Annotated in this window: 42 protein-coding genes (2 of these 42 only partly in view); 11 read left to right on the top strand and 31 right to left on the bottom strand. The window is 51.1% G+C overall.

Translation table 11 applies throughout. The annotated features are described in order from the left end of the window. Nucleotides 1-310, bottom strand: partial view of an MFS transporter gene (locus QSV34_RS03270; protein ID WP_289151955.1) — the 5' portion only. The gene continues 1,307 nt to the left of window position 1, outside the view; only the first 310 of its 1,617 coding nucleotides appear in the window; its start codon is at nucleotides 308-310; its stop codon lies beyond the left edge, outside the window. A gap of 305 nt (nucleotides 311-615) precedes the next feature. Between QSV34_RS03270 and QSV34_RS03265 the strand changes: the two genes are divergently transcribed. Both QSV34_RS03265 and narL read left to right on the top strand, forming a co-directional pair. Then, entirely contained in the window at nucleotides 616-2,478 is a 1,863-nt protein-coding gene (locus QSV34_RS03265) for a histidine kinase (protein WP_289151954.1), read from the top strand. Beyond that, nucleotides 2,475-3,152 carry a two-component system response regulator NarL gene (gene narL / locus QSV34_RS03260; RefSeq protein WP_289151952.1) on the top strand — a complete coding sequence of 226 codons (678 nt, stop codon included), beginning with the start codon at nucleotides 2,475-2,477 and terminating at the stop codon, nucleotides 3,150-3,152. The genes QSV34_RS03265 and narL overlap by 4 nt, the downstream gene beginning before the upstream one ends. A gap of 72 nt (nucleotides 3,153-3,224) precedes the next feature. On the opposite strand, the gene QSV34_RS03255 is transcribed toward narL, so the two are convergent. From QSV34_RS03255 to QSV34_RS03245, 3 genes are all read right to left on the bottom strand, one after another. After that, nucleotides 3,225-4,145 (bottom strand): class I SAM-dependent methyltransferase, encoded by a 921-nt coding sequence (locus QSV34_RS03255; RefSeq protein ID WP_289151950.1) that lies wholly within the window; start codon nucleotides 4,143-4,145, stop codon nucleotides 3,225-3,227. Beyond that, nucleotides 4,138-5,484: a cyclic di-GMP phosphodiesterase gene (locus QSV34_RS03250; RefSeq protein WP_289151948.1), complete on the bottom strand. Its 1,347-nt coding sequence runs from the start codon at nucleotides 5,482-5,484 to the stop codon at nucleotides 4,138-4,140. The genes QSV34_RS03255 and QSV34_RS03250 overlap by 8 nt, the downstream gene beginning before the upstream one ends. A 351-nt stretch (nucleotides 5,485-5,835) precedes the next feature. After that, nucleotides 5,836-6,447 carry a uracil-DNA glycosylase family protein gene (locus QSV34_RS03245; protein WP_289151946.1) on the bottom strand — a complete coding sequence of 204 codons (612 nt, stop codon included), beginning with the start codon at nucleotides 6,445-6,447 and terminating at the stop codon, nucleotides 5,836-5,838. 99 nt (nucleotides 6,448-6,546) lie between these two features. On the opposite strand from QSV34_RS03245, the gene gcvP reads away from it, so the two are divergent. Next, a complete protein-coding gene (gene gcvP, locus QSV34_RS03240; RefSeq protein WP_289151944.1) occupies nucleotides 6,547-9,390 on the top strand; it encodes an aminomethyl-transferring glycine dehydrogenase in 2,844 nt (947 codons plus the stop codon). A 31-nt stretch (nucleotides 9,391-9,421) separates the two neighbouring features. Here gcvP and QSV34_RS03235 read toward each other — a convergent pair whose 3' ends face one another. Next, nucleotides 9,422-9,727 (bottom strand): hypothetical protein, encoded by a 306-nt coding sequence (locus tag QSV34_RS03235; protein ID WP_289151942.1) that lies wholly within the window; start codon nucleotides 9,725-9,727, stop codon nucleotides 9,422-9,424. A 145-nt stretch (nucleotides 9,728-9,872) separates the two neighbouring features. On the opposite strand from QSV34_RS03235, the gene QSV34_RS03230 reads away from it, so the two are divergent. Next, complete coding sequence (locus tag QSV34_RS03230; RefSeq protein WP_289151941.1) at nucleotides 9,873-10,829, top strand: DUF3179 domain-containing protein; 957 nt, start codon at nucleotides 9,873-9,875, stop codon at nucleotides 10,827-10,829. Between the two features lie 43 nt (nucleotides 10,830-10,872). Here the strand turns inward: QSV34_RS03230 and QSV34_RS03225 are convergent, their stop codons facing one another. The 9 genes from QSV34_RS03225 to QSV34_RS03185 form a co-directional block, all read right to left on the bottom strand. Then, nucleotides 10,873-12,855 carry a CRTAC1 family protein gene (locus QSV34_RS03225; RefSeq protein ID WP_289151939.1) on the bottom strand — a complete coding sequence of 661 codons (1,983 nt, stop codon included), beginning with the start codon at nucleotides 12,853-12,855 and terminating at the stop codon, nucleotides 10,873-10,875. Beyond that, a complete protein-coding gene (locus tag QSV34_RS03220; protein ID WP_289151937.1) occupies nucleotides 12,848-13,984 on the bottom strand; it encodes a permease in 1,137 nt (378 codons plus the stop codon). Before QSV34_RS03220 ends, QSV34_RS03225 begins: the two co-directional genes overlap by 8 nt. A gap of 70 nt (nucleotides 13,985-14,054) precedes the next feature. Continuing rightward, on the bottom strand, nucleotides 14,055-14,297 hold the full coding sequence (locus QSV34_RS03215; protein WP_289151936.1) for a hypothetical protein: 243 nt from the start codon (nucleotides 14,295-14,297) through the stop codon (nucleotides 14,055-14,057). Next, nucleotides 14,294-14,443, bottom strand: a complete 150-nt coding sequence (locus tag QSV34_RS03210; RefSeq protein WP_289151934.1) for a hypothetical protein — start codon at nucleotides 14,441-14,443, stop codon at nucleotides 14,294-14,296. The genes QSV34_RS03215 and QSV34_RS03210 overlap by 4 nt, the downstream gene beginning before the upstream one ends. 166 nt (nucleotides 14,444-14,609) lie before the next feature. Beyond that, the gene (locus tag QSV34_RS03205) at nucleotides 14,610-15,257 is read right to left on the bottom strand and encodes a transposase (RefSeq protein WP_289152007.1); all 648 of its coding nucleotides are present in this window, start codon (nucleotides 15,255-15,257) and stop codon (nucleotides 14,610-14,612) included. Continuing rightward, nucleotides 15,172-15,600 carry a hypothetical protein gene (locus tag QSV34_RS03200; protein WP_289151932.1) on the bottom strand — a complete coding sequence of 143 codons (429 nt, stop codon included), beginning with the start codon at nucleotides 15,598-15,600 and terminating at the stop codon, nucleotides 15,172-15,174. Before QSV34_RS03200 ends, QSV34_RS03205 begins: the two co-directional genes overlap by 86 nt. Before the next feature lie 82 nt (nucleotides 15,601-15,682). Continuing rightward, entirely contained in the window at nucleotides 15,683-16,342 is a 660-nt protein-coding gene (locus QSV34_RS03195) for a hypothetical protein (protein WP_289151930.1), read from the bottom strand. Nucleotides 16,343-16,378: 36 nt separating this feature from the next. Further along, nucleotides 16,379-20,404 (bottom strand): RHS repeat-associated core domain-containing protein, encoded by a 4,026-nt coding sequence (locus QSV34_RS03190; RefSeq protein WP_289151928.1) that lies wholly within the window; start codon nucleotides 20,402-20,404, stop codon nucleotides 16,379-16,381. 187 nt (nucleotides 20,405-20,591) lie between these two features. After that, the gene (locus QSV34_RS03185) at nucleotides 20,592-24,365 is read right to left on the bottom strand and encodes a tetratricopeptide repeat protein (protein WP_289151926.1); all 3,774 of its coding nucleotides are present in this window, start codon (nucleotides 24,363-24,365) and stop codon (nucleotides 20,592-20,594) included. A 186-nt stretch (nucleotides 24,366-24,551) separates the two neighbouring features. On the opposite strand from QSV34_RS03185, the gene QSV34_RS03180 reads away from it, so the two are divergent. Continuing rightward, nucleotides 24,552-24,971 (top strand): hypothetical protein, encoded by a 420-nt coding sequence (locus QSV34_RS03180; RefSeq protein ID WP_289151924.1) that lies wholly within the window; start codon nucleotides 24,552-24,554, stop codon nucleotides 24,969-24,971. An 871-nt stretch (nucleotides 24,972-25,842) separates the two neighbouring features. On the opposite strand, the gene QSV34_RS03175 is transcribed toward QSV34_RS03180, so the two are convergent. The 14 genes from QSV34_RS03175 to QSV34_RS03110 all read right to left on the bottom strand — a co-directional run bounded on the left by QSV34_RS03175 (nucleotide 25,843) and on the right by QSV34_RS03110 (nucleotide 47,265). Then, nucleotides 25,843-28,335 (bottom strand): VWA domain-containing protein, encoded by a 2,493-nt coding sequence (locus QSV34_RS03175; RefSeq protein ID WP_289151922.1) that lies wholly within the window; start codon nucleotides 28,333-28,335, stop codon nucleotides 25,843-25,845. Further along, nucleotides 28,335-30,053, bottom strand: coding sequence for a vWA domain-containing protein (locus tag QSV34_RS03170; RefSeq protein ID WP_289151920.1), 1,719 nt, complete (start codon nucleotides 30,051-30,053; stop codon nucleotides 28,335-28,337). The genes QSV34_RS03175 and QSV34_RS03170 overlap by 1 nt, the downstream gene beginning before the upstream one ends. A gap of 36 nt (nucleotides 30,054-30,089) precedes the next feature. Beyond that, nucleotides 30,090-31,019, bottom strand: a complete 930-nt coding sequence (locus tag QSV34_RS03165; RefSeq protein WP_289151918.1) for a DUF58 domain-containing protein — start codon at nucleotides 31,017-31,019, stop codon at nucleotides 30,090-30,092. A gap of 25 nt (nucleotides 31,020-31,044) precedes the next feature. After that, nucleotides 31,045-32,070 (bottom strand): AAA family ATPase, encoded by a 1,026-nt coding sequence (locus QSV34_RS03160; protein WP_289151916.1) that lies wholly within the window; start codon nucleotides 32,068-32,070, stop codon nucleotides 31,045-31,047. Next, the gene (locus QSV34_RS03155; protein WP_289151915.1) at nucleotides 32,067-33,659 is read right to left on the bottom strand and encodes a hypothetical protein; all 1,593 of its coding nucleotides are present in this window, start codon (nucleotides 33,657-33,659) and stop codon (nucleotides 32,067-32,069) included. Before QSV34_RS03155 ends, QSV34_RS03160 begins: the two co-directional genes overlap by 4 nt. Then, nucleotides 33,656-35,185: a tetratricopeptide repeat protein gene (locus QSV34_RS03150; RefSeq protein WP_289151913.1), complete on the bottom strand. Its 1,530-nt coding sequence runs from the start codon at nucleotides 35,183-35,185 to the stop codon at nucleotides 33,656-33,658. Before QSV34_RS03150 ends, QSV34_RS03155 begins: the two co-directional genes overlap by 4 nt. Nucleotides 35,186-35,334: 149 nt before the next feature. Beyond that, nucleotides 35,335-38,508, bottom strand: a complete 3,174-nt coding sequence (locus tag QSV34_RS03145) for a TonB-dependent receptor (protein ID WP_289151912.1) — start codon at nucleotides 38,506-38,508, stop codon at nucleotides 35,335-35,337. A gap of 306 nt (nucleotides 38,509-38,814) precedes the next feature. Continuing rightward, nucleotides 38,815-40,794, bottom strand: a complete 1,980-nt coding sequence (locus QSV34_RS03140) for an ankyrin repeat domain-containing protein (protein ID WP_289151911.1) — start codon at nucleotides 40,792-40,794, stop codon at nucleotides 38,815-38,817. 28 nt (nucleotides 40,795-40,822) lie between these two features. Then, nucleotides 40,823-41,086 (bottom strand): hypothetical protein, encoded by a 264-nt coding sequence (locus QSV34_RS03135; protein WP_289151909.1) that lies wholly within the window; start codon nucleotides 41,084-41,086, stop codon nucleotides 40,823-40,825. Then, entirely contained in the window at nucleotides 41,064-43,010 is a 1,947-nt protein-coding gene (locus tag QSV34_RS03130) for a hypothetical protein (protein ID WP_289151907.1), read from the bottom strand. Before QSV34_RS03130 ends, QSV34_RS03135 begins: the two co-directional genes overlap by 23 nt. A gap of 211 nt (nucleotides 43,011-43,221) precedes the next feature. Continuing rightward, on the bottom strand, nucleotides 43,222-43,656 hold the full coding sequence (locus QSV34_RS03125) for a hypothetical protein (RefSeq protein ID WP_289151905.1): 435 nt from the start codon (nucleotides 43,654-43,656) through the stop codon (nucleotides 43,222-43,224). A gap of 87 nt (nucleotides 43,657-43,743) precedes the next feature. Further along, nucleotides 43,744-45,444, bottom strand: a complete 1,701-nt coding sequence (locus QSV34_RS03120) for a CRTAC1 family protein (protein ID WP_289151903.1) — start codon at nucleotides 45,442-45,444, stop codon at nucleotides 43,744-43,746. 157 nt (nucleotides 45,445-45,601) lie between these two features. After that, nucleotides 45,602-46,573 carry a FecR family protein gene (locus tag QSV34_RS03115; protein WP_289151901.1) on the bottom strand — a complete coding sequence of 324 codons (972 nt, stop codon included), beginning with the start codon at nucleotides 46,571-46,573 and terminating at the stop codon, nucleotides 45,602-45,604. 95 nt (nucleotides 46,574-46,668) lie between these two features. Beyond that, a complete protein-coding gene (locus QSV34_RS03110) occupies nucleotides 46,669-47,265 on the bottom strand; it encodes an RNA polymerase sigma factor (protein ID WP_289151899.1) in 597 nt (198 codons plus the stop codon). A 186-nt stretch (nucleotides 47,266-47,451) separates the two neighbouring features. Here QSV34_RS03110 and QSV34_RS03105 point away from each other — a divergent pair, with 186 nt between their 5' ends. Then, complete coding sequence (locus QSV34_RS03105) at nucleotides 47,452-49,554, top strand: S9 family peptidase (RefSeq protein ID WP_289151898.1); 2,103 nt, start codon at nucleotides 47,452-47,454, stop codon at nucleotides 49,552-49,554. Nucleotides 49,555-50,013: 459 nt separating this feature from the next. On the opposite strand, the gene QSV34_RS03100 is transcribed toward QSV34_RS03105, so the two are convergent. Continuing rightward, entirely contained in the window at nucleotides 50,014-50,295 is a 282-nt protein-coding gene (locus QSV34_RS03100) for a polyhydroxyalkanoic acid system family protein (protein ID WP_289151896.1), read from the bottom strand. Nucleotides 50,296-50,604: 309 nt separating this feature from the next. Here QSV34_RS03100 and QSV34_RS03095 point away from each other — a divergent pair, with 309 nt between their 5' ends. Beyond that, a complete protein-coding gene (locus QSV34_RS03095) occupies nucleotides 50,605-51,048 on the top strand; it encodes a hypothetical protein (RefSeq protein ID WP_289151894.1) in 444 nt (147 codons plus the stop codon). Nucleotides 51,049-51,111: 63 nt separating this feature from the next. Next, nucleotides 51,112-51,579: an RDD family protein gene (locus QSV34_RS03090; protein WP_289151892.1), complete on the top strand. Its 468-nt coding sequence runs from the start codon at nucleotides 51,112-51,114 to the stop codon at nucleotides 51,577-51,579. Nucleotides 51,580-51,627: 48 nt separating this feature from the next. Here QSV34_RS03090 and topA read toward each other — a convergent pair whose 3' ends face one another. Both topA and QSV34_RS03080 read right to left on the bottom strand, forming a co-directional pair. Then, a complete protein-coding gene (topA, locus tag QSV34_RS03085) occupies nucleotides 51,628-54,276 on the bottom strand; it encodes a type I DNA topoisomerase (protein WP_289151890.1) in 2,649 nt (882 codons plus the stop codon). Nucleotides 54,277-54,437: 161 nt separating this feature from the next. Continuing rightward, on the bottom strand, nucleotides 54,438-54,920 hold the full coding sequence (locus QSV34_RS03080) for a hypothetical protein (protein WP_289151888.1): 483 nt from the start codon (nucleotides 54,918-54,920) through the stop codon (nucleotides 54,438-54,440). 37 nt (nucleotides 54,921-54,957) lie between these two features. Between QSV34_RS03080 and QSV34_RS03075 the strand changes: the two genes are divergently transcribed. The 3 genes from QSV34_RS03075 to QSV34_RS03065 form a co-directional block, all read left to right on the top strand. After that, on the top strand, nucleotides 54,958-55,407 hold the full coding sequence (locus QSV34_RS03075) for a universal stress protein (protein ID WP_289151887.1): 450 nt from the start codon (nucleotides 54,958-54,960) through the stop codon (nucleotides 55,405-55,407). A gap of 89 nt (nucleotides 55,408-55,496) precedes the next feature. Further along, nucleotides 55,497-57,491: a transglycosylase SLT domain-containing protein gene (locus QSV34_RS03070; protein WP_289151885.1), complete on the top strand. Its 1,995-nt coding sequence runs from the start codon at nucleotides 55,497-55,499 to the stop codon at nucleotides 57,489-57,491. Then, a protein-coding gene (locus QSV34_RS03065; protein ID WP_289151883.1) for a TatD family hydrolase crosses the window boundary here: on the top strand, nucleotides 57,491-57,671 show its beginning. It continues 644 nt past the right edge of the window; only the first 181 of its 825 coding nucleotides appear in the window; its start codon is at nucleotides 57,491-57,493; the stop codon falls past the right edge of the window. Before QSV34_RS03070 ends, QSV34_RS03065 begins: the two co-directional genes overlap by 1 nt.

The raw sequence follows: 57,671 nt of genomic DNA, 5'->3' as shown, positions 1-57,671 counted from the left end.
GAATAATCAGCAGCGCCGTGGTAAAGAAGATGGTATTGCGCCCGCCACAAAGGCGAACAAAAAAGCTGCTGGGAATACGCAAGGTGGCACCGGTTAAACCGGCAATGGCCATCAGCGTAAACAGCTCCGACTTGGCAAACGGGAAGCCCAGGTTCAACATCTGAACCGTGATAATTCCCCAGTACAGCCACACCGCAAAACCACACAGCAAACTGGGAATGGAAATCCACAGGTTGCGGGTGGCGACTTTTTTGCCTTCTTTTTCCCAAAAGGCCGGATCTTCTACGTTCCAGTTTTTAATATCGGACATGTTGTCCTCCGGTACATAATTTCACAGTCAGAAAAATTGCTGACGGCATTAAAGAAAATGACCACCGCGGCAAACATGACCTGAATCAACTGGCTACTGGCAGTAGCTTTGCTATAAAACCACTGCGTACCACTTAAGTGGTAGCTGATAACGCAAGATAACTATTTGATTTCATTCGATTTAGCTATTCAAAAGAGAGAACCGCCGAAACGATAACAGCGAGTGGGTTCTTTGGGGGTACGAGTGAACGGATCGGGTTTTCAGCCCCCAGAATATCCACAAAGAAATTTTTCACCGAGGCCACCATGAAAACCGGCTACCCCATTCACCGGCCACTGACCCGACGCATTGCCCTGGCCGTCGCCGGCATTGCCTTGATGGTGTTGATCAATATTGTCAGTTCCACCCTGATTGCCGACGCCACCAGTGGCGACGCCGCTGCCATTAACGATGCCGGTTCCCTGCGCATGCACAGCTGGCGCATTGCCTCACAATTGCAATCCTCCACCCTGCGGCAACCGCAGCGAATCGCGCTGGCCAACGAGTTTGAACAACGCTACGCGCGCTCGGAACTGGCCAACGCCACAGCACAGGGCAACCACGAATTGCGCAACTCGTACCAGGCCATTGCCCAGCGCTGGCGCGAGGAGCTGCGGCCACTGGTTATTGAAGGGGACGTGTCGGCCTACCTGCAGCAGGTAGCTCAGTTTGTGGCAGAAATCGATGCCATGGTGAAACTGCTGGAAAGAAATACAGAAACCAAAATTGGTATTTTGCGCACCGTACAGATACTCAGTCTGGCGGTTACTTTGGTGGTCATTTTTATTACCGTTTATACCCTCAAACGCAAAGTAGCGGCCCCCCTTCGCCATATGGTGGATACCGCGCAGCGGCTGGGGGCCAAAGACTTGTCGGCGCGCTTTGATTACAAGCACCCGGACGAATTGGGCCTGCTGTGCCAAACCCTTAACGAAATGGCCACCGAACTGTCTCAGCTGTACAACGAACTGGGGCAACGGGTGGAAGACAAAACCCGCAAATTGCAACGCAGCAACCAGGCACTGCAACTGCTGTTTGAATCCACCAGGGAACTCAATTGCAGCGCCCAGGATTTGCAACAACGTCTGCCCAGGGTGGTGGAAAACCTGCAACAGGCCGCAGGTATCAAGCGGGTTATTTTTTGCCTGATCAAAGAAGGCGCCGATAACGCCTACCAATACCTGACCTCGGATCACTCTGGCAAACCGACCTTTTGCAGCGCCCCCACTTGCCACGACTGCCTGCCCAAACAGCTGGACAGTGGCGACTCCATTCGCCTCAACGGCACCCGCCTGCACAAGGTGGCGGTGGCCACCAAATCCGATCACTACGGCCATATTCTGGTAGAGCCGGAAGACGGCTGCACTCTGGACGATAGCCAGCGTCAGCTACTGGATACCATCACCGACATTATCGCCAGCAGCATCGGTATTACCCGCCAGGCGGACCAGGCGGCAAAACTGCTGCTGATGGAGGAGCGGGCGGTGATTGCCAGGGAGCTGCACGATTCCCTGGCGCAATCTCTGTCCTATCAAAAAATGCAGGTGGCCCGCACTCGCAAGCTGTACCAGCGAGGCGCAGAACAAGCAGTGATTTTCTCGGCACTGGATGATTTGCAGGCCGGTTTAAACACCGCTTATCGCCAGCTGCGCGACCTGCTCACCACCTTCCGCTTAAAACCGGAGCAGGCGGAATTGGGCAATGGTATCGCTTCAGCGGTGGCCGAATTCAACGAACGCGGTAGCACCCATATCCAACTTAACTACCAACTTCAGCACTGCCCATTAACCCCAAATGAAGAGATTCACTTGCTCCAGATCATCCGCGAGGGGCTATCAAATGTAGTACAACACTCCCAGGCGCCGGAAGCCTGGCTGCGTTTGCACCAGCTAAAAAGCGGCGACATCGAAATGGAGCTGGAAGACAACGGCATTGGCATCCCGGAAAATCCGGAAAAGGAAAACCACTTTGGCATTGTGATATTGCAGGAACGCGCCCACAAACTGGATGCTCAACTGAAACTGCAAAAAAATTCACTGGGTGGCACCACGTTGTTATTGCGTTTCAAGCCTGACTTTCTAAACAGCGAAGCACAACGGCTCATTGCCACAACAGGTAGTCGAACATGAGTGATTTATCCGCCCTGCGACACAACACTGAGGTCATTGCCGATATTCTGATTATCGATGACCACCCCACCCTGCGGCGGGGTCTGATTCAATTGTTGGAATTGGAAGACGACCTCAAGGTTGTCGGTGAAGCGAGCGGCGGCCGCCAGGGTGTGGAACTGGCGGCAAGCCTTGACCCCGATCTGATTCTGGTGGATTTAAACATGCCGGAAATGGACGGTTTTGAAACCATTGCCGCCCTGCGGGACGCCGGAGTCAGCTCGCGCATTATTGTATTTTCCGTATCGGAAGATCGGGAAGATGTTGTGAAGGCACTGAAAACCGGCGCAGACGGCTACCTGTTAAAAGACATGGAGCCAGAGCAGCTGGTGGAAAACATCCGCTCCGCCGCCAACGGCAAAATGGCTATCAGCCATAAATTGACCGAAGCCCTGGCCATGGCCTTGCAGCAGCGGGACAGCGGCAGCGACCGCCCCGCTTACGACAGCCTTACCAAACGGGAAAAACAGGTACTCAAGCTGATCGCCGGTGGCCTCAGCAACAAAATGATCGCCCGCAAACTGGACATCACCGAAGGCACTGTCAAAGTGCATGTCAAACGCCTGCTGCACAAACTGCACATGCGCTCGCGGGTGGAAGCGGCGGTGTGGCTGACCGAGCAAAAAGGTAACTAGGGGGCGTTTAAATAAGAGTGTATTGCGCCACAAGCAATACAAAACAATCAGGACGACCGGAAGATCAATCTATCAATCTATTCTGTAAACCAACAACTTCAACCCCTTATCCCGATCCGCTTCTGGAAAGTCTGGATGCTCCGCTAAACGCTCGACAAAAACCGCCTGCGGCAACTGCTCGGCAAAGGCATTCTTTAAAAATGCTTCGTCAAGATTTGGGTCGTTGAGGCAAGCCAGAATTTTGCTGCCCGGTGACAACACTTTCAGCAAATGCCGCAGCAGGCGTGGATAATCTTTTTGCGCCACAAAGCTGCCTTTCTGGAAGCTCGGCGGGTCGAGAACTATCCAATCATAGGGGCCATTAGCCGCCAGTTTTTTCCAGCTTTTAAACACATCCATTTTCAAGAAACGGCCACCGCGCAAGCCGTTGAGTTGGTGGTTGCGCTGGCCGGTAGTGAGCGCTGAACGGCTCATATCCACGTTTACCACTTCGCTGGCACCATTGGCCAGAGCCACGCAGGACAGAGCACAGGTATAAGCAAACAGGTTTAGTCCCCGGCCACAGGCGTTTTTCTCCAACCACTGACGGCCCGGCTCCATATCCACAAAATAACCGAGGTTCTGGCGCTGCTGCAGCGTCAGCTCAAAACGCAGTCCATTGCGGCTGGCATAAAATGGCTCGTTGGCACTGGTACCAAGCCATTCGCTTTGCAACTGCTGCCCATAGCGGTATTGCACAAACACTGGCAGCTGAAGTTCTGCCAACGACTCGCGAAGGGCTTGCAGTTGTTGTTGATCAGGCTGTTGGTAGAGAGTGGCAACCAGCACCGGCGGATGCCAATCCAGTGTCAGCCATTCAAGGCCGGAGTAGCAATGGCCACGGCCGTGAAACAGGCGCTTGCTGTCGCTGCCGTGAGTATCAAGCTGTTCAATGAGTTGTTGCAGAGCAGACTTTTGCAAAACAGGTTTTTGTGGAATACGAGCGTCAGTCACTGTCTTCCACTTGCTGGCGCAGCAGCATACGCACCGGGTAGTCTTCCAGCTTTATACCGCGATCGCCGTTTTTCAGCACCCGGCGTACCAGATACCCGGCACCCAGATCACCGGTTTCTGTTTCCAGAATATCCACCTTGTAGGGTTCGACCACTTCTTCGTGATCGCGAATAATCTGCACCGCTGGCAAATGGCGTTTGTTCTTTTTGGAATGCAGCACAATACCCACCAGGCCATTGTGTAGTTCGACAATAGTACCCGCCGGGTAAGGGCCAATCAGGCTGATAAATTCCAGTGCCAGCTCCGGGTCAAACTGACTGCCGCGGCAGCGATAAACTTCTTTCAGGGCATCCAGAGTGGACTTGGCCTCTGAGTAACAGCGGTCACTGGTCATGGCATCGAAGGCATCGACAATGGCGATAATGCGCGAATATTCCGTTAATTCGTGCGCCCGCACCCGGCGCGGGTAACCTTTGCCATCCATCTGTTCGTGATGGCTAAACGCCACATCAACGGCGAATCCATCCACATCATCGCTCTGACGCAACAGGTCACGCCCTACGGTAGTGTGGCTTTTCATTACCTCGAATTCTTGCGGAGTGAGTTTGCCGGGCTTGTTGAGAATTTCGTCGGCAATTTTCACTTTACCCACATCGTGCAACAGCCCACAGAGCCCGAGTTTTTCCAGCTCCGCCTCAGGCAAACGCAAGTGACGACCAAAAGCGATGGCGAGAATACACACATTGAGGCAATGCTCAGCGGTGTATTTATTCATGTCTTTAATCTTGCTCATCCACCCCAGAGCCGCCGGGTTGCGCAGGATGCTGTCCACACACAAACGCACCGTAGAGCGCGCCGCGCGGGTATCCACCATATTCTTCAGGCGTACCTGGTCAAGAATGGACGTAACACTGCCGGTGGCTTCGGCGTACAGTTCACGAGCGTTTTGATGCTCCTGTTCCGGTGGCACGGTAGATTTGTGTTCCGCTCTGGTTTTCAGAGTATTAACCAGGGATTTGGGGTCGCGGGTGTTGTAGCTGGACGAGGTGGAACGGGTGGTGTTTTCAAGACGCGAGCGGGATTTTTTCTGTTGTCTCCCCTCCCCCATAAACGCGGTATTTTTACTGCCCCAATTGCGCCCTTCCTTCTCGATATAAACAAAGTCGCAATATTCGGAGAGCTTGCGAATTTCCGCCGGGTGGCGAATGGCGAACCCCTGCAACAAAAACGGCGTTTCCAGCCAGGGGCGATCCAACTCGGCCACAAACATACCGATGGCAAGCTGGGATACCGGTACTTGCACGAGGTTTTCTTGCGACAGGAATGGGTTGGACGCCATATTAGGGCCTGTCGACACTAATTGAATCGCCACTGTTGTGACTAAAAAAGCGCCAATCTAGGCGCAAGTCGTGTGGTTTGGTCATTCCCCTCTCCATAATGGGGAGTAGCGACGAGCAACAACGAGTGGCGCTTTTTTAGCCGCAACCCGGAGGGCTGGGGCCATTTTTCCGCCCAGCTGCGTTATCAGTCGCTTATGTGGAATAACCACACTGTACTCCTTCTGCCTTGCTGGGCAAAAAAATGGCTCCCAGCAGTGATGATTCAATTAGTGTCGACAGGCCCTAATTCTTGGGAAAGCAAAACTTCAGTATAAGCAAAGCGTTAGCTTGATAAGAGGCCAACGAGCCAGTCAATTGAGCAGTTGATCGACTGCGGTTCTTAATTCCGGCAACAACTCTGCTTCAAACCAGGGATTGCGCCCCATCCACAGGCGATTGCGGGGCGACGGGTGTACCAGTGGCCAATAGCCCGCTTTTCCTTCAGACAACTGATTTTCCAGCACCTGGCGCCAGTTTTGCACCCGCTCTGTCAGGTTACGGTAGCCGTCTTTGCCGCAGTAATAGTCTTGAGCGTAACTGCCAATCAACAGAATTAACTCCAAGTCAGGCATGTGCTCCAACAGCGTCTGATGCCACTGCGGCGCGCATTCCTTGCGAGGTGGCAGGTCGCCAGACTTGCCCTTGCCTGGATAGCAGAACCCCATGGGCATAATGGCGATGCGTGGGTCGTCGTAGAATTGCTCCCGGTCGATACCCAGCCAACTGCGTAGATTATCTCCGCTGGGGTCGTTCCAGGGAATACCGGTGTTGTGCACCCTTGTGCCGGGAGCCTGGCCGATAATCAATAGCCGCGCCCGATAATCAATCTTCACCACCGGCCTTGGCCCCAGCGGCAAGTCGCCACACAGGCTGCAACTGGCGACTTGGGCCAATAAATCCGTCAAGGGAAGTTTTTCTGCCATTCACCAATCCCAACCAGCGGTAATTTGATATAAAATGCGCGGCTTTCCTGCCATTTTTGAAACACCTTCGGCAACGCACCCAAACATCGAGAAACAGTCATGCAACAGGATCACTTTGGCCGCCGTCATATCGGCCCGGACGCCACTCAAACTGAAGCTATGCTCAACACACTGGGGGTTTCATCCCTGGATGAGTTGATTGCCCAAACTGTGCCCGCCAATATCCGCAACAGCGATGATCTGAATCTTGACACTGGCCTTACCGAACAGGAAGCCCTGGCAGAAATTAAAGCCATTGCCAGCAAGAACCAGGTGTTCACCTCGCTGATCGGCACCGGCTACTACGACACCATTGTACCGCCAGTGGTTCTGCGCAACGTGTTGGAAAATCCTGGCTGGTACACCGCCTACACGCCTTACCAGCCAGAGATTTCCCAAGGCCGTTTGGAAGCTCTGCTCAATTACCAACAAATGGTAATGGACTTGACCGGCATGGAGATTGCCAACGCCTCGCTGCTGGACGAAGGTACCGCTGCTGCCGAAGCCATGGCCATGAGCAAGCGCCACCTGCGCAAAAACAAGAGCACCACCTTCTTTATCGATGCCGACTGTCACCCACAAACCATCGCCGTAGTACAAACCCGCGCCGAGCATTTCGGCTGGGACATTGTGTTGGGCAACCCGGAGACCGACCTGGCAGATCTGGAGTTTTTCGGCGCCCTGCTGCAATACCCCACCAGCACCGGCAAAGTCATCGACATTGCACCGATCATTAAACAGGTTCATGACAAAGGCGCCCTTGCCACCGTCGCTGGCGACCTGATGAGCATGGTGCTGATGAAGCCCGCTGGTGAAATGGGTGCCGATATCGTGGTCGGCTCCAACCAGCGTTTTGGCGTACCCATGGGCTTTGGTGGCCCCCACGCCGGTTTCTTTGCCTTCCGCGACGAATTCAAGCGCGCCTCTCCGGGCCGCATTATTGGTGTTTCTATCGACAGCCACGGCAAACCGGCCCTGCGCATGGCCATGCAAACCCGCGAGCAACACATCCGCCGGGAAAAAGCCAACTCCAACGTGTGTACCGCCCAGGCATTGCTGGCGATCATGTCGCAATTCTACGCCGCCTACCACGGCCCGGAAGGCCTGAAGGCCATCGCCAGCCAGATTCACACCCTCACCAGTACCCTGGCTGCTGGCCTGCAAAATCAGGGCTTTGCCCTGCGCCACGACACCTGGTTCGATACCATCACTGTGGAAGTAGGCGACAAGCAAAGCACCATCATGGAACGCGCCCTGGGCCAGCGCATTAACCTGCGCAAAGTCGGCGACGATGCTATCGGTATTAGCCTGGATGAAACCAGCACCGAAGGGCTGGTAACCGACCTGTTAATCGTCTTCGGCTCTGAGCAACCTGTTTTAAGCGACAACGCCGTTTCAGGCATTCCCACGGAATTGGTGCGCAGTAGCGACTTCCTGACCCACGAAGTATTCAACAGCTACCACAGCGAAACCGAGATGATGCGCTACATGCATCGCCTGGAAGCCAAGGACATCGCCCTCAACCTGTCGATGATTCCGCTGGGCTCCTGCACCATGAAGCTGAACGCTGCCGCCGAGATGATCCCTGTAACCTGGCCGGAATTTGGTGACATGCACCCGTTTGCACCCATTGAACAAGCCGCTGGTTACACAGAACTATTCGAAAGCCTGCAGCAACAACTGGAAGCCTGCACCGGCTACGACGCCGTATCCCTGCAACCAAACGCCGGCTCCCAGGGCGAATACGCTGGTCTGGTGGCCATCAAGAAATATCACGACAGCCGCGGCGACCACCAACGCAACATCTGCCTGATTCCCAGCTCCGCCCACGGCACCAACCCGGCCTCAGCCCACATGGTGGGCTACAAAGTGGTGGTGGTGAAGTGCGACGACAACGGCAACGTGGACATGGCCGACCTGCAAGACAAGTGCGACAAGCACAGCGAGCAGCTGGCCGCCATCATGATCACCTACCCTTCCACCCACGGGGTGTTTGAAGAAAACGTTACCGACATCTGCGCTCTGGTACACAAGCACGGCGGCCAGGTGTATGTGGATGGTGCCAACATGAACGCCCTGGTTGGTCTGGCTGGCCCCGGAAAATTTGGCGGCGACGTATCTCACCTCAACCTGCACAAAACCTTCTGCATACCCCACGGCGGCGGCGGCCCCGGCATGGGCCCCATCGGCGTTGGCGCCCACCTGAAGCCGTTCCTGCCTGCCCACCCGGTTCAGAATGTGCCCGGCACCGACATAGCTAACGGCACCATTTCCGCTGCGCCCTGGGGCTCTGCCTCTATCCTGCCCATCAGCTGGATGTACATTCGCATGATGGGCCGCGAAGGCATGAAGAAAGCCACTGAAATAGCCATTCTCAACGCCAACTACCTGGCCAGGAAACTCAGCGACCACTACCCGGTGCTGTACACCGGCAAAAATGGTTTTATTGCCCACGAGTGCATTATCGATATCCGCCCGCTGAAAGACGCCTCCGACATCAGCGAAGAAGACATCGCCAAACGCCTGATGGACTTCGGCTTCCACGCCCCCACCATGTCATTCCCGGTGGCTGGCACATTGATGATCGAACCTACCGAATCCGAATCCAAAGCCGAGTTGGATCGCTTTATCGAAGCCATGGTCACCATTCGCAACGAAATGACCAAGGTGCAAAACGGCGATTGGCCTCTGGACAACAACCCGCTGGTAAACGCCCCACACACCATGGACGACGTACTCAACGCCGAATGGGATCGCCCCTACAGCCGCGAAACCGCTGTGCGCCCAACCAACTGGTTGAAAAGCCACAAATACTGGCCAACGGTGAACCGCATCGACAATGTGTACGGGGATCGCAATTTGATTTGCAGCTGCCCGACGATGGACAGTTATGTGGATGAGTAAAATCGACACATTTTATGATTTATGGCTCGATTTATGGGGTGACACTGTCATCCGATGGCTTGTTTGCCCAATCCAAACGGATATCCCACTCAAAGAATTTTTCCGGTGGTAGCGTCGGCGATGTTTTATTATCTACCTGCCGGTACACATTCTCAGGGGGAGCAGAGGTCGCATCCTTACCGTAGATATAGTCCTGATCCTCAACAATGACCCGATAGGCTTTGTTAAGTGCTAACGCTCTTTCCCGCGACGGAATGATGATGTCATAAATACTCTCTGCTGCGAGTACTTTGTCCGCATTTACCCTTCCATCCTGATGAAACCAGCGGTTTTGCATTTCCGGATTGCTGCGAAATTCGCCACCGCCACCGACACGTTCAAAATAAGTAAGGAATTTACCAGCATGAGATTATGGCAACAGGTTACACAGGAGCAGCAGTCCTTTTATAATCGAAGGTCGTGCTCTTAAAGAAGGAACTGACATGTTTCGCTGGATAATCGCTGTTGTTGCTCTGCTTGTTTCATTGCAAGGAAGTTGTGAAGAAGGCAGCTCCCTTTCCCGAATTCTGGTTCACACGTTCAAATACACTGCGGATACACCCAGCACCATAGACCCTTATCAACTGCAATCCGGTTGCCAACGCAGGGATTGTATTCGCTCTATCGACAAGCCTCGTTTTTTGTACGTTAAAGATACAACGTTTATGCGGGACAGTGATTCTGTGGTGCTACTGCACTACAACGGCATCACACGGGCTTACCCAAAAAAAATTCTTAACTTCCGGGAGATCGTCAATGACCGTTTTGGCGATATACCAGTTGTGGTGACCTATTGCCCCCTTTGCGCCTCTGGTGTGGCCTTTGTGGCCGAAGTGAATGGCCAGGAAACGGAATTTGGCGTTTCCGGCATGCTGCTCAACAACGACCTGGTGATGTATGACCGCAAGACTAACCAGCTGTGGAATCAAATTTTGGGGGAATCCATCGTCGGCACAAACGCTGGCACCCGCCTGGAATCCCTGCAAGTACAGCAAATCACCTGGGCCAATGTAAAAGCACACCACCCAAACGCCGAGGTACTGGCCCCGGATGCGCGGGACAAGGCCAATTTACGGCGCTTCCCTACCGGCACGTTGTATGGTGACTACGACGATTCAGAGCGCCTTTTGTACCCAGTGGCCGCAGAGGACAAACGCCTGACTCGCAAAACCCCGGTATACGGCGTGATAATAGATGGACAGCCGATAGCGATTAAAGAGGGATTGTTACAAAAGTCGGGGGAATATAAACATTTACTGAACCAACAGGCTGTAGAATTTACTGTTGGCAAGGATGGCAGTGTTACCGCTGCCTTGGAGGGCGGTCAGCCCTTACCGCTTTTGCGCACTTTCTGGTTTGCCTGGTACGCTTTTTACCCGCAGACGCAGTTGGTTCAATAAGGATTTCAAAACCACAGTCGCTACGCGACTTCGCGATGACAGGCTATCTTTGCCGGCGAATAACGTACTTGCCCCCGGCCCTATAACCCTCATTCAAAACCGTTGTTTCGCCAGTTGACCAAATCACCTCAACGGACTGTATATGCCTGTAGTCACCCAATCCAAAATGAGCCACTGGCGGATCGAATGACAAAAAGCCGCCACCGGCTTTTATTTCTCGCAGTTGGTGCTTGCCACTCCCATAGCGAATAATCACCTTGCTGCCCAAACCGAAGTAATTACCCAGCTCGTCACGCAGTTCAAAAACTACTGAATGGTTAGCTTGCTGGTTATTGCGATAGAACCACATAGGGCCATTAACGGAGTTCACCAGCAAATCCAGGTCGCCATCATTGTCCGCATCGAATTTGGTGTAAGCGGATTGGATCATATGGTTCTGCAGACCAAACTCGTTGGCTTTATCCACAAAACCTTTCCCCTGCTGGTTATGAAAAAATACCTTGGCCGGGGTGCCCCGGTTTTGCATCCAGTCGCCGTTAACTGCAAAAATATCCTGCCATTGGTCATTATCAAAATCCGCGAAAGTGGCCGTCCAGCTCCAACCCGCAGACGGTATGCCCAGTTCTTTTGCCTGATCGGTAAAGCGGCCATCGGCATTGGCTTGCAGCAACACATTGGTATTGGCAGTAACCGGTATCGCCTGTTGCCAGGCTTCCTGAATTGAATCGCTTGACGGCATAAAAGCGTGTTCGCACGCTGTTTTCAGGGCTTCCTGGCCGGCAGGAATGCGCTGACACAGGCGTTTGTCCCCGGTTCTGATGGCCGCCAACATCAACATCGTAGCCATACAGCCCTTTTTGTCGTCGTCATTCGTAAGGGTTTTGCACTGCAAAATATCGTTGGGCTGAAATTTGGGGCCGAAGTTAAACAATTGCCGCTGCGCTACGGCGTTTTCGCAGCCCTGGCGCACGACCTTATCCATAATCAGTGCGCAATACTCTGCCCAGGGCCTGGTAGGCAAACGAGTGGATTCGCCGGTGGCCGAAGCCGCAATTTGTGCGGCGTATATATCCATATCCAGATCATTATCGAAGTCCGCCGTATCCATACTCATGGTGGTGGCGGTGGAATGTGGTATGCGCCCATCGCTGGATAAAATTGGAGTTAGCTCTCCTTTGCCATTGCCTTGATAGTAGTAATCCGGTGCCTCGAAATCATTGCCCACCATCAAGTCCAGGTTGTGGTCGCCGGTAAAATCCGTGAGTAGCAGTGATTGAGTTTCCCCGGTAATGCCTTTCAGTGGCTGTACAGAAAAAGACTGGCCATCGTTTAGCAGTAATTGATTGTCTGAGGCGGCAGGCGGCTTGGGCTTCAGGTGCCCCATAAACCAGTTGCCCTGCGCTACATCCAGGTAGCCGTTGTTGTCCACATCCCCAAAACCGAGGGCTGCGGTCAGGTGCAAAGGTGAGGCTGGTGGCGTCTGTATAGAGGCAGGCAAAAACTCCCCCTCCGTGTTGAGGACAATACGATTGCCCTTCATATAGCTGGTGAGGAACAGATCCAGCCAACCGTCGTTATTGATATCCACCAAGGCAGCCGCAAACACATCCAGTGAATCAATATCAGGAAGCGACAATGGCTGGCGTTCAAAATGAATGGCCTTGTTGGTGGATCGATTGAGATAAATCTGAATCCCGGAACCGGTGGCTAGAACAATATCGATGAAACCGTCCCGATCAATATCGCCAGAGGCAACACCCCGGCCATTCCACCAGGGTGGTGAGAATTGCGCCGAGGTCAGGATATTGGCATAGGGAATACCAACCTGGCTGCCCTCCATTCGAGTAAACAGTGTGCCACCCGCTGGACTGGGCTTTTGAAACGGCTGAAAGGTAATGGAAACTGACGCTTTGTTGTGGTGGCCAGTGTGGTTGCTTGCCGTATCGTTTGGATTGGATTCGGCATTTACCCCATTGCAGCCAACCCATAAAGCCATAGCCACCGCAGCGGCAAAAAGGTTATTCAACCGTAAACTCATACAACGCCTTTAATTGCTGCTCGTACTGATAGTCCGCCAGATAGCCACCGGCAATGGCCAGTACCACCAGTGCCAGACTCAGTGCCACCGCAACGGTGCGAGACATGGACTGCCACACAATCATGAATGGGTAGATACTAAACGTGCCCAATACCAGCAACAGAATGGACACATAAAACACCGGCAGGCCCGCTGATAACAGTGAGGCCGCAATTACCACATCCAGAGCAATGGGCAACGGCAGAAACAGACCCACAAGCGTCACAATCAACGCGCCCAGCAAGCCAATCTCCAATAACAGCAAGCTATCCAGCGGCAGAAAAGTCACCAGCGCGGCACCCAACAAACCCGCCAGAATCATCAATGGCACGGTAGTTTTTATCAGGTACCAAAGGCTTTTGCCAAATTCGGCAATAACACCCAGCAATGCCCTGCCCCAACTTTCGGAAGGTATGCGAGCAGTGCCCTCAACTGTACAGGCCATATCCAGATAAGTGCCGGCGCGAACCTGGGAGAACAGCGTGCGCGACAATAAGGGAATCACCACCAGAATAAACAACAGGGTTAAGCCCACCTTGATCAGTGCCAGGTATAACGGAAAGATGGAAAACACCATGGTCAGCACAATCACATTCAGCGTTGGCGAACTGAACATGGCCGCCAAGGTGGTTTCCAGCCGGGCACCGGCACTGTGCATTCCTTTGGCCACCGGGGCAGCGCAGTTAACGCAAACACCCAACGCCGAGCCGCTACCCATACCAATCAACGCATTGAGCCAGCCGTTATTGGAGCCACGGCGGCGCAGCAAGTTAATCAGGGAAAGTAAGGCCGCACCCAAGCACAAACCAAACACCATGCCTTTGCGATTTTCCACCGCCCAGTTCACCAGAGTAAACAGAACTTCCTTATAGGCTGGGTCGCCTGCCTGGATATCCAGTACGGAATCAAAACTCAGGGGGCTTTCTACCTGAGCATAGCCGCCCATGGTGGCTTTTTCAGAGAGGTTGGGGTAGCGGGAACCTGCCCAGAATACAACAGCAATGGCCAACACCAGGATGGATGTTAGCCATAGGCGCTTGTTGTTCAGGCTCAACGAAAATATCGAAATTAACTGCAAAGGCACCTTCCTTGGAGGAAAACTGATTCAGTTAAACAGAGGGAGCTTCACTACGTCCCCTATTATTTTTTTAAGGCAATTTTCCAAACTTTTGAATGGTTTCTTTAATATTTCTATCAATTTCAGGGTGTTCTTCAAAAAGTTTCAATAAAATTTTTATGCTTATAATATTTAAAGCTTCAGAAAAAGCTTGAACGTAGTAACCATACTCGTCTTGATCAAGCTGTTCTTTTAGCAATGGCAACAATTTTGATAACTCTGATGAATTTTTGAAAGCTATATTCGCTACAAATTCGGCTAAATCTTTTTTCATTTCAATAATTCCAGTTTAATTGCAACTGTTTTGATTTTGGCTTGCTCTACAATCACGCAAGCAATCGAGGTACTCATAATATACATAATCTCCATCCCACCAACCATTTCGCTGCTCAAGAATTCTCCAGCAACCACAGTCATCATCAGGCTCAGGCCTTACGTCGACAGTTGCCGAATCTCCACCAATTGAAAGAACTGTCGCTATCAGGCCACCTATTATCAGGTCAGTACCTGTTACAGTAATACCCCATTGAATGACGCGTAATAGGGGACGCGCGTAATAGGGGACGTAAGCACAGTTTTCACCCTTTCAGTCTTCCACTTTCTTCTTTGGCCGCCCCGAAACACCACGTCTGACTCTGCGACCAACTGCCAACTCAATCTCATCTTTAAACCGCTCACTACCAAGGGCATAGTTTCCGTTAGTTGCCTGCCGGATATCGCCCACCAAACCTGGATCAATATGATGGCGAAACAATTCTCTGTAGCGGCGCATTCGGGCACTAGCATCAGTCCCCAAGCGGCTATAAAGATATTGAGGAACGATTAACTCATTACTCTCACCTTGCGCATTAGCTCTGTAGCTAGACCACCGATACTCGGCTGGGTGAGATACCATGTCTGCGCGCACAGGATTCAGCTCAATGTATCGATAACAACCCAGCACGTAATCTTCTTCATTGGTGATACAGGACTTGAATCGCCCTTCCCACAGCGTACCACTACGCTTATAGGTACGATTAATGTATTGCACATACCGCTGGCCAAGGCGGCGCATTAAATTCCCTACACTGGCTTTCGATTCCGGCGTCAGCAGCAAGTGGACGTGGTTCGTCATCAGAACATAAGAGTGAATCTGGCAATGGCTGATTTCACTGTATTCCTTCAACCAGTCCAGATAACACAGGTAGTCGTCGTCCGTATAAAAACAGGCTGATCGGTTGTTGACCCGCTGGATGATATGGTGGGGTACGCCAGCGATACTGATTCGGCTTCTTCTTGGCATAAATTTCATCCTTGAAAATATTCAATCCTTCAAAAAAACGTGCTACGTCCCCTATTACGCGCACCAGAGTAAACAGGATTTCCTTATAGGCTGGGTCACCTGCTTGAATATCCTGAACCGAATCAAAACTCAGGGGGCTTTCCACTTGAGCATAGCCGCCCATGGTGGCTTTTTCAGAGAGGTTGGGGTAGCGGGAACCTGTCCAGAAAGTAAGCGCTATGGCCAACACCAGGATTGATGTTAGCCATAGGCGTTTGTTGTTCAGGCTTAGCGAAAATTTTGAAATCAACTGCAAAGACTCCTTCCTTGGAGGAAAACTGATTTAGTTAAAATTCAATTCAAGTCTGAGCCCATTGATCTGTGATCTGCATTTTGGATCAATCCGCCATCAGCTCGAGTAACTTATATGTAGCTTTATAGTTATCAAGGTAGCCTACATACACAACATACTGCTCAGGAGTAAGGATATCTTTATATATTGGATCAACCTTGGCGAATATACCTCTAAATTTATCAAAAGATATACCTTCAACTTTTTCTTTATCGGGCTGACCTCCTGTCCACACAAAGTATTCGATCTCGTTCTGTGTGAAATTGATAGATTTTCTCTGATTATATAAAACTTCAATCATTTTATATTTATCTTCATCTACCAGTCCTCCACCTTCAAGAAAAGTAAACCTTGACAGCAACTGACTTTCAAATCCATAAATAAAAACCATCTCAGGATATCTATTTTCAAACTCTTTATATACATCAAGCACCTCTCTGCCAAAAGAGCTGTAGATTTCATGAGTAACTTCTTCTTTTCCTGAGATAATTCTTTTAAATATTTGGATGTCCTCCCCTGTTAAACCAGATCTATGAAAAAACCACCCGTACCATCTAGAAAACGTAAGCTCGTCATACGATGACTTGCTATTTTTCTCGACATGTTCTGGGCTCTCACTACAGTATACCTCCACACCTTCAGCATAGCTGAGAGCACTAGCGCCACTAATTAGTATTAGCAGAAAAGGCAATCTTAGAAATATCACTTGCTTCATCCTTTAATAATCAATGCGTTAAATTTGTTAGATGCAACCGGTTGAACCACCTGAACCACCTCCAGAGTCAAACCCACCATTGGCTTGTTTCAAATGGCACTCAGCATTACATATTGAAGCAAATCCTGCGTTGAACCTATAAGTGCTTGTGCAGCAACCAATACATGCCTCTGCCGAGCTTTTATTTATGCAGGGCCGAACAATTTCAGCTGGCGATGGATTCCTAAGTCCCGTTGGATCTATGAATCGTAAAGGGTTTTGCTTAACATAAGCATAGGAATGATTGAGTTCTTTTTCTGATATATGTACAACCCCCCTTACTGCGGACTGCTTGCCAAAGGTGCTGTATAAATAATCATGATTGGAGAGTATGCCAGTCGGATCAGACTGTATATACCTTCCACTTCTATAGTCATAATCCCTAAAGTGGTTGTAATACAGTTTGGATTCGCTGTCATAGTATTGCCCAGGGAACCGCAGGCTGATTTTAACCTTCTTGCCATCGTTATCAGGATCCTGATCTGCTCTCTGCCCCCCAAACGCGTCACTGTCCCAACGCCAAGTCACAGTCTGGTTATTATCGGTAGCTATTCTCGGCGTATTCAGGTGATCCGTATGGATATAACTGATGGTTTGGTTTTTGATGTCGCCGCTGGCTTTGAACATACTCTTGATCTGAGCAATCGGCTTACCGCTTAACCAGATATAGTCTCGCGTCCAGCCTTTGGCGTTGTTTTCATCACGGCCATCCTCACTGACCAACCATCCTTCTGGCAGGTAGGTGAAGGTGATGGATTTATGGTCGTCGTCATTTTTTCTGGCCCGGCGAATGGTTTTTTTGATCCGCTGACCAAAGGCGTTGTAAGTGTAACTGGCCTTGTGTTCGCCGTTTTTGAAGTAGTTGGTCAGGCGGTTGGTCACGTCGTACTCGAATCGACGCTTGCCGTCTTTATCTTCAATCAGGTTACCGTTAGGGTCGTAAATCAGCTCTTGATTGTTGATCTTGTCCAAGCGGTTTGAGGCTTCGGCGTAGTGGTACGCCTTGGTCTTGGTAGTAACTGCGCCGTCTTCCGCTTCTGTCTGTTTGGTTCTAACCAGGCGATTACCCACACTATCGTACTCATAACCCAGTTCTTGCAGCTCCCGTGACTCGCTGACCAGGCGGTTCATGGCATCGTATTCAAACTGCTGCAGCCAGTCGGTTCTCAGCGGGCGGTCAATCTGGGTGATGTTGCCGTTGTCGTCGTACTGGTAGTTCAGGTCTTGTACATCACCGGTGGCAATACGAGTGAGCTGGCCTTGTTGGTTGTAGTCCAGCTGTGTGGTCAGGCCGTTGCCGAAGGTGATCTGGCTAAGGCCGTTTTGCATGGGCCGGTACTGGATGTTGTCGGCAACGGTGTATTTTTTGTCACCTTGTTTAGCTGTGATCTTTTTGACGGCACCACTGCTGTTGTAGTGGTAGCGCACTTTCAAACCACTGGGGTAGATCAGTTTGGTGAGCTGGTTGTGTTGGTTATATTCGTATTTGGTGACGTTGGCAGTGGCTTCGTCGTGGAGTTTGGTTTTGACCTTACTGAAGTTACCGCGCAGGTCGTAGTCGTAGCGGGTGGTGCTGCCAACGCCGCTGACTTTGCACAGCTTGCCGATGCCATTGTCGCAATCGTCGTAGATGTAGTTCAGGCGTTTCTTTTCCTGGTCTTTTTGTTTGAACACCACTTGGGTCGGGCGATTCAGCTCATCGAACTTCCGTTTAATGATAATACCGTTCTGACGTGTTTCCTTGGTGACGTTGCCCGCCTCATCATATTTATAGGTGAGTGTGCCTTTTGAGGGGCTATGCTCGGCGGTACGTTCACCAAAGCCGTTGTACTCAAAGCCGGTGGTAACGCCACGAGCGTCGGTCACTTGGGTGATATTGCCCGCTTCGTCGTACTGGTAGCGGGTTTCTCCACCCATAGCATCGATGCTTTTGCTCAGGCGATTGTATTTATCGTACTCCAGTTGGGTGTTGTCGCCGTTACCGGTAGTGATGGCACTGGGGGCTTCGCTGCCACCTTGGTATTGATAGGCTACGTCGCCATTGCCGCGGGTGACAATACGACCAAAGTCATCAAAGGCCTGTTGCGCGACTTGCACCAGGCTTTGCTGCTGGTGGTCGTACACGGCCCCCTCAATCAGGTTTCCGTTGGCGTCGTATTGGTAGTCGATACGGTTACCGTCGGCGTCGCTGATTTGGGTAACGCGCCCCAGGGAATCGTATTGACGGGCAATCATCTGACCGGTGGGCAGGGTGATTTTGGTTAAATTGCCGTCGACGTCGTATTGGTAGCTGGTGGTGGTGGCATCGTCACTGCCTGCAGCCAGAGTGCGGCTGAGGATACGATCACCAACACCATAGGTCACCTCCGTTCGCAGACCATTGGGATCAATGGTGGCGATGCGGTGGTTGTTGTTGTCGTACTCATAGCGGGTGGACTGGTTGAGGCCATTGGTGACTTTGATCAGGTTGCCTTCGCCGTCGTACTCGAATGCTGTGGTGTCATTGACGTCGGTGCGAGGGCCATCCAGCAGGGTCAGCTGGCCACCCTGATATTGGTAGCTGGTGATACGAGGCTTCGCGTCCGGTTTCGTTGTATCAGCAACGATCTGGCTGGTGCGGCGGCCGTTTTCGTCGTAATGGTAGGTGGTTAGGCGGCCGGAGGTTTCTTCGCTGAGCAGAAGATTGTTGCTGATCTCGTTTTTCCAGATACGTTCTACCACCAGTTGGCCATGGCGGGTTTGCCGCTCGCTGATCAAGGGCCGGGGCATGATGATCCGTGGAACACCGGGCAGGAATATACGTTGTACGGTCACGCCATTGGCTCTGCGCTCTTCTATGGAAAGGTGCGTCCAATCCACGCCAAAACGGGTGTCGGAGTAAACCACACAGTCAGTGCAGGTGGTTTGAGTGCGATTTGAGGTAATACGAGTGACGTAGTGACCTTGTTCGCGGGCTTCAGCCAGTGTGGCTTCAATAGCTTGCAAGTCAGTGATGGTATGGCCAGCGTTTTCAAGCCGGGTTTGCTGGCTGTCACTAACCATCTCCAGACCATTAGACCAGTAGTGCACCACACGGTTGTTTTCAGTATTGACTGGCCTTGCACTGGGATATTGCTTGACCTGTCTGTACATCAAGCCACCGGTAGCGCTGTTGTATTGCCCCTCCATAATCAATTGATTCCGCGGGGAGACAATGGCGGTGAGCAGTTGTGGAGCCTTTGTACTGCCGTATTGGTAGTGTTCGGTGGGATTGTCGCTGTTATCCAGCGGGGTGTCGTCCGGGTAGACTACGGCAACCAAACGCCCCTGGCCATCGTATTCGTAACGGGTGGTTTCGTTGCCGGGGTTGGTAAAACCCGCCAGGTAGCCCTGGGCGTTGTAGTGGTACTGCAAGCGACCACCAGCGGCGGACTCAATGGCTCTGAGCAAGCCTTGATTGTTGTAGTAATAACTGTAGTAGTTGTCGTTACGGGCGTATTCGAGTTGCTGGCCTTGTTCGTTAAACACAAACACAGCGCCACTGCGCGCGTTCAACGTCCAGCGTCCATCACCCGTGGAGTGACCGGGCGCAAATGTCAGGGTAATGTCCTGAGCATTGGCATTCAGATTGACCCAGTTTTGCCCCTGGCGATGAAAGGCAAACAGGCCGTTGGCGATCAGTATGTAATCGCCAGGGGGCTGCCCAGACAATCGGATATCAGGTTCTGTCGCATCTGTAACAGTGAGCGCTTCCAGTGACTGGTGTTTGTAGTGATAAAAAGTCCAACCGTGCCGGATGGGCTGGCTCTCATCTGAGGTTACCGGATTGTAGTAATCGTACACACGAACCAGAGAGAAGCCGGTCTGTGGGCTAAGGAAGTCTTCCTGGCTATAGAAGTAACTCCTGGCTTCCACCTCACTGGTGGCGCTGTCGAGCTCGGTGCGATCAATCTGTGAAGGCCATGTGGCGGCTTGGATAGAGCTTGCCAAAGCGGCGATTGCAACGGCAATAATCAGCGTGGGTAAACGGGACATCACGGCTCTCCTTAATCCTTGTGAAATTTATTTTGTAAGGGTTTTCGACGATCAAATCGGTCGCCTTACTGAACTAACGCATCAACTTTGAAAACCCACACGGTTTTTTTCGATTTATTGATAAATTTTTGACAATCGCCCTTTTGGCAGCGCCCCACCCTTAAACACTGGCAAGCTGCCTTGGCCATCAATGATGACTGGATTCTGAGCTCCCGCTTAGCCTGACAATTTCATTCACCAACACTTCATACTGCTCCACAGCAAGATTCTTCTCGGCCTCAGCGAGAATTTCAGCAACAACTACTTGCTCAAATGAAGAAGGTTTAATGCTCGACACCGGGATTTTCGCGTAAAGCAACGATCGATAAGCATTTAGCGCAGCTGTATTTTCACCAGAACGGGAGAAAATACGCGCCATCATTCTCACATTGAAATGGCTTAAGCCCAACTGGTTTTGAGCGATATTTTTTAGAGCCTGCAGCTGTTCCTTACCTGCCAATTGTGGCTGCCTTTCTAACAAATGCATCCACAGCGCTATATCTTTTCGATTTGCCTCTCCCGCTGCCGCCAAACTGAATAAACTGTCTGCTTTTGCTTCAGCTTTATTTTGACGAATCAGAGATTGCGCATAGATGGCGGCAAATTTATTGACATCACTACCATCATCTACCGCCAAACCAGAATAGAGTTCACCGATCAAATCCACAAAGAAGTCATATTGTGACACTTCTTCCAGAAAGGTTTTATCTTCTCCTTTCATTGACGGCATCCATGACAGCACCTGCCACTCCTTTTCATCAATGCCGGAAATATTACTCACAGCTTTTGCTTTAGAAGGCCATTTCATATCAACCAGTTGATAAGTACTAATAGAATTGTTATTAGCATCAAATGATGTATCTTTGATTACGGCATCCAGAAACAGCTTTCTGACAAAGCCAGCCAATGCTTCCTTATCATTTTTTTTAGTCAGGGCCACCAGCCGGTTTCTTTCTTTAAAACGTGCGTACATTCTCTGGTTGCCCCTGAGCTGGCGAACAAGGCCAACACCCTCACTCTGAGCACTTTGCGGCTTTTTATCTGGCTGCTTTATATCAAGTTCTAATACCAAAAATTGCTGCTCGTTGTTTTTATTCAAGTAAGATTCAAAAGCCATCTTGTCGATTTTGGCCAAAGGGTTCAGTACGCCCTCAATATATTGCCTCTTAGCCTGTGCAAGTCCTTCACTGGATTGACTATAGGAAGAGTACGCGTTACGAAATAAACCGGACTGGTATAACTCCATAGACTTTTTTATTGCTTCAGAAATTCTGCCAGATTGACGATCATCCAGCAGCGAAAAAATCTGACTCGACATCTGCTTCTCAGCTTCCGAGAGGGATACAGCCCCGCGCAAATTTCTGACAACTTCTTTATTGGCAGGTATCGCGCTTACGGAAAATAGTGCTTCGGGGACTCCTTTCCAGTTTGTCTGGTCAGAGGCTCTCAAACGACCCTGCATGATACCCAGCCACAAATTTTGCTCCACTTGCCCCATGGCCTGAGTTTGCAGAATCGGGAAAAGAGTCGATGTGATAAGCCAGGGAGTTGTTTCTATTTCACCCTGAAAGTGCTCAAGAAGTTTAATCCGGTTGCTATCATCCATCACCGAAAAAAAGTAGTGGACATCGGTGAACTTTATCGCTTTATTTTCAAGGCAATGCTTAACAATCGCCGGGGCAATGACATCGTTGATGTCCACCACATTGGAAATAGCCTGCCAAAATTCATCGAAACTGCTTTTGGCTCTGACAGACTGCATGAGTTTGCTCAGACCAGCCTTATTACGCTTGCTGTTCCTTTCCAGATAGCGCAAAAGTCGTGAAAAGTCTGGTGTCGAAAGGTGTTTTTTGCCCTGAAAAATGGCGGTGGCATATTCTCCTTCTCTGACCAGTTCCCGGTATAGACTCAGCAACCTGGATGAAGACAGGTTCATTTGATTCAACCTGACCCGAAATCTATTGCCATCCGAACTTTTTGTCACATCAAAGATTGGTGATTGATACTCAACATCCGGAAGTGTCGGCTTGTTTTTCTCAACCAGTTGACCCAGTAGAGGTGGAAGTGTTTCAGCGTCTGCATCCACTATGGCAATCTCGGGGTATTGACCCTGCTTATCAAGCAGCCCCCATTTATAGCGGACAGCAACGGTTTGATGACTCAAAGCCCGATCCTTGGGGAATCGCTGGTGAAGTTCAGCATCCAATTCAGCAGCCAGCTTGTAGTTGTGTTCTGACAGATAGCTGTGGCGCAATAATTGAGATAAAAGGCTCAGTCTTGGAAAGTGCTCCAAAGCTTTGTATTGCAGATTGCCCGCGCTGCTCACCACCGACAATTCGCTACGGTATAAAGTATTCAATGTATCCAAAGCATGCTTTCTGTTGGCAGCCAGTGTCCTTAGAAAACCATTTTTGAGGGGTATAAAGGCGTCTTTGAATTGATAGTTATATGTACGGTTTTGCCGCAAGCTCACTGGGTTTTGCAAGCTGGAGTTAACGAGAGTTTCATAGGCTACCTGATGATCCTGGCCTACTGATTTATGGCTGTTGATCACCTTGCTCAAACCATCCAGATACAATCGATTTGCCGCCCCCTTCAAACCTTCAATTTCTTTGAGTTCAGCAATCCGCTTCAATACCCGCAAATTCCCGCCATTGGCAACACGCACTTTTGAATACAGGTTCAGAGCCAGATTGTCGTACCCTTCCGCTTCCAATAGCTGGGCAATATCCAGTATCAGATCGGGGTTGTCTTCCGATATATTGACTGCCTGCTCAAAAGCCCGCATGGCATTTTCTGATTCACCACCCAGCAAAAAACTGTGCCCAATGTTGACAAACACATCTGGCGGGAAGTCCTGTCCCAGAGACAGCAAGCGGCGGCTGTACTTGAGATTTTCTTCAATATCTGATTTTTTGGCATTTCGACCAAGCCCGGCCAGCTTTGGCTCGGTCAATACAATCATTTCCCGCAAAATCACTCCCCTGCGACTTTTGGCGCTGGCCAGTGAATTTTCCAAAGCGGTCAGTTGCATATCCACATCACCGGACTCATCGGCGATATCAGCCAGAAGCGTATACAAAAAGTCTTTTTCGGGGTTTCTTGTCAGCCGCTCCAACGTCACCCTTTGAGCCCATTGCAAATCACCGGGGCGGTTCAACCTGAGGTTTAACAAGCCATCAATGGCCATCACAAACAGGTCATCCCGTTCAGCTCGCTCGGCCAGAAATTGAAGAATCCTGGCCGCTTGCCGGGTTTTCCCCAACCGCGACATCAAGTTACTGAGCACCAAATAGCTGGCCCCATCGTTCGGTCGCGAAGCAATCGTTTTGTGGTAGGCGCTTTCCGCTTTATCCAGATACCCGGCCAGCTGGTATACGCTTGCGGTAAATTCTTCAATTTGCCGGGGGTCAGCCAGCTTTTTGTATTGATCCAGCAAAGCGGTCAATTCTGATTCAACCGGTTCAGAACCGGTGTTAGCCGCTTCTTCTATCAGGCTGAGAATCAGTGATTCCAGGTCTTGTATTTGATTTTCTGGGTCTTCCAGCAGCAATTTTCGGGTGAGTTTCTGATAGCCTTTGTCGTCCCCCACCCGTTGCAGAACTTTTTGCTTTTCCCTTAACACCCGCAAATTTCCAGCGGCACTGTCGTCATCAAAGTATTCTTCAATAATCTCGATAACCGATCCCGAATCACCCACCTTGCTGTACAGCTGTATCAACAAACTCACTTCTCTCTGGTCGGCAGTTTTATTGATGACTTTTTCTTCCAGAGCGACCGCCGTCTTTCCCAGCTGCCCCAGCTCTGCCGCCAGCATCAATATATTGCCTTCCACCAGGCGGCGCTGGCTGTCCGGGGTTTTGGCGAGCAGTTGGTACCAACTGTCCAGAGCCTCCTGTTTATACCCCAGAGATTGCTGCAACCAGGCTATCCGGGTGTCACCATCAACACCAAGCTCTACGCCGGATTCAGACAGTGCCCGCAAAACATGCAAGGCTTTTTCCGGTTTTCCGCCCCATTCATAACTGTCTGCCAGCGACCGCCGCAGCAGGCTGTTGGGTGGCAACTGGCGATCCAGTTTGTCAAGCTCGGCTGCTGCTTTCTGTAGTTGCCCCCAACCGTAGTACAGCTCAAACAACGCAAGCGTTCCCTGAAAAAACTCACCCTCTTGCTGCTGAACTTTAAGGGCCGCGGAAACTGCCAGAGTTTCCAGGCCCTGCCGGGAAATAACTTGCGCGGCCATCAGCAGCACCTGGGGCGATTGATTGCGGTCAATAAAACGCTGCCAGACTTCAGCGGCCATATCGGGCAGTTCGCGTTCCAGATAGTGAGCGCTCAAACCCTCTGTCCAACTTACTTCAGCCGGTTCGCTCTCAATCAAAGCATGCAGCTCTCGCTCAAGCGCGTCATCGCTATTGGCCTCTTTGTACAGCACAAGAATTTTATTGCGATGCTCTGGCTGCCAGTTTTTTCCGCTGGCCTCGAAGGCTTTGATGGCCCTGGAAAACTGGCCGGTGTCATGAAGTAAATCAAGCCACACACTGCGCTCATCATCACTGAGATCAGGGCGGGCCTGCATTTCGTCAATCAGCGCAGATAAGGTATTTTCCTGCCGATGGGTTTCAACCAACAAGCCGATGGCATAGCGTCTGTCCAGAGTCGTCGGCGCTGTAGCGATAGCCTTGCGGGACAATTCCCGTGCGCGCTTGAATTGATCGGCTCGTATCAGCCAGTTTGCCAGGCGCACCCGGTGCTGATATTGCTGGCCAGGGGGCAGACTTTCAGGGATGCGATATAAATCAGTGGCGTCATCTACCCTGCCCTTCAAAGCAAGTGCCACCGCTAACGAGTTTCGGGAGCCAATTTGCTGATTGCCAGCCAAACGTGACAGGGCTGAACTGTCGAGGCTGGATTTCATCAGGGCCACCCGCAGCAGAATCGGCTCGCGGTCTTTTTCCTCAAGCAAAGGAAGGGACTTTTTATACCAACCCAGGGCTTCCTCAAACTGCCCATCAATATCCAGAAGGCGAGCTTTCAGTAAGCTCAAGGCAGCGCTTTGCGCCAGTTGCAGGCCCTGGTCAACTGCACTATTGGCAGCAGGCAAATTTCCCCGGCGCCACTGAACAAGAGACAGCGCGTGCCATGCATTTGCGCGAACCGTGGCGGGCTGATCCGTATTGTTTGCCAGGCGTTTCAGATCTGCCAGCAGTGGCTCTGCACTGCCTTGTTGTAGCAGCGATTTGTTGTACAGCTGTTCCGCACTGCTGAGAGTGGCCGCCTGCGAAAGAGTGTGTTCAAGGCTGGCAGCAGCCGGTGATGCCACTGTGGCCATAGCGGCAGTGGACAGCACGGTAAATAGCAATAGTTGTGCAGCTGTTGTTGTCATTTTTTTCATGGAATTAATGGGCAGCTCGTGATTTGGGCCAGCGGCGATACAGCAATTCAAGTAAATACGTCAGCAATGCCAATGCCAACAGCAAAGGCCAGATTTCCTGTACTTTCACCGTTCCTTCTTTATCTGCTACCAGCGGCAGCAGGCCGTTCTCCTGGCTTATATCAATACCGCCAGTGGCCGCAGAAAGTTCTGCCAGGTCGATGCCCCGATCAGGGTCTACCTGGCTTTCTGGTACCTGCGCATCTCGCGCCCGAGACACCAATTTCTGGCCATTGATCTGAATAAAGGCGTCAGCCTGTGGGTCTATTTTTATTGTGGCTCTGAAGATATCTGGAGCCACGCGTTCGAAGCTCAGGATCTCATCCACCTGGCCACGGGCATTCAGGCGTTGCCCCTGCAAGTTGTCGGGGCGCTGAGTGAGCAGACGTACATGCACGGACAACTCATCATCTTTGCGCTGCAAGCGATAGGAGAAAGGTTCGGATTGGCGGCTGCTGCGGCGCAATACCCGGCTGAGCAAACGGCCATAATCGCTCCACTGCCGCCAGCCAGCGGTATCAGCGCCCACCAGTTCTGTCATTAGCGCGGTCACCCTGCCCTGGCCATATCGCCAACTGGCCAATACCGGGTGGCGGTTGCCGGCGACATCCAGGATGGACTCCGCATCGTTTCGCAACGACACTTCCATGTAGCCCTGCAAACCGGGAATGCGGCTGCGGTCAACGTCGCCCCACCAGCCTTTGCCGCTGCTGGACTTCAGTGGAAACTCCCCTTGTTTGTAAACCGGAGGCTGTTTTTTAAAGGGTTGCTTTAACACCAGTTCCACCAGGCTCTGGCGATCTGAAACCGAATAAAATCGCCCCTTGCCCCAGTTGGCCATATTGCGCATGGCATTTCCGTGCACATCGGAGTTAATCAGCACAGTGGATACGTTAATACCGTCTTTGCTGACCCGACGAAGCAAGGCCTCGTAATTGCTGTCTTCAACACCGGCATCGGTCAAAATCAACAGGTGTTTGAAACGTGTGTCGAGATTTTTCAGGCCGAAATAGGCCTCTTCAATGGCAGGGTATAAAACCGTTCCACCTATGGCCTGCACACGGCCAATGGCACGGTCCACTTCAATTTTGTTGGCCACCGGCTGCATGGGAACGGCCCAGTGTTTGGCGCCATAAAATTCCACAATGCCGATCTGGTCATAGGGTTGCAGCCCCTGAACAGCCAGCCGGGCCACCTGCTTGGCAATATCCAGGCGGGTGCCCTGCATGGAGCCGGATGAGTCAATAATGATGGCCAGGCCCGTAGTGGGGTCTTTTTTATCGCTCTTTTTTTGCAGTTCAACAGGCAACAAATCAGCCACGTGGGTGTTGTAGTAACCGCCCGGCCCAAACGATGACTCACCGCCAGAAAAAATAACCCCCAGGCCAGTTTCAGCCACGGCAACTTTCAAACGCTCCTGAAACGGCTCACTCAGGCCGCTGGCTGGCATATCGTCGATAACCACCAGGTCGTAGCCACTGAAATCGAAGTTGCCATGCAGCTGTTGATTATCGCTGGCGACCACCTGGAAGCCAGTACCCAATACATTTGCCAGCGCTTCGGCGCCGCCATAAACCTGCTGGCCGATGTATAACACCTGGGTATCACCCTGTACGGCCAGAGTATGAACAAGGCGATTGTTGTCTGGATTGCTGTCATTGGAAAGTGCCATCACCTCAACAGTGAGGGATGAAAAACCCGGTTTATCCAGCTCCACATCCAGAGCAACCTGTGTGCGCCCCTCGCTGGAAAAAACCGCTGAGCGGGCAATCTCTTGCTGACTGTCATCGAGCAAACGCACTTGCACAGCCGATGACTTCCCGGCGACCACAACACCCACCTGAAATGTCTGACCGGCACTCACCGGGCCATCAACGACTATCTCTGCCGGATATATATCGCTCAGGTCGAGCCCCAAGTCATAGCTGTTCAGCGGTATCCCCCTGTCGGCTATGATTTTCGCCACACTGGCCCAACTGCGGTCGGTGGCCAGGCCATCAGAAATCAAGGTGATGGCGCCACTGCCGCCTTCAGGGATCAAATTGACTGCCGCTTGCAGTGCCGTTCCAATGTCCGATTCACTGAGCAGATTGTTCACTGTATAAAGGCTATGGCTTTTGGCAATCTCTGGAGAATTTCCCGTATCGCCGACGCTGATAACAGAAATATTCGCATTGTCTTCAAGGGAATCAATCATGTTGGCCAGAACAGCTTCGCCCTGGGTACGCTGCAGCTCGCTCAGGCTGGCAGAGCGGTCGATTACAAACACCTGGTAACGTCGATCATCGGGTACAAGAAAGGCCGGTTTTGCCAGCGATAGAATCAGCAACACCAGCAACAGGGTTCGCAGTACCCCCTGCTTTCGATCAATACCCCGCTTCGGAAAAAACCAGATTGCCGCAGCCGCCAGCAGTAAAACCAGATAGCCCGGATTTAAAAATTCGATGGCTATATTCATCAGGGCATCCGCCCCCGTTGATACAACATCCATTCACCGGCCAGCAACAATAACGCTGCCAGCAACAACCAATCCGTTAAATCAAGCACGGCTGATGGGGTGATGGCACTCTGTTCAGCGTCCAGCGTCGCCGTTGCCTCATACAGAGTCAGCTCGCTATCCAGCAGCGAAACGGCCAATGTTGTCTCATCGCTTATGGCTGCTTCACCCGCCACAGGAAATACCAGTGGCGCCACCGAATCGATGTAGCTGCTGTGCTCCAAACCCTGCCGGGGTATATCTCTTGGGTAAGCGATGTCACCAGCCGCCAGGTACGGAAACCAACCGCCAGTACCCGCCAGCCAACGGATAGTTTTCGACATCAACAACGGAAAGGTACGGCTTTTTACCAGGTTGTAATCCGGCCCGATCAGCTCCTGCCACATTGACAACCGCCAGCCTTCGCCGGGCAAGATGGATACCTCAATCGGTCGCCCGTGCTGTTCAGCTAACCCGGTCGCATCAATCTGATCCAGCCCCACCGTCTGAACGACAGCGGCCAAATCCCCGTGAGATTCGAGGTTTTCAGGATAACTAAAGACAAATGCCTGCTGTTGCTGTTCAGCGGCAACCAGCTCAATCGCTGGTAAGCCCTGGCCGAGACTTTCCCCCTGGCGGCGAATAACCACATCGGCATTGTTTTCAACAACCGCTATTGCCGGGTCACTCAGCAATACGGTTTTCAACGACTCGTCCAGTGAAGCGGACAATTGAACGCGCACCGGCTTTCTGGAAGGCAGCGTGATACTGGCGCTGTCATCCAGTAGAAAGTCATCACTGCCAATGGCAACGGTTAACAACAAACCATTTGCGGGCACATCCAGCAAATGAAAACTGTAGGCTCCACCTTCGGACAAGATGGGTGTTTGTTGGTGATCAAGCGACTCACCGCCCAGTGTGATTTGAATATCCGGCGGGTCGATGGTGTCGGGCATAGTTCCGTCTACGCGAACATAAATGTCTACCTTGCCCCAGTCGCCGGACTGGGCTTCGGCAACCCCCAACGCGGTAATTCCCCGGTTATTCATTGTTGTACTGGCTGGTGAGGCAACGCGCAAAACCTGCAAATGGCCTGGCAGGCTATCCAGTAGCGAAGTTGCCAGTGGCGCGTCACCATAAAATCGAACCTGAACATCACCGGACTCCCTGGCGAGGTTGCCCAGATGGCGCAGATAGCGCTCAATTGAAGCGGGGGCCGCCTCAGGCAGGCGCCCTCTCAGGCGCTCGGTTAACAGCAATTCATGCTCCCCGGAATGCAACAATGTCGCCACCGCAGCACCGGCCCAGACAACCTGGCGACGGTTTTCAGGCAGCTCTGACAAATCAGCTTGCAGGGCACTGACGGCTTGCTGAAAGCGATCACCTTTCGCCATGCCCGCCGAGCCATCCAAAACCAATACGGTGAAGTTGGCATCGGGGTCTCGGTCCCACTGTGGCCCGGCCACAGCCAGCCAGATCAGGGAACAAATCAGCAGGGACAGCAAAAAGAACCACCAGTAGTGAAATTTTTCCCAGAAGGTTTTTACCGGCGCATCGGTAATCGCCTGACGCCAAAACAGCATCGTGGCTACTGTTTTCTGGCGGTGACGAATACGCAACCATTGCAGGGCATACAGAATACCCGCGCATACCAGCAAACCCGAGATCACGGTTATTGAGGATAAATTGCTAAATGTCATTTACGCTCTCATATTCATATCATCACCCAGCTGCGCTTAAACAGACAGGCTGCCGGACTGGAACAAAACCGACAGTTGTTCCACGACATTTTCATCCGCATCCAGCTGCAACAGGCCCGCGCGATTGCTGGCGGCGATGCCACTGAGTTCTTCATTAAATTGTTTGTAGGCCTGCTGATAACGGGCAACAATCTGGGGCGTAATGGCAATATCTGCGAACTCGCCGCTCTCGCAATCCGTCAAACGCACCTCGCCATTGAGGTCGGCCTGCAATCGAGGGTCAGAATCCAGCTTCCGGGTCACCTGAATAAACAGCAGCTTGTGGCGAACAGAGCGCAGCGCAGTCGCCAGTTCTTGCAAACCATCGGCGAGAAAAAAATCGCTGACAATAACCAGCACTCCTGGGCGCATATTCATGCTCGCCATTTTTTTCAGCGACTGCACCAGGTTGCTCTGAGATTGTGGTTGTAATTGCGACATATGACGGGCAAAAGCCATCAGACTGGCTTTGCCGGTTTTGCTCTTCAAAACAACCTGAAGCTGTTTGCCAAAAGGAAATAACCCGGCGCTGTCGTGATGGTTGGTGGTCACCGCAGTCAGTGCCAGCACCGCCCTGAACGCCGCCAGGGCGCGAGTGCTACTGGCGCCACCATGGGCTTTTTCCGACAGAAACATACTCTCGGAAATATCCGGCATAAAATACAGCGGCATGTCCTGCTGCTCATCAAACAGCCGGATAAACACCTTTCCCAAACGCCGGTAAATGTTCCAGTCGATGGAGCGCAGGTCATCCCCTTTGGCGTATGGGCGAAAGTCCTTGAACTCCACGCCGGTACCCATATCACGGGACAAACGCTCGCCATAGCGCCCGCCCCCGGCAACCCGCCTCACGGTCATCGACAGATGAGCGAGGGAATTGAGAAAGTCCGGATCAAACAGCTCCTGGTAAGAGACCGAATTATTCATAGCCAAACCGTAACCATGCGATTTTTTATGAAACCTGATTCGGTTCTTTTACGGTTTTTACAATTTCCCGAATCAACTGCTCATCACTGATGTTGTCTGACTGGCCGTGAAAATTGATCACAATGCGGTGCCTCAGAACGGGCACCGCCACATCCGCAATATCCTGGCAATTAACCGCAAAGCGATTGTCCAGAAGCGCGCGAACCTTGGCAGCCAACAGCAGGGACTGGGCGCCTCGGGGAGATGACCCCAGGGCAGCGTATTCATTAACCAATTCCGGGGCATAGTCACTGCCTGGCTGGGTGCCCATCACCAGATGTATGGCGTAGGTTTTGGCATGCTGTGGCACGGGCACCTGACGAACGATATTGCGCATATCAATCACTTCTGCACCGTCGGTGGCTGCGGTAATAACCGGCACTTCTCCACCGGTGGTTCTATCCAGAATGGTGTGGTAATCCTGCTCTTTCGGATAGCCCACCACGAGCTTGAACAAAAACCGGTCCAGCTGGGCTTCTGGCAGTGGGTAGGTGCCCTCCTGTTCCACAGGGTTTTGCGTGGCCAGAACACAAAACGGTTCTTCGAGTTTTATAGTGCGTTTGCCCACGGTTACCTGGCGCTCCTGCATGGCCTCCAGCAGTGCCGACTGAGTCTTGGGGGTGGCGCGGTTAATCTCATCGGCCAGAACCAGATTGGACACCAGCGGGCCTTCCTGAAATTCCAGCTCCTGACCACCTTCGGGAGTCTCCACCAACACCGAAGACCCCTGAATATCGGCAGGCATCAGATCAGGGGTAAACTGAATTCGGGAAAACTCCGTACCAACCGCTTTGCTGAGGCTGTTGACCAACATGGTTTTGCCCAGCCCCGGCACACCTTCCAGCAGCACGTGGCCTCCGGCAAAAAGAGCGGTCATCACACCATCGATTACCTCGTCCTGGCCGACCATCATTTCACACACCTGGCTTTTGATATCGGCGTAAATACTCCGAAAGCGATCCGCTGCGTCACGGGCTGCATCGACATCTTCCACAGAGTTTTCTGATTTCATGGATTGGATTCCTCAGTATTTTTACTTTCCGCCTGAGCGGCGGATTTCAAATAACGTTTATTCGATAAAAAGTAATTTTTAATCAGCGTTCGCTGCCACTGCTCGCTGACTTCAGGGGCCACTACCTGACCGGCCATCGCCCTTCTTTTGAAATAGCGTTGAGCCTGCTGGGGCTCTGTTGATAGTTGCTGGGGAGGTATTTTTTCCTGCTTGGTTTTAAAGCTGTTGGCGTTTGGCGTACCGGAAAAATAGTCTCGTGTTGGCACGCCAAGAATAAGCGAAGGCACTCCGCGACTTTTCTTAACACCGCCTTTGCCTCCCCTGAGGACGCTCTCCCTGTCAGGTCTGTCAAGGGGGATGGGTGGCAAGCCGAGGCCACCCGCTTCACGGCTGGGCGATGGCGTGCGCGTATTCAGAGATAATGAAGGTGCCGAAGATGTCTTTTGCTGAGCATTCTCGTCTGGCTCATTGTCCACATCGGTTGCTGTGGCCGGGTGTTCCCCGGTGCGGGTTTTGGCCGTATTACCAACCTTGCCCTCTGACTGTGTCCTGGATGATCCGCCACTTCCAAAACCGTTACCCGCATTGGCCAACAGCTCACTGCCCTGTGACGAAGCGGAGTTCTGTCTATTCCGACTTCTTGCAGGGCGGGGATTCCTGGAGCCCTCAGCCTGTTTTTTCGACTGGGCAGAGGCGACACTACCTTCTGAGCCCGCGCCGCTGTCGGCACCTGAAGAGCTGATCGCGCTCGACGATTTACTCGCAGTGGTATCGCTTGTTTGCAAACCACTGCCTGGCTGTGAGCGCAACTGCGCCGCCTCAGCAACCTCGCTCTCCAGGTTGTTGCTGCTCTGTCGAGAGGCCGGCTCCTGAGGTTCCGGGGAATTACCCAGCCTGGAAAGGGAAGATGTGCCCGTTGCCCAGCCCGAGGTTTCGGCCCCCGTCACATGGCTGACTTCATTGCCATTGACCCTGCTCCCCTGGCCTTGAGGCGTAATCAGAAAAGCCGTGAAAAACACCATGACAGCAGCCGCTGAACCCAGCCAGTGAGGGATACCCAGAACCGGTTTAACCGCCACCAAAGGTCGCAGGGAGGTGGTGTCCAGCTTTTGCAAGCTGCACTCAGCATCAACAATGGCAGCGCGAACAAACCCGCTTTTTTTGTCGGCCTTCAGAAACTCATCTGCAATCACCAGGCGACCGTTCAAACCCAGTTGGCGATCGCACAGATTCAGAGCCTGCAGCCGTGAGCTTTTGCGCAACCCCCTGGCAAGTACGCAACACAGATACCACACAACCAGCAGCGCCAGGGCAACCAGCAGCAGAGGCCAACCACGGCTCCCCCAACTGGCGCCAAACACACTGAGCACTCCCCAGGAAACAATGGGAAATACAAACAGCCAACGCAAGGCGGTGCCAAAGTACTGATGCAGGGCATTGTGCAGACGCCAGTTTCTGATTATCTGGCTACCGGTTTTCGCAAGGCCATTCAGACTGGTGGATATTTTCTGAAACTCGGCCCCACCCCGTTCAGGTGCACCACCCAAACTTTGCCCATCCAAGCTGTTTTGCGGGGTTTTCTCTGTCATCTTTCCAACTCGGGTACTTTGTGGGCTATGTTTTTCATAGCCACTTTGGCGTCGTCAATGCAGGCATTGAGCACCGGGGCGGTAAGAATTTTGTCCAGGCCAAGACGATAGTAGGGCTGGCTGGCCACCGCTTTATAACGGGCGTAGGCACGCCGATAACGTTTCTGCTGTTCGTACACCCGCCCCAGAGCCAGTGTGACCCGCAAGTCTTCCGGCCGGCCAAAAGCCGCCGACAACAGATACTCCCAAGCGGTTTTCAACTGACCTTGCTTATAGGCCTGAAGCCCCAGCTCTGCATAAATATAGTTGGTTAACTGGCCATCCAGCGCTGCACCGCTGAATGAAATCCCCAGTTTGCCGATGTCTTCGAGCAGTGGCAGTACGTCCGGCAGGTTCGACAGTTCAACAATATAATGGTGAGCCGTTTCTGCTCTGCGCATTTCCTGAGTGAGGTCTATAACCTGGGAGACGGCTTGATAGATGTCCTCCGAGCTCCGCCCTTCAGCCAGTAACCATTGAACCCTGAGTTCAGCCGCCTCTTTGCTCAGCCTCTTGTCCGGGTATTTTGACAGGTAACTGCGCAGGGCTTCGCTATCGCCAACCGTGCGGGCTTTAAAGTACGCCAGGTCTTCATAGGGAAAATCGGCAGCCTTAACCTGGGTCAATGCCAGGTAATTATTGGCATCATCGAACACAATTCGAAAGTGGCTCAACAGATTTATGCCAGACTGAAAACCCTCAGCAGCCGCCTTTACCTTGTATTTGTCGGCAAATTGCGCCGGCCTGAAGGCCACGTATTCGGAAAGGTTCACAGCCATTCCCGGCAGGGCTCCGGCAATCGTCACCGCACCAACGGTATTATCCGGGTAGTCAAACTGGGCCACCAGATTTGTGCCAATGTAACTGTCTTTGCCTCGGCTGCCGAGCAGCATGGAAGATTGTTCACCATTGGCCAGCACCAGCGGCAGAACAGGTACTTCACCCTGTTTAACCACAGGAGACAGCACCACATCTGCATTCAGGGACTGAATCGCGACTCCCGGTTGGGCATTTTCAATCGTGAGTTTTTTTTCAGCCAATTCCAGAGTGACACGGTATTGGCGCAACAGGCCGTAGCCGATTACGCCGGCCACTTTGCGCTCTTTCAGAATATCATTGTGAAGGCGGGATATTTCATCCAGTTCACGCTTATTCTCATACAGGCCAATATCGCTGACCGGAACCGACAACTGATTGTTGGTTTCATTCGTCAGGGTCAGCACACTGGCTTTGCCCAGGCCAAGCAAGCTGTGTGCAATACGGGCAAGAGACACGGTATCCGGTGACCCCAGATCCAGCAGCAGAGCCAACTCTTCCGGGTTGCCGTTATCTGCCGCCATATCCAGCGGCACAACCAGGTAGCCACCCGCTATTTCAACAGGTAACTGGACAGGGCCAGCCAACTCCTCCGCCGCCGTTACAGCGGCTGCCAATAAAACACACAAGAAGGCCAACACGTTTTGGTAAAACTGCAAAGTACGCATCATGGTTTAAGGGCGATTAACCATTTCTATCCATAAAAAAACAGGAAAATCACCCACCAACGAACAAACATCTCCAATTGGTGAGTGATTTAAGGTTGAAACTGCAATTACACCTGACAATGCCTCATCCCTGAGGCTTTCTGTTCCAGTGATCAGATTTCCAGATTTTTCTGAAGTGTCAGCGTAAAAGCGCGCCCTCTGGGGCGGGACAGAATTGAATCGAAATTCCCCAGATTGTCTTGACTTTCGATCGTGGGGGTAAGAATAAACTCCGACTGATCGTTGAAGAGGTTGGGAATGTTCAAGCCAAGCACGGTGCCCTGTAACCACTCAGGGGCAGATTCCATCCTGTCAAAATCATAGCGAACAGCCAGGGTCACCTCGTTGGCCGGGTTGACCACACTGGTGCCAGAAACGGGGCCATCGTCGGTAAAGCGACGAATTTCTTTCACCGTGCTGGAGGCATAAGTTTTGGTGATATCCGCTCTGACCGCCCCGTACTCCCAGCCCAGGCGGAACCGGGCAGTATGTTGGGGAATGGCTGTAAATGGAGCTTCAGTCATGGCGTCAGGATCGATAAACGCTACCCGTTCCACGCGATTGACCACCGCCGTTCTTGATGCAACAGAGAAGTCACTGCAATTAAAGCACTCCCCTGCTACACGAACTGAATCCGCTTTGCCCAGATAGCCGTAATTCAGATTGGCATCGAAATCACCCACAGCGGTTTCAAGCACGTTATAACTCAGGTTGAGATCCAGTCCTTTTGTGGCGGTCCGACCCAGGTTAAAGAGTCGTTGATCCTGAACCCAGAAGCCGCTCGCTTCATCAAACGTCCAATCCGGACGGCCTGGCCCAAATTCGAACAACTGATCAGGGTGATTAAAGAAAGCCCCAGGGTATGAGCCAAACCTTTCCGTCAGCTTGTTGGAATGAAGGTTTAGATCAAACATCAACTCCGGCAAAGCAGGGTGATTGATGTTTAACCCGATACTGACGGTTTCATTTTGCTCCGGCCCTAATTCAGGGTTACCGCCATCGATGCGCCTGGTCGGAAAGCGCTGGAAGTTACCGTCATCATCCCGGAAAAAGATGCTGCTACTCAGTAACCGGGTCGGCAGCACATACTGGCTAACACCTGGCAAGCTGTATGATGTATTTTTATTGGCGCGAAGTTGCATCCAGTCCACAGGGCGCCAAACCAGGCCCAGCGACCAGGAGCTTTCAGAGTCATCGATATTTCTTGGGATGATCTGATCTGGATTATCTTCATCTACCTGTTCAAACCCAAAAGAAGTGACCTCTTCATAACGACCGGACAAGATAATGTCCATACTTTTAATCAAAGGCAGATCTTCCAGTACCGGAATGTGTAACTCCCCTTTCACAAAGTCTGTGGTTCTTCTCAGGTTTTGCTCGAAGTTCAAACCAAATATCTGATTGAATGAAAACGGATTGATGTTATCTGAAGTAGTTAATGTGCCGCTTTCATCAAACAGGTCATTCTCTTCCTCACGGGTACCAATACCCCACAGGCTTCGCACAGTGCCCGCTGGCAGGGCAAACAGATCACCATTCACCGTCAACTCCAGGCTTTTATCCGTATTGTCACTGGCTGTGCGTGCCGAATCGGTAAGAATACCTTCTCGCAAGGCTTGTTCTGATTCAAAGCCCAGCAAGGGCGACAGGAACACATTGGGAGGGTTGGCAAGATCCCGGAATGGGTTTCTGTCAGAAGTGGAGTCCGGGTTGGTCAGGAAAAAGTCGATAGATCTCGATAAAAAGTCCCGACGTTCCCCCTGATTGTCGGAGTTACTGTAAGTGCCATCCAGTGCCCAATTCCAGCTTTCGGAAATTTTTCCATCAAAGCGGAATGTAAAACTTATGTCTTCCTTGTCAGTAAACCGCTGTGCGTCCGGCAAGAACGGAAATTCAGCTCTTATAACCTGGCGCCCGGGAAAGGGGTTCAAGGTATTGGCACCACCGATATCCAAACCCTGAGTGTTAAACTGAAGCACCTGGTTACTTTCAAAGGACATCGTGTCGCCAGGAGCGTAGCTCAAATCCGCAGAAAGATTGATGGTATCGGTTATTTGCTGTGTCAAATCAAAACGAATGGAATGTTGTTCACGGCCGGGGATCAAACTGAGCCCCGCTTCCGCCAATTCGCCAGCGACAGGATCACGCCCCACAAAATCCTGCAGTGACAAGGTGCCGCCAGAGCTCACCGGAAGCTGAGCGCGAAACACTTCCGTTCCGGGCACAGCACTGGGATCATCTGCTGCCACCGCATTGCCATTGGCATCCAGTGCATACAATGGAAAAGTCACATTGCCGTTACTGGTAAAGACAGAGCCCGCTTCAATGTTGCCGGGGCTCCCCGAAGGAAGAAGCCCCAGGGAATCGGGCCGGGTGCGAAAACGATTATCCCGCTGATCACCCAGCACATCTTCCTGCTTAAAATACTGGTAAGTGGTGGTCAGGCTACCGCTACCCCAGGAAAAAGTACCCGCCACAGAAACCGTGGTTTGCTCACCCCCTGCATCCGCCGGTGATACATGGGTTACATTCAGCGCCACCCCTTCATAGTCCTTGCGGGTAATAATATTGACAACGCCACCTACCGCATCGGCGCCGTAGATGGATGAGGCACCGTCAAGAATAAGCTCAACACGCTCAATCTGGGCGATGGGGAATTTGGTGATATCAACAACATCGCCAAATACACCACCGCGAGCAGTACGGCGGCCATTAACCAGAACCAGAGTGCCACGTTCCCCCAAGCCGCGGAGGTTTACACCAGCAGCGCCAAAAAAGTTCTGGGCGCCACCGAAACTACCGGCAAAGCCCGCGCCGTTTTCACTGGGAGCATCAAGGTTCTGTGGCAAGCTGCGCATAAATTCCGCAAAGGTGGTTGCACCGGTTCGGTCAATATCTTCACGGCTGAACGTAGTTACCTGGCGATCCAGTTCTCCGGGGCTGGTCAATAGCTGGGAGCCGGTAATCACCACCTCCTCACTGACCTCTATCTTCTTTCCCAGTTTGCCGTCGCCTGCCACCTCGCTTTCTGGCGCTTCAATATTGACATCATTTTCTGACACAAACTGGTAGGTAAGGCCACTGTCTTTCAACATAAGATTCAGCGCTTCCCGCAGGGTGTAATCACCCTTCACCCCTGCAACCAGCAAGGTATCTGAAACCGATTGCGGAACCGTAATCTGGGTTCCGGTCATCGCACCCAGTTTTACAAGCGCAGAACCGGCTTTTTGGGATTTGATGTCTATTTGAACCTTGTCATCTGCCCCTGCAAGCGCATGCGCACTCATCAACAACGACGCCGAAATCGCCAAAACCAAAGGTTTTCTGTTAATTTTCATTGACTTAGTAAGCATTACACACCCTCTTGTGTAGTTATTCGCTTTATATGACCGACAACAGCCTTATGCTGACTGCATGTCTACAGAACTAACGCACCACAAATAAAAACCCACACACTTGTGTGCATATTTTTTAGATATTTTTATTGATAGCTTATTCAGGAATAAGAAAGGATACAGATTACGGGGGGGGGATACACAATCAGCAATGGAGTCTAAAGAGTGGGGTTGGTAAGGCTCACGATGAAGCTACACTTACTGCATCAAAGATGCGATTTTGGAGTCATCAGGGTATTTTTTACGGAGAGCATTGAGGACCTCCATCTGGTACTCATCAGCCTCAATATCAGATAGCAATAAGTAATCCAGAATGTCTGTCGATTCCGGCTCGTAACTCAACAATGCTACATCCAGAAGATTCAGCGAACCGGGATCAATAAGAAAATTATCAGCCTCAGCAATTGCTTTGACAACAGGTAGATGGCCTTTAGACACCAGCAGATGCAGTATGGATATACCGGGCTCGCGCTGCTTATAAATATCAATACCTGCCTGCGAAAAACTGCTTACAGCTTCTTTGGCAATAGTGCCGTATCGATTTTTTATCAAATTCCTGAAGATGGCGTCTCCCATAGCCTCCCTGTTGACGCCTAGATCAATAAATCCAGACAGGTATTTATGATTATCCTGAGCAAGAATGTTTGAGGTCATAACATCAAGAAATGCGGGAACATTCATACCATCAATTATTGTGACATCGCCGAGAATTTCCATTCTCGCTTGCTCAAGCATATTCTCTGAATTAAGAATACTCCACGGCAAATCCCTGATAGTTTCCGGGTCAAAACCTTCGACAAAAGTAGCATTTTCAGAAGATACTACCTGATATAGAAGAAACACAGCCTCAATAGACCCTAAGGACAATAGAATCTCCCTTTCCTGAAAATTGAGCGACTGTTGCGTTTCATACCAATCAACAAGCTCTTTAGACAATTCGGCTACTTGATCACTATGCTCTATCGAACTTTCTCCAAGTCTACTCAGGCATTCCAAATACTCTTTTTCTATCTGCTTAAAACCAGCAGCAAGATCAGGCTTTATGCCTATTTTCTGTAACGTCTCCTGAGGACTGGAATATCCTTGATATCTATCCCTGTAAACTTCCAGTTGACCGATATGCGATAAAAACTCATCCTGGACATACCCCTCCTTTATCAGATTTTTTGCATTTTCGACAACCCACTGAGAAGGAAGAACAGACTCTTTCTCCAACCACCTCATGAAATCAAGCGCTTTTCCCGCATCAAATTCAGCGGTTCCCGACTGAAAGGAATAACGGTTAGACGACACATAAAGAAGCTGGTCGGCAACATTCCATTGCAAAACCGGAGAATCCATCACCAATCCCCGCTCCACCATAAATTTGATTTCATCGTACTCTTGGGTAGCCACCAAGCGCTGAATCACATCTTTATAAAAGTCAGGAATCAGGTGGGCTTTGGAAAAATCTACCTTATCAAAAATCAATTTAAAGCCATCCAGGTACTGCCGCCGCCTTTCCTTCCCATTTTCAGGGACAGGAATAAACCCCGAAGCATCATCAGCCGTAGCCTTAACCCCATATTCCTTCAAAAGATGATTAAACGCTTTAAAATCAATATCCACCAGGCTCAAAGTCGACGAAGGCGGCTGCAGTACCGCAACAAGGCCACTTCTGGATCCATCAAAATATCCATTGCGCATATCGTCCGTTATCATCTCAAACTTTTTACTTAAATCCTTCTCTCCTCTTATTTCCCATTTTTTATCGCTATCTATCGGCAATCTATCGCCATACAGGTGTTCGACAATAAATTCATCGTATACCGATTGAGCCCCAATGCTGGACAGCGCAATATAGATATCTTCAATTGAAGTTCCGGTTTTTGATGCCGTTAAGACACTATGCAACAAGCCTTGGCCGTTTTTTTGAGAGAGAATTTCTTTGCAAGAGGAAAAACTGGGGGGCGAAGCCAGAAGAATAGCTAATTTATCCTGAGGGAAATTGGAAACTTTTTTTATTTTTCTGACTGCAGTAAAAGGCTGCTCTGCCGGGGGAAAATCCAAATCAATATCCCTGGCAATTCCACCTGTTTTTTCATGACTGCCCAGCCCACCCTTTTCAGACAGATAAATCACAATTACCACTATTAAAACAGACAAAACAAGACCAATCAGTACGGCTTTCCCTTTCATCTTTGTATCCAATTCCTTCTGTTAACAATTATTTAAGAAGAAAAACCCAGACCCTCATTGCGAGCGCAGCGACAAGTCTATGATTTGGGCAACCGGCAGGTTGAGCGTAGCGTACAATCAATTCAGCATTTTTCAAGGCTTTGATTTCCGTAATACAGGCGCCGGATCGCCGCGCTCGCGATGACAATTTTTTCAGTATCGGCACCTTCCACCAGAAGAAAACCAGCTGATTCACTTCTGTTTCAGATTTTTCTGTACCTGAAGTTGCCTTATATGTGCTTTGACTGTGCATTTACTGCCTTTATCCCCAAATCCAGCCCCTTCAAAAAGTCATCATTATTATTTTTCTGCAACCAGCTCAGAATCTCTCTGTGATAATCATCCACCGGAACCTTTGTTTTGAGCAAAGATTCCAACAGCAGAGAATCGCTCGGTCGATAGGTTAACAACGCATAATCAAGGATATTCAGGGAATCATCATTTACGCCAAGGCCTTCAGACGCCTCGGCGAGATAGATAACCGAATCGTAATCTTGCAATTCCGCCAAAGATAACATCAGCATTTGATAAGAAGCGCCATACTTTGAAAAATCAAGGCCCAGATTGAGCACCTTCTTGAAGTAGTCAATTCGTGACTTTTGACTGAACTTATACTGCGAAAAAGCCAACAAAAAGGCTTTCTCTATGTCAGTGACATCTATATCCAGCTTTACTAGAGCCTCGATAATGGAACTGTCGATTCGCCGAATAGAATCATCAAGCAGAAACGGCAAAAACTGCGGATCACCAACCTCATAGAGTTCAACATCACCTTGTGCAACAGACTCGTATATTGCGTCTCCGAAGCTGCCATAAGACTTGTATTTCCCTATAGCATCAATCAGTGGCCGGAAGGCTAACAACTTGTCACGATCCGGATGGCCTTGTTTTGGGTATTTGAATGGCAACAGCTTTCTGGACTTTGCCAACAGAGAGGCGTCCACCTTCCTTTCACTGGAACCGGCGGAACGTTTTTCCTGAAGCCAAGCATTAAATTTTTTCAGCGTATTTCTGGAAAGGTCAACTTTCCCCTTAGAATAATCACTTGAAACCTGATAACACTCGTTACGAAGAGAAATAGCATTCTGCACACCCGCCTGCAGGTAATAAGGCGTTAATTTTTCATCATATCGATTTATTACCTCTTCAGGTATGTCCTGATAGCTGACATGAGACAGTCGCTGCGCTTTAGTAGCGTACTCTACAAGTGGGCTATCTCTATAATAATTCAAGTATTTTCCCGAAGTAGGTATGTTTTTTTCAGCTAACCAATCAATCGCCCTCTTCGATTCAGCGTTTAATTTTCCTGAATAGGCATCTATCAGATTATTTCCCAGATCCCAACCGTATAATGGAGAATAAAAAACCATGCCTCGATCGTAAAAAAAATCAAGCAGTTCCAAATCATTATTCTCAAAAGGGATCATCAAAACAGATTTAGCACCAAAATGATGGGCACCGGAAAAGTCCGCATCTTTGTATATCCGCATAAACTCTTTTGAAAACGCTTTATAGCCATTGCCACCTCCATCTATTTCATTCAAAATCTCCTCAATAGCAGAGTCTGACATAACAAATTCATCACTATTTAGCTCTGTAAAAAATTCATCATTCTTTAAATATTTCGATAGTTTTTTTTTGTCTTTTTTTGATAGCCGCAATTTTGACGTCGAATTGATATGGCCATATACGCTATTCAGTAATAGCATCTGCCTCATTCCAGGAAAATGACCATTTTTATCTTTCCCGCCCACCAGGTATTTTCTACCTTCATACCCTTCCAACTCCATACCTCCATAACCAGGGAATTTCTCGGCAAGATAGACATCCAGATATTCATGATCTGGCAGTGTCATCTCAGTTGAAAGCAGCTTCTTTGACAGTGAAATAACATCCTTTGACTTATAAAAATTCTCCATGCAAGAAAAATACATATCCATAGAACGTTTCTTGCCTGAGGACATTGAAACAGACATAAACTCAGATGGCACATAAAAGAAAGGAGACAGACTATAGGCATGCTCTTTTTCTTCTACGCCCAAATTACTAGGTCTCATATCATCTGTTTCATAAAAATCATACGAAAGAACTTCATGCAATATTTTCTGCTTGTAATCGTAAGGAAGAAAAACCACCAGAAGCCCCAACAACAGTATTATCAATACAGTTTTTTTCATATCCATCAATCCTTTCCACAACTTACATGAGCATCATCACATATAAAAAACCATGTTTACCCACTTCATTAATATTTATATATTAAGATGGCACGCCTGACATTTTAATTTGATCTCTAAGTTAACCCATTTTAAAATTCCAAATAAACACAATAAATAACAGTTTATTTAAGGAAAAAACATCAGCCACTTTAAAATCAAATAATTAATTTTACCAATTTATTTCGTAACTAAAATATGCCCCAACAGAGCACCTATCAAAAAGCATGTCAACACCTTTAAAATCTTCAACTACCTTTGAATATAATTCCTTATTTTTTGAAATTAATATAATTCTAAGGACTTTAGAATCTAAATCGTAATCGTATGTATAGTTATGTTCTTCATTTTCACGAATATCTTCATAAACAACCCTTGGATCCCAACCCCAAAAAGAGTACAACTCCATATGAACTTTTGCGGATCCATATGTATACATGCGTAACCGAAAATACATATCATCATTTTCATACCTCGTAAACACCGTACTTGTTCTACCTCCCCAAGGCCCGGCCGACAAATTACCAGATTTAGTCGCCGACAAGACTGGCATCGAAAAAGAAAACCCCACCAACAAAACATAAATTAAAAATTTTTTAAAATTCATAATGAGCTCCACATATCTTCTGAGTTGATTTCAAATAAAACGGAAAAATGGCTTTAGCGCTAAGAGCAGCAAAGCAGCAATTTCTATTCACGGAATATCAGGATGATCAAAAACAAGAGACTGCCCGGCCTGAACATTATTTCTTGTTTCTTCCACACCATCCGGCCATTGGATTTTTAGCTCGTCCACTTGTGAGTTACTGCCCAAACCAAACACTTGCACCAAGGGATTTTGCGAGGTGAAGTTACTGCCAATTATTACTTCTCTCATTTGCGTGGTTTGGCCGATGGTTGCGTAAATTCTCGCCCCGGCTGCCGCTGTATTGGGTGCCAGACCATTCAGCTTTACTTTCAGGTAATTATTGCCGGTGGAATCGTTGCGGTAATAAGAAGCGGAATTCATTGAATCGCGGTGTGTCTGAAAAATATCCACATCGCCGTCATTATCAAAGTCTGCACAGACAACACCGCGGGCATTTTGGGTGTCATCCAGGCCAATATCGTCGGCCATATCATCAAATTTGCCATTGCCATCAGACACAAACGCTCGGGTCACATCGTCCAGAAATAATGCAGGCCGGGCCCAGCCGTTGGTTTGATAGATATCCAGGTCGCCATCGTTTTCAAAATCCATAAAACAGCTGCCCCAGCCCCAATCACCCGCCCTGACACCAGCACTGTCGGTCACATCGGTAAAGGTGCCATCGCCCTGGTTCTGGTACAGACGGTTGCCAATCCAATCCGGGTCGATACTTGGCCGGTTAATGGCTGAAACGAACCAGTCCAGGTCGCCATCGTTGTCGTAATCCGCAAAGGCTGACCCCATGCCATTGTTGTCGGTTATCACGTTTGTATCGGTACTGTTGATAAAGCTGCCGTTGCCAATATTCAAAAAATATTGCGTGACATTAAAATCAGCCACTACCGCAATATCCGGCAACAGATCGTCGTCAAGGCGGGCAAAGGTCGGGGTAAAACTGTAGTCAAAATTGTCATCCATGCTCGGCTGTGTGGTAGGGGCGATAATGCCGGGGGATATTCCCGCCTGCTCGCTCACACTGACAAATTGAATGGTGTTGTTGGTACTATCGTTGCGCCACAGGTTTTGGGTATCACCGGGGTCAGAGGCATCTCGTGGGGTTCCCCAGTGAGCGAGAAACATGTCCAGGTCGCCATCTCGGTCATAATCACCAAAAGCCGCCGAGATTGTATTGGTACCCGTGAGAGCATCCAAACCAGCACTATTACTTACGTCTGTGAATATGCCATTGCCGTTATTTTGAAAAACAAAAGAAGCTGAGCCCAGGGTGCCGCCAATAAAAAGGTCCAAATCGCCGTCGCCATCCATATCGGCGAAGGTGGGGCCACTCAAGCGCGCATTTTGAGAATTGGGCAGGGTGTAATCCAGCCCGGCAGCGGCAGCCATATCGGTAAAAGCACCGCTGCCATCGTTGTTATAGAGCCGGTTCGGCCCGATGTCTCCACGAACAATAAACAGGTCTATATCGCCGTCGTTGTCGTAATCACCTGCGGCTACACCGCCTGAAAAATCTTCAACCGCCAAATCAAAACCTGACGTAAAAGGCACATTGTAGCCATGCTGATAAGCAATGCCGCTACTGTCTGTGGCGTCAGTGAAGCTGGCGTTTGCGGGAGCTGGTGTAGTGGGAGGCGTGACTACTGTGGGTGGCGGCACGGGGCTATTACTGCCACCATCACCACCGCCACCCCCACCACATGCTTGAAGTAAAAATACCAAAACTCCAACCACGTAAAGAAAATAACGCATGCTTACACCACCCTCGATTCAGATTTATGTGGAAATTTTTATTTGAATATATTTACAACTCAGAACTCACTCTCCGCTGAGCATACAAACCGGTGACTTCTTGTCTTTTGAAGGCTGTAGCGGCTACAAAAGAACATAAATAAGCTCTACCTAAGCTCTAGAAGTTCTCACTAGAAACAATAACGATCTTGTTAACGGATGGAATTATTTTTATAGGGGCCACCCTTTCCAGGCCGGAGATGGCAACGCCAATCTCATTGGTGCTGAGTGTCGCAAATATTTTTTGGGAACCAAGCTGTTGATCTTCGAGGACAATTTTTTTACCGGAATAGCGATTCAACTCGGAAACCACCTTTTTCAGGGGCTCCCCATTAAAACTGAGAATGCCCTTCTTCCAGCTCAACTGCCTGCCAAGGTCGTCAACTCTGCTGACGGTCGCCATTTTTTCCTCAGAATCAAATACCAGTTCCGTGTTCGGCAGCATCCGCACTTGTTGGTCTGCCTTGTGATGTACTGGTTCATCAGCTTCCGGGTTAACCGCTGGCGCGCTGACATCCATATTTTCTTCCTGGCGATGCAGCAAAACACTGCCTTCCACCAGGGAAATTTCAAAGCCGGCCTGGTAACGCCGAACATTGAATTCCGTACCCAAAACACTGATTGAGCGGCCCTGAAGGTCTACACTGAAAGGCCGTTGAATGTCTTTGCTGACATCGAAATACCCTTCACCACGGCGCAAAACAATTTGCCTCAGGTTTTCTGTCATCACCACCAGTATTTCTGAGGAGGTATTCAGGGTAATGGTGGAACCGTCTTCCAGGTTGATGGTTTTTATTTCGCCCACACCGGTGACATAGCGCTTAACCGGGGGGGCATTCACTTCTGTGGGTTGCCCAAACATCCAGCCATGCCCGATATACACAAACATGACAAGACACGCCATTGCCAATGCACCGACGCCCCAGTTCACATTGGCCATTGCAGGCTTCCCTTTCTCACCTTCCATCAATTCTCTGATATCACTGCAAGATGACAAGAATTCTTTGCGCTCATCAATAGCCGCCAACAACTGGTTGGATTCGCAATACTCGCGGGCAAATTCAGCGTTGTTGCCGTATTCTTTTCTCATCTGCAAATATTCATTCTCAGTCGCTTGGTCGTAATAAGAATGAACAACGGCCCTGGCTGCTTTACGCGAAATCAATCTGTTTTTAATTTTCCTGATCATTTTGAGTCATCCATTTCTGATTTCACTTGCTTCTTAATCTGCATAAGCGTTTTAAATATGTATTTCTCGACCGTTCTGATGGATACCCCCATTTCATGGGCGATTTCACCATAACGCATGCCACGCAACCGGCTGAGAACAAAAGCGCGACTCCACTCCGGTTTGATACTGACAAGTACCTTCCTGACTTCTTCCAAATCCTCACGGGCGAGCACCAGGGATTCCGGCGATGCATTTGACACTCTGTTGTCTCCCAGCTCGGCGGGCATGTCTGCCTGCCTGTCTCTGTACTGTCGGCGTATTTTTTTACGCCGATCAGAATCTATTAATATTCTATTCGCGATTGTAAAAAGATATGGCCTGACACCACTGCTGTCAGCAGGCATCTTTGCGAAGATATCTTCCATCCGGGCCAGCCGAATAAAGGTTTCCTGAACAATGTCATCCAACTCATCAATGGCAGCTACACGCACACTCAAAAAATTCCGCATGGCAGCGGAGTGCTCAACAAACAACCGCTCAAGGTAACGCCTCCTCCTGTCGGAAGTGTCGACGGCGATATTGAGGACATTGCCCCTGCTACCCTTGTTCATTGTTATATTTTTACCTGAAAAGGCTTCTTTGCTACAGAACTAACGCATCAGAAAGAAAAACTACTACGGTTTGACGGAAATAAGTTTGCTTTCTTCGCCCGATAAGCTGTATACCTTTGATTATCAACAGGTTATCAAAAATATCACCCGAACTGGCTCAACGCTGAAACCACAAGGCAGAACCCTATGAAAAAAAACCACCTACTCCGATCAGCCATAACGCTGTTTATCAGTGCATCCCTAGTAACCACTGCATTGGCAGATCACGAAACAGCACCGGCGCTTGACGATGGCCTGCTGACTTACAAGGATATTTTCAGCCTGGAATACGCTGCCAATCCCGTGGTTATGCCCGGCGGTAAGCAGGTGGTTTATGAACGTCGCAGTATGGACATCATGAACGACCGATTGCGCCGGAGCTTATGGACGGTGGCAGTGGATGGCAGCAGCCACATGCCCTTATTATCGAACACAAAAAATCATTTCGCCCCGGTTTTTTCCCCAGACGGGACGCGAATGGCTTATCTGTCCAGCGAAGAAGGCAAAGTACAGATATACGTAAGGGACGTTGCCAGCGGCAATACTGCCCGAGTTACCGACGTGGCTATGAGCCCCAACAGTTTGAGTTTTTCTCCAGATGGCAAGCAACTGGCGTTTGCCATGTTCACCCCAGCCAAACAAAAGCCCGTCTTCGACATATCGTTCAAGCCGAAAGGCGCCGAGTGGGCCGACAGCGCGCAATACATCGACCAGACTCTGTTTCAACGGGACGGTGCGGGCATGAACCGCCCCGGCAATATGCAGATATACGTAGTGCCAACCATTGGCGGCACTCCACGGCAAATGACGTTCGGTGCACACGATTATTCCGGCTCGCTGGCCTGGACGAAAGACGGCAAGAAAATCATTGTCTCCGCCAATACCCACAAGGATTTTGACTTCGATATTTTTAACAGCGATTTGCTGTCCATCAACCTGGCGGACGGTGAGATCACCCAACTTACCAGCACCAGTGGCCCGGAAAGCAACCCCAAGATAAGCCCGAATGGCAACAAGCTGGCCTTTACCGGCTTTGAAGATAATGGCAAGTCCAATCAGATTACTGAACTCTACGTGATGAATCTGGATGGCAGCGGCGTTCAGCGCTTAACGCCGGATTTAGATCGGTCTGTGGGTGATATCAAATGGGCAAAAAACAGCAAAGGCATTTATTTCAGCTACGACAACGAGGGTAAAAAGCACGTGGCCCACGTCAGCTTGTCTGGGCAGATCAGTGAGAAAACCGATGCACTGGGCGGCATCAGCATTGGCAGGCCTTATACGTCTGGTGACTACGACGTGACTAAAAACGGCAACGTGGTTTATACCCATTCCAGTGGTGACCGGCCAGCGGATTTGGCACTGGTGGACAAACGCGGCAAGGTGACAACACTCACCGACCTCAACGGTGACCTGTTCGATCATAAGGCCATTAACAAACCGGAGCTGATGGTGGTCAACAGCAGCGTCGACAATCGCGAGCTGCAAGCCTGGATCGTCAAGCCTCCGGAGTTTGACGCCTCCAAAAAGTACCCGTTAATTCTGGAAATTCACGGCGGCCCACACACCGCTTATGGCCCCAGCTTTTCAACAGAGGTGCAGATGTTTGCCGCCGCAGGGTATGTGGTGATCTACGGCAACCCTCGCGGGTCCACCTCCATGGGCAGTGAATTCGCCAACCTGATCGACAAAAACTACCCCTCTCAGGATTACGACGATCTGATGGATATGGTGGATGGGGTTATCGGCAAAGGTTACGTGGACGAAACCAACCTGTTTGTCACCGGCGGCTCTGGCGGTGGCGTGCTAACAGCCTGGATTGTCGGCAAGACCGATCGATTTAAAGCCGCGGTGGTGGCCAAGCCAGTGATTAACTGGATCAGCATGATCGGCACCTCCGACATCTATACCTTTATGACCCGCTACTGGTTCAGTGACCTCCCCTGGAACGACTACAGCCAGTACTGGGATCGATCACCCCTGTCACTGGTTGGCAATGTCACCACACCAACCATGGTACTTACCGGCGAGCTGGACGTTCGAACCCCCATGAGCGAAAGCGAGCAATACTACGGCGCACTGCGTTTGCAGGGAGTCGAAAGCGCTCTGGTTCGCATTCAGGGTGCGTACCATGGTATCGCTGCGAAACCCTCTAACCTGGCCAGAAAAATCGGCTACATTCTGTCCTGGTTCGATAAATACAAAGAGCAAGAAACAGATTCAGCAGCGGATACGCCAGCAGCCAAATAAGGTATAAATAGTTAACAAAGGTAAAGTTATGTTAAAAGGCCTTAGTGCCTTGTTTTAATTGGCTTTTTTACAAATTGTAAAAATTGCATCAAGACCCTTCAGGCGTATAAAGTGAATCACGAGATCGGAGCTTCCCCCCATTAAGTTTCCGCTCTCAGAGAGGAGGGAGATGCGAATAAGAGCCTCTTATTCGCTGTTGTATGGCAGCCACCCCCCATTTGGCGGCCCTGCAACTGGAGAGTACCCCACTGGCGACAGTGGGGTTTCTTTATTTTGGGGCACTCGAAAAGCGTCATTGCGAGACAAATTGGCAGGAAAGCCAATTTGGGCGTCGAAAACGGCCGCAGGCCGAGCACCAGGGAAGGTGCGAGTCAATTCGAAGGCGACGCGGCAATCTCGTGACTTTTACGCCTGGTTCAGGAGATTGCCACGGCCACAAGTGGCCTCGCAATGACAACGTTAAGAATCACCCAGATATTTATCCAAAACCCGCTCCACCTCGCTTTTCACCATGGGCGCGAAAGCAGACATCATCAGCCCCAATTCAACCGTAACAACCACGGTTTTCTCACCCAGTAACGCATGGGCTTTGGCGCCACTTTGTTGGTAGTGCAATTCGTTGCCCTGCCAGTTGACGCTGCCCCCCAACTTGTCGGTCAGTTTGGCGGCCAACTGATCACCCAATTCCCTTAGCTGACCATTATCCAGCTGATGGTCACGCTCTACATAGACTTTTGCCACGGCTCCCCCTAAATGCAAAAATTTTCCACTTTTCCTTCATTGTTGAACCAATCAGGCAGTGTTAGCATAAATACCGGTACAGATTCTCAGATTCGCTGAGATCGTAATACAGGATTTACCCGGCCAATACTGCACAAACGGCTATTGATGGGTATTATCACCGGTACGCGGTTCAACTGCATCACAGTTTGTTGAACCGGGTTTGAAACGGCGCCATGAAGTTATCTAGACTGAGGGAATAGGAGCTTATATATGGCAGATATAAGAACAGTAACACGCACTCTGCGGCAGGTTTTTTCGGGGCACATCATGATCCCGGCAGCCTTCTGCGCGATCTTCTCCTGCAACGCCAGCGCTGACGGCAACCTGTTCCTGCCCAGCGAAATCAAGAGCAGCAAGAAAGACTCATCCATCGCTCATTCCGAACTGCGTTCCCTGTGTAACGAGAAACTGGCTGAACGCTCTGAGCAAATTCGCTCCAACCGCATGTCTGCCACTCACCGCGCCCTTAACTACGACTGGCTCTCTTCCTACTCAGAGCAAGGTCGCCAATACCATGGCGGGCGGGCATTTGGCCGTATGGCCCAAAAGATGCTCAGGGAATACTGGGAATACAAGCGCCAGACATTAGGTGATGGCGCCCTGCTCGACGAAGATGGTAATCTCAAGCAGCGCAACTTCCGGGGTGTTGATTACGGCTTAACCACTTCTGGTGGCGGCCTTAATATCGGTTTGAATTACACCTTCGAATAACTGTCCCTACGATTCCCTTCATCCTTCAGATAGAATCCCCGCTCCACCCAATGGAGCGACCCCGTGACCCCAGAAGAATTTAGCACCCTGCCCAAGGCCAGTATTTTTCGACGCTTGGCCGCGCTTGTGTATGACTTTTTGTTGATGCTGGCTATCGTGTTTATCTGTGGTGTCCTTGCCGTCATCATTCAGTACTTGATCTACAGCCCAATACCAGAAGGTCAGCAAATGCCCCCCCTCCCCTGGGTGCCCGTAGTTACGGCTTTGTGGTTCGCCAACGCTTGGTACTTTGTCTACTGCTGGCAAAAACGCGGCCAAACCCTGGCCATGAAAGCCTGGCGCATGCGCTTGCAACAGCCTAACGGCTCCCTGACCACCACCAAGCAACGCTGGCTGAGAGCACTAATCGCCCCGCTATCGCTGGCCAGCGTTATCGGCCTGCTGTGGAAACTGTGGGACAAAAACGGCGACTGCCTGCATGACAAGCTCACCGGAACACGGGTAGTGTTATTGCCGAAGGGGGTTAATTGAGGGTTGCGGGCAAGTTCGCTCATTCTACCCGCAACGCGTAACTCACAATTATTTCTTCTTCCTCTTATCCTCAATCTCCCACTTGCCGCCCTTATACCAAGCGCGGAAGCCGGTAGACTTACCTTCCACTTCCGCCTGCACGTACTGCTCCTTGGTCTTGCGGCTGTAGCGCACGTAGGTGGGTACGCCGTCCGGATCGGCCACCGGGGCAGTCCACAGGAAGCTGTACTTGGGGTCGATCTCGTCCTTGTGAGGCAGCATTTCGGCGATTTGTGGTGATCGGGTTTCCCTGTGTTTAGGAAATTGGCTGGCAGCCAGGAACAGGCCGCTGGCGCCGTCGCGCAGAATGTAATGGTCGTCCACTTTGACGCACTGCAATTCCGGCATAGGCACCGGGTCCATCTTCGGGGGCGCAGGCTGGCCGTTCTTCAGCAGTTTACGGGTGTTTTTGCAGGTTTCGTTGGTGCAACCAAAAAACTTGCCGAAACGGCCGGTTTTCAGCTGCATTTCGCTACCACACTTGTCGCAGTCCAGCACCGGGCCTTCGTAACCCTTGATCACAAAGGTGCCCTGCTCCACTTCAAAGCCGTCGCAATCCGGGTTGTTACCGCAGATATGGATTTTGCGCTTTTCGTCGATCAGGTAATTTTCCATGGCGGAGTTGCATTTGCCGCAACGGCGCTTGTCCATCAGCAGGCGTGCTTCCGCCTCGTCGTCTTCATCGACGTTCACCGCCTCGTCACCGGGCAGCAGGTTGAGGGTGCCTTTGCAGCGCTCTTTTGGTGGTAAAGCGTAGCCAGAACAACCCAAAAACACTCCCGTGCTGCCAGTGCGCACCATCATATGACGGCCGCATTGTGGGCAGGGAACGTCGGTTTCCGAGGGCGCATTGGGGCGCATACCCCCTTCCGCGCTCTGTGCCTGTTCCAGCTTGGCAGAAAAGTCACTGTAAAAGCGATTGAGTACGTCCTGCCAATCCAGGTCGCCGTCCGCCACTTTATCCAGATACTCCTCCATGGCGGCGGTAAAGCCGTAGTCCATCAGATCAGTAAAGTTTTCGTTGAGGCGGTCGGTGACAATATCGCCAATTTTTTCCGCGTAAAAACGGCGGTTTTCTACCCGCACGTAACCGCGATCCTGAATGGTAGAAATAATCGAGGCGTAGGTGGATGGACGGCCAATACCGCGTTTTTCCAACTCTTTTACCAATGAGGCTTCGCTGTAGCGGGCTGGCGGCTTGGTAAAGTGTTGGTTGGGAACCAAGATATTCAGGTTCAGCTCATCGCCCACTGCCAGATCCGGAAGCTCCACATCGTCGTCTTTTTTGCGCAGCGCCGGCAGCACTTTCAGATAACCATCAAAGCGAATCACCCGACCTTTAACCCGCAGCTCGTAATCACCGGCAGTAACGGTCACCGTGGTGCTGGTAAATTCTGCAGGTACCATCTGGCAAGCCACAAACTGCTGCCAGATCAGTTGGTAGAGTTTGCGAGCGTCCGCTTCCATGTCTGACAAGTCGCCGGGCATGATGTCGATATTGGAGGGGCGAATGGCTTCGTGAGCCTCTTGAGCACCGGATTTGCTGCTGTAGGCAATGGGCGCATCGGGCAAGTATTTATCGCCAAAGCGCACGCCAATAAACTCCCGGCAAGCGTCCACCGCCTCCTTGCTTAAGTTAGTGGAATCGGTACGCATATAAGTGATGTAGCCCGCCTCGTACAGACGCTGGGCCATCATCATGGTTTTCTTCACCCCGTAGCCGAGGCGGGTGCTGGCCGCCTGCTGAAGGGTGGAGGTAATAAAAGGCGCTGAGGGCTTGGATTTGGTGGGTTTGTCTTCCCGGTTGCTGACCCGGTATTGGGCCGGCTTCAGCTGAGCAAGAGCGGCGTCGGTTTCGGCCTTGTTGCCGGGGCGAAACGCTTTGCCCTGATGGCGAGCCACATCAAAGCGGATAATTTGTTCAAGGTCTTCCGCCGTTCTTTCCAGATCCGCTTGAACCGTCCAGTATTCTTCCGGGATAAAAGCGCGAATCTCACGCTCGCGCTCCACCAGCATTTTCACCGCCACCGATTGCACACGCCCGGCGGACAGGCCGCGGGCGACTTTTTCCCACAACAGGGGCGACACCATATAACCCACCACCCGATCGAGGAAACGGCGGGCCTGCTGGGCATTTACCCGGTTGTTGTCCAACTCGCCAGGTTCGGCAAAGGCGTCTTTAATGGCGCTTTTGGTGATCTCGTTAAACACTACCCGCTTGTAACGGCCCAGATCGCCGCCAATGGCTTCCTGCAGGTGCCAGGCAATGGCCTCACCTTCTCTATCCAAGTCCGTCGCCAGATAGATGTTGTCGGCGTCTTTGGCGAGCTTTTTCAGTTCTGCCACCACCTTTTCCTTGCCCGGCAGAATCTGGTAATTGGCTTTCCAACCACGATCCGGGTCGATGCCCATGCGGTTAACCAATTGCTCTTTGGCCTTGCGACGCTTGTGCACAACCTTTTCTTCTGGCGACATCTTGCGTGTTAACGCGGCAGCCTTGGCACGGGCTTTGGGGTCTACTGGTTGGCGGGCACCACCGCCGGTGGGCAGGTCACGGATATGACCGACACTGGATTTCACCGTGAAATCTTTGCCCAGATATTTGTTGATGGTTTTCGCCTTGGCCGGCGATTCCACAATAACCAGTGATTTTCCCATAGAACGTCAAACCCGATTGGCGGCTTATCCCGGCCGCAAAGTCACATAACAGCCCCCAAACCAAACTGTCAGAGGGCGAAAGTGGCGAATATACACGCACAGAACCGGCACAGGTCAAGGAAAATTTTTTGTAGCCCCATAATAATAGATAGCAATGAAAGCTACTTTTGAAGGGCTTGTCGCAGGGTTTTCAGGGCATCCACAAGGGCGGCAACATCCGCCTCTTCCCCCTGTTCCAACCAGTGAATGGCGAGCCCCTGGCGGGACACAACAAGGCCGGTAACGCCGTCGGGCAGCCCCGGCAGCAACTGCTCCAGCGTGCTACCAATACCCGGCTGAGCCGGCCCCTCAAACCACCGCCAATTGGGCCATTGGGCTTCCATGCCGCGGCGATTATTGTGAGTCAACACCCAGGGGCGCAGCCCCTCTGGCGTGTTACCCCCCCAAGGTAATAGATAGCTGACTGAATCCAGATCGCGTTCGTCATCCCTGGCATCCGGACGACGGGCAATCTTCACATGCAAACCGGCAGCGGATGCACAACGGCGCAGGGTTTCCAGTTTTTTTTGCCTTGGAGATGATTTAAGTCCAATAATTGGCGAAAGAACCAGCGCCAGCACCACAATGACCCAAATATATTCCATACTTGCAATAGACCTTCGTTAATTGAGGAGACTGCCCATGCCCAGCTATCAACACATCCTGGTCGGCCTGGATCTGTCACCGGAATCCCGGCAAGTGGTGGATCGAGTCGCCGAACTGTATGCCAACAACGCCAGCGACAGGCCACAAATCACCCTGATGCACGTGCAGGAGCCCCTGTCGTTTGCCTACGGTGGCGATATTCCCATGGATTTATCCGACGTACAAAACCAGCTGGAAGAACAGGCCAGGAGCCGTCTGGCGGAGCACGGTAACACACTTTCAGTGGCCGCAGACCAGCAGCGGGTAATCGTCGGCCAACCCGCCCACGAACTGCACCGCTATGCGGAAGAAAACCAGGTGGATTTGATTGTGGTGGGCAGCCACGGCCGCCATGGCCTGGCATTACTGCTGGGCTCTACCGCTAACGGAGTAATCCACGGTGCCGGTTGCGATGTGCTGGCAGTGCGAATAAGGGAGGAAAACTGAATTTTACCTTCATAATCTATTCACAGCTGCCGATAACAGCTACAGTTTCAAAGATATCAAGCTGTTACCAGATTGTTTGAGTCTATTTTATGAAGCGTTGCACCCTGTTCGCTGCCCTGTTTTCGTTCAGCTGTCACCTGCTGGCCGCAACCGACAGCGCCGACTCCACCGCCAGTGCCATTGTTATCAATCCATCCCAGATCGCCTCCGGGGATAGCGAGCAACTGGAACAACAGCGCCAGTACTACCAGCAGGCTCTCAAAGCCCTGCGCCAAGGGCGCCAGAAGGCTTTTCGCAAACAACTGGCGCAACTGCAGCACTACCCTCTGAAACCGTACCTGGAATACGCCAGTCTCCAACCCCGATTGCACAAACTGCCACGCCGGGAAGTGGACAGCTTTCTCGATCGTTATCAGGGCCAACGCATCGCCGACAAACTGCGTTTGCAATGGTTACGCGCCCTGAAGAATCGCCGCCGTGGCAGCGATTTTGTGCACTATTACAAAGCCAGTCTGGCAGACGCCAAACTGCGCTGTTACTACCAGTACGCCCGTTTTCGCACCGGCAATGAACAGCAAAAGCAGGATGCTTTGCAGCAAGGCTTAAAACTTTGGAACCAGGGCAAGTCCCAGCCAAAAGCCTGCGACAAGCTGTTTGCCCAGCTGGAAAAACAGCAACTGATCGACGACAAGCTGATCTGGCAGCGCTACAGCAAGGCGCTTTCCAATCGCCAGTACAAACTGGCCCGCTACCTGCAAAAACGCCTGAAAGCCGAGCCTTACGCGACCTGGGCCGCTAACGCCAGCGCCGCCAGCAAAAAACCTCATCGCATTGGCAACTATGCCCAGTTTGCCGATCAAAGTCCGGAAATGCTCGCGGTTATCGAGCACAACCTGCGCCGCCTCAGCCGCGAAGACCCGCAGGCGGCGCTCAAACACTGGCGTCATTACCGGGGCAGCCACGCGTTCAAGATGCAGGCCAAGGGCCATATCAACGAGCGCATTATCCAAGGGCTGCACAAACAAGATCAGTCTGAACTGGCGGACAAGTGGCTGAGCGACACTCTCGCTGAAACCAACCCCACACTGCTGGAATGGCGTATTCGCCTGGCCCTCAACAAAGCCCAATGGACAGATGCCCAACAGTGGTTGACGCAACTGCCCCAGGAACATCGCAACGAGCCCCGCTGGCAGTACTGGCAAGCGCGCCTGGCCCAACAACTCAACGGCGAAGACCCGGCTCCGGTGTACGCCGAGCTGGCCCAGCAACGGAGCTTTTACGGCTTCCTGGCCAATGAATGGCTGGGTGGCAGTTACCAAATGAACCACATGCCGGTATCGATAGACGAAACTGGCGTCGAAATGCTGGAAACTATTCCCGCCATTCGCCGCGCCCGCGAGCTATATCATCACGGCGACACCCTTGCCGCACGCCGTGAATGGCAATACGCCAGCCGCAACTTCAGCGAACAACAGTGGCAACTATCCGCGGAAATGGCACGTCGCTGGGGCTGGAGCAATCAGGCCATTGTCAGCATGATCCAGGCCAGCTACTGGAACGACATTGAGCGCCGCTTCCCCATAGATCACCACTCGCAATTTGCCCACCAGAGCACCGAGTTGGACATCCACAAACACCTCTTGCTGGCTTTAGCGCGCCAAGAAAGTGCACTGGCCACAGACGCCATTTCCCCGGTGGGTGCCCGCGGCTTGATGCAATTGATGCCCGCCACCGCCCGGCAAACCGCCCGCAAATACAAAATTCACCTGGCTAACAGCGAACAACTGCTGGAGCCCCACAAGAATATCGAACTGGGCAGCCGCTACTATCGGGAGCTTCTGGACCGCTTCAACAATAACCGCATCCTCGCCACCGCCGCCTACAACGCTGGCCCCCACCGGGTAAAACGCTGGCTGGAAAGGAGCGATATGCAACTGCACTTCGATGCCTGGATTGAAAGCATCCCCTTCAAGGAAACCCGCAACTACGTGCAAAATGTGCTGGCGTTTTCCATGATCTACGCCCACCTGCTGGGTTCGGACAGCCGCATGCTGGATGAGAAAGAGAAGACTGCTCTGCTGTAATGCTGCACTCCCCGGAACCCCTGATAGACATCGGCCTTAACCTTGCGAGCAAAGCCTTTGAAGGCGAGCAAGAAGCCGTTTTACAGCGGGCACAAGAAGCCGGTGTACAGCACTGTATCCTGACCGGCACCGACCTGAGCGCCAGCGAACAGGTTGCCGAACTCTGCCAACAGTACACCA

Origin of the sequence: Porticoccus sp. W117 (assembly GCF_030341905.1) — a bacterium.
In the GTDB taxonomy this organism is placed as follows: domain Bacteria; phylum Pseudomonadota; class Gammaproteobacteria; order Pseudomonadales; family Porticoccaceae; genus SCSIO-12696.
This window is presented reverse-complemented; position numbering and strand designations above follow the sequence as displayed.

Excerpts from the sequence above, each read along its gene's own strand:
- QSV34_RS03250 (WP_289151948.1), bottom strand. The coding sequence starts at position 5,484 with ATGGCGTCCAACCCATTCCTGTCGCAAGAAAACCTCGTGCAAGTACCG.
- QSV34_RS03235 (WP_289151942.1), bottom strand. The coding sequence starts at position 9,727 with ATGCAAAACCGCTGGTTTCATCAGGATGGAAGGGTAAATGCGGACAAA.
- QSV34_RS03120 (WP_289151903.1), bottom strand. The coding sequence starts at position 45,444 with ATGCGTTATTTTCTTTACGTGGTTGGAGTTTTGGTATTTTTACTTCAA.
- QSV34_RS03145 (WP_289151912.1), bottom strand. The coding sequence starts at position 38,508 with ATGAGTGCGCATGCGCTTGCAGGGGCAGATGACAAGGTTCAAATAGAC.
- QSV34_RS03160 (WP_289151916.1), bottom strand. The coding sequence starts at position 32,070 with ATGAAATCAGAAAACTCTGTGGAAGATGTCGATGCAGCCCGTGACGCA.
- QSV34_RS03245 (WP_289151946.1), bottom strand. The coding sequence starts at position 6,447 with ATGGCAGAAAAACTTCCCTTGACGGATTTATTGGCCCAAGTCGCCAGT.
- QSV34_RS03230 (WP_289151941.1), top strand. The coding sequence starts at position 9,873 with ATGTTTCGCTGGATAATCGCTGTTGTTGCTCTGCTTGTTTCATTGCAA.
- QSV34_RS03110 (WP_289151899.1), bottom strand. The coding sequence starts at position 47,265 with ATGAACAAGGGTAGCAGGGGCAATGTCCTCAATATCGCCGTCGACACT.
- QSV34_RS03125 (WP_289151905.1), bottom strand. The coding sequence starts at position 43,656 with ATGAATTTTAAAAAATTTTTAATTTATGTTTTGTTGGTGGGGTTTTCT.
- topA (WP_289151890.1), bottom strand. The coding sequence starts at position 54,276 with ATGGGAAAATCACTGGTTATTGTGGAATCGCCGGCCAAGGCGAAAACC.
- QSV34_RS03070 (WP_289151885.1), top strand. The coding sequence starts at position 55,497 with ATGAAGCGTTGCACCCTGTTCGCTGCCCTGTTTTCGTTCAGCTGTCAC.
- QSV34_RS03175 (WP_289151922.1), bottom strand. The coding sequence starts at position 28,335 with ATGAATATAGCCATCGAATTTTTAAATCCGGGCTATCTGGTTTTACTG.
- QSV34_RS03210 (WP_289151934.1), bottom strand. The coding sequence starts at position 14,443 with ATGATGACTGTGGTTGCTGGAGAATTCTTGAGCAGCGAAATGGTTGGT.
- QSV34_RS03215 (WP_289151936.1), bottom strand. The coding sequence starts at position 14,297 with ATGAAAAAAGATTTAGCCGAATTTGTAGCGAATATAGCTTTCAAAAAT.
- gcvP (WP_289151944.1), top strand. The coding sequence starts at position 6,547 with ATGCAACAGGATCACTTTGGCCGCCGTCATATCGGCCCGGACGCCACT.
- QSV34_RS03170 (WP_289151920.1), bottom strand. The coding sequence starts at position 30,053 with ATGACATTTAGCAATTTATCCTCAATAACCGTGATCTCGGGTTTGCTG.
- QSV34_RS03115 (WP_289151901.1), bottom strand. The coding sequence starts at position 46,573 with ATGAGAAAAGAATACGGCAACAACGCTGAATTTGCCCGCGAGTATTGC.
- QSV34_RS03140 (WP_289151911.1), bottom strand. The coding sequence starts at position 40,794 with ATGAAAGGGAAAGCCGTACTGATTGGTCTTGTTTTGTCTGTTTTAATA.
- QSV34_RS03075 (WP_289151887.1), top strand. The coding sequence starts at position 54,958 with ATGCCCAGCTATCAACACATCCTGGTCGGCCTGGATCTGTCACCGGAA.
- QSV34_RS03095 (WP_289151894.1), top strand. The coding sequence starts at position 50,605 with ATGATCCCGGCAGCCTTCTGCGCGATCTTCTCCTGCAACGCCAGCGCT.
- narL (WP_289151952.1), top strand. The coding sequence starts at position 2,475 with ATGAGTGATTTATCCGCCCTGCGACACAACACTGAGGTCATTGCCGAT.
- QSV34_RS03155 (WP_289151915.1), bottom strand. The coding sequence starts at position 33,659 with ATGACAGAGAAAACCCCGCAAAACAGCTTGGATGGGCAAAGTTTGGGT.
- QSV34_RS03190 (WP_289151928.1), bottom strand. The coding sequence starts at position 20,404 with ATGTCCCGTTTACCCACGCTGATTATTGCCGTTGCAATCGCCGCTTTG.
- QSV34_RS03105 (WP_289151898.1), top strand. The coding sequence starts at position 47,452 with ATGAAAAAAAACCACCTACTCCGATCAGCCATAACGCTGTTTATCAGT.
- QSV34_RS03130 (WP_289151907.1), bottom strand. The coding sequence starts at position 43,010 with ATGAAAAAAACTGTATTGATAATACTGTTGTTGGGGCTTCTGGTGGTT.
- QSV34_RS03080 (WP_289151888.1), bottom strand. The coding sequence starts at position 54,920 with ATGGAATATATTTGGGTCATTGTGGTGCTGGCGCTGGTTCTTTCGCCA.
- QSV34_RS03135 (WP_289151909.1), bottom strand. The coding sequence starts at position 41,086 with ATGCACAGTCAAAGCACATATAAGGCAACTTCAGGTACAGAAAAATCT.
- QSV34_RS03265 (WP_289151954.1), top strand. The coding sequence starts at position 616 with ATGAAAACCGGCTACCCCATTCACCGGCCACTGACCCGACGCATTGCC.
- QSV34_RS03165 (WP_289151918.1), bottom strand. The coding sequence starts at position 31,019 with ATGAATAATTCGGTCTCTTACCAGGAGCTGTTTGATCCGGACTTTCTC.
- QSV34_RS03150 (WP_289151913.1), bottom strand. The coding sequence starts at position 35,185 with ATGATGCGTACTTTGCAGTTTTACCAAAACGTGTTGGCCTTCTTGTGT.